The 57,671-nt window shown below is 66.0% G+C and carries 43 protein-coding genes (1 of these 43 running past the window's edge); 26 read left to right on the top strand and 17 right to left on the bottom strand.

Annotation, left to right across the window (positions count from 1 at the left end; translation table 11 throughout):
- The 4 genes from CKO31_RS03375 to CKO31_RS03360 all read left to right on the top strand — a co-directional run.
- Window positions 1-8,894 carry the end of a DUF7933 domain-containing protein gene (locus tag CKO31_RS03375; RefSeq protein WP_200234076.1) on the top strand. Its footprint begins 12,223 nt before the window's first position, so only the last 8,894 of its 21,117 coding nucleotides appear in the window; its start codon lies off the left edge, out of view; the stop codon is at window positions 8,892-8,894.
- Between the two features lie 177 nt (window positions 8,895-9,071).
- Window positions 9,072-9,923 carry a hypothetical protein gene (locus CKO31_RS03370; RefSeq protein ID WP_200234074.1) on the top strand — a complete coding sequence of 284 codons (852 nt, stop codon included), beginning with the start codon at window positions 9,072-9,074 and terminating at the stop codon, window positions 9,921-9,923.
- Between the two features lie 7 nt (window positions 9,924-9,930).
- Entirely contained in the window at window positions 9,931-12,687 is a 2,757-nt protein-coding gene (gene prsT / locus CKO31_RS03365) for an XrtA/PEP-CTERM system TPR-repeat protein PrsT (protein WP_200234072.1), read from the top strand.
- A gap of 270 nt (window positions 12,688-12,957) precedes the next feature.
- On the top strand, window positions 12,958-13,485 hold the full coding sequence (locus CKO31_RS03360; protein ID WP_200234071.1) for an FAD-dependent oxidoreductase: 528 nt from the start codon (window positions 12,958-12,960) through the stop codon (window positions 13,483-13,485).
- 61 nt (window positions 13,486-13,546) lie between these two features.
- Here CKO31_RS03360 and CKO31_RS03355 read toward each other — a convergent pair whose 3' ends face one another.
- Window positions 13,547-14,167, bottom strand: a complete 621-nt coding sequence (locus tag CKO31_RS03355) for a pseudouridine synthase (protein WP_200234070.1) — start codon at window positions 14,165-14,167, stop codon at window positions 13,547-13,549.
- 119 nt (window positions 14,168-14,286) lie between these two features.
- On the opposite strand from CKO31_RS03355, the gene icd reads away from it, so the two are divergent.
- On the top strand, window positions 14,287-15,543 hold the full coding sequence (gene icd, locus CKO31_RS03350) for an NADP-dependent isocitrate dehydrogenase (protein WP_200234069.1): 1,257 nt from the start codon (window positions 14,287-14,289) through the stop codon (window positions 15,541-15,543).
- Window positions 15,544-15,633: 90 nt separating this feature from the next.
- Here icd and CKO31_RS03345 read toward each other — a convergent pair whose 3' ends face one another.
- Complete coding sequence (locus CKO31_RS03345) at window positions 15,634-15,840, bottom strand: cold-shock protein (RefSeq protein WP_200234068.1); 207 nt, start codon at window positions 15,838-15,840, stop codon at window positions 15,634-15,636.
- A 711-nt stretch (window positions 15,841-16,551) separates the two neighbouring features.
- Between CKO31_RS03345 and clpS the strand changes: the two genes are divergently transcribed.
- Both clpS and clpA read left to right on the top strand, forming a co-directional pair.
- Window positions 16,552-16,875 carry an ATP-dependent Clp protease adapter ClpS gene (gene clpS / locus CKO31_RS03340; protein WP_200234067.1) on the top strand — a complete coding sequence of 108 codons (324 nt, stop codon included), beginning with the start codon at window positions 16,552-16,554 and terminating at the stop codon, window positions 16,873-16,875.
- Between the two features lie 172 nt (window positions 16,876-17,047).
- Window positions 17,048-19,312 carry an ATP-dependent Clp protease ATP-binding subunit ClpA gene (gene clpA, locus CKO31_RS03335; RefSeq protein ID WP_200234066.1) on the top strand — a complete coding sequence of 755 codons (2,265 nt, stop codon included), beginning with the start codon at window positions 17,048-17,050 and terminating at the stop codon, window positions 19,310-19,312.
- A gap of 374 nt (window positions 19,313-19,686) precedes the next feature.
- Here the strand turns inward: clpA and infA are convergent, their stop codons facing one another.
- The 6 genes from infA to trxB form a co-directional block, all read right to left on the bottom strand.
- A complete protein-coding gene (gene infA / locus CKO31_RS03330; protein WP_200234065.1) occupies window positions 19,687-19,905 on the bottom strand; it encodes a translation initiation factor IF-1 in 219 nt (72 codons plus the stop codon).
- Between the two features lie 236 nt (window positions 19,906-20,141).
- Window positions 20,142-20,903 carry an arginyltransferase gene (locus tag CKO31_RS03325; RefSeq protein WP_200234063.1) on the bottom strand — a complete coding sequence of 254 codons (762 nt, stop codon included), beginning with the start codon at window positions 20,901-20,903 and terminating at the stop codon, window positions 20,142-20,144.
- Entirely contained in the window at window positions 20,893-21,669 is a 777-nt protein-coding gene (gene aat / locus CKO31_RS03320; RefSeq protein WP_438873998.1) for a leucyl/phenylalanyl-tRNA--protein transferase, read from the bottom strand. Before aat ends, CKO31_RS03325 begins: the two co-directional genes overlap by 11 nt.
- On the bottom strand, window positions 21,666-22,853 hold the full coding sequence (locus CKO31_RS03315) for a GNAT family N-acetyltransferase (protein WP_200234061.1): 1,188 nt from the start codon (window positions 22,851-22,853) through the stop codon (window positions 21,666-21,668). Before CKO31_RS03315 ends, aat begins: the two co-directional genes overlap by 4 nt.
- Before the next feature lie 113 nt (window positions 22,854-22,966).
- Complete coding sequence (locus CKO31_RS03310) at window positions 22,967-23,251, bottom strand: hypothetical protein (protein WP_200234059.1); 285 nt, start codon at window positions 23,249-23,251, stop codon at window positions 22,967-22,969.
- A 58-nt stretch (window positions 23,252-23,309) separates the two neighbouring features.
- The gene (gene trxB, locus CKO31_RS03305; protein ID WP_200234057.1) at window positions 23,310-24,272 is read right to left on the bottom strand and encodes a thioredoxin-disulfide reductase; all 963 of its coding nucleotides are present in this window, start codon (window positions 24,270-24,272) and stop codon (window positions 23,310-23,312) included.
- Between the two features lie 297 nt (window positions 24,273-24,569).
- Here trxB and CKO31_RS03300 point away from each other — a divergent pair, with 297 nt between their 5' ends.
- From CKO31_RS03300 to CKO31_RS03220, 17 genes are all read left to right on the top strand, one after another.
- Entirely contained in the window at window positions 24,570-25,841 is a 1,272-nt protein-coding gene (locus tag CKO31_RS03300) for an SGNH/GDSL hydrolase family protein (protein ID WP_200234055.1), read from the top strand.
- Between the two features lie 125 nt (window positions 25,842-25,966).
- The gene (locus CKO31_RS03295) at window positions 25,967-28,501 is read left to right on the top strand and encodes a DNA translocase FtsK (protein ID WP_200234054.1); all 2,535 of its coding nucleotides are present in this window, start codon (window positions 25,967-25,969) and stop codon (window positions 28,499-28,501) included.
- A 4-nt stretch (window positions 28,502-28,505) separates the two neighbouring features.
- Complete coding sequence (gene lolA / locus CKO31_RS03290; RefSeq protein WP_242475117.1) at window positions 28,506-29,180, top strand: outer membrane lipoprotein periplasmic chaperone LolA; 675 nt, start codon at window positions 28,506-28,508, stop codon at window positions 29,178-29,180.
- Window positions 29,181-29,246: 66 nt separating this feature from the next.
- Window positions 29,247-29,906 carry a riboflavin synthase gene (locus CKO31_RS03285; protein ID WP_200234053.1) on the top strand — a complete coding sequence of 220 codons (660 nt, stop codon included), beginning with the start codon at window positions 29,247-29,249 and terminating at the stop codon, window positions 29,904-29,906.
- 113 nt (window positions 29,907-30,019) lie between these two features.
- A complete protein-coding gene (ribBA, locus tag CKO31_RS03280) occupies window positions 30,020-31,147 on the top strand; it encodes a bifunctional 3,4-dihydroxy-2-butanone-4-phosphate synthase/GTP cyclohydrolase II (protein WP_200234052.1) in 1,128 nt (375 codons plus the stop codon).
- A 135-nt stretch (window positions 31,148-31,282) separates the two neighbouring features.
- Window positions 31,283-31,750 (top strand): 6,7-dimethyl-8-ribityllumazine synthase, encoded by a 468-nt coding sequence (ribH, locus tag CKO31_RS03275; protein WP_200234051.1) that lies wholly within the window; start codon window positions 31,283-31,285, stop codon window positions 31,748-31,750.
- Window positions 31,750-32,247: a transcription antitermination factor NusB gene (gene nusB, locus CKO31_RS03270; protein ID WP_200234050.1), complete on the top strand. Its 498-nt coding sequence runs from the start codon at window positions 31,750-31,752 to the stop codon at window positions 32,245-32,247. The genes ribH and nusB overlap by 1 nt, the downstream gene beginning before the upstream one ends.
- Before the next feature lie 52 nt (window positions 32,248-32,299).
- Entirely contained in the window at window positions 32,300-33,250 is a 951-nt protein-coding gene (thiL, locus tag CKO31_RS03265) for a thiamine-phosphate kinase (protein WP_200234049.1), read from the top strand.
- Between the two features lie 321 nt (window positions 33,251-33,571).
- Window positions 33,572-34,090, top strand: a complete 519-nt coding sequence (locus CKO31_RS03260) for a phosphatidylglycerophosphatase A family protein (protein ID WP_242475116.1) — start codon at window positions 33,572-33,574, stop codon at window positions 34,088-34,090.
- A 322-nt stretch (window positions 34,091-34,412) separates the two neighbouring features.
- Complete coding sequence (gene parC / locus CKO31_RS03255) at window positions 34,413-36,662, top strand: DNA topoisomerase IV subunit A (RefSeq protein ID WP_200234048.1); 2,250 nt, start codon at window positions 34,413-34,415, stop codon at window positions 36,660-36,662.
- 567 nt (window positions 36,663-37,229) lie between these two features.
- A complete protein-coding gene (locus CKO31_RS03250) occupies window positions 37,230-38,360 on the top strand; it encodes a DegT/DnrJ/EryC1/StrS family aminotransferase (protein WP_200234046.1) in 1,131 nt (376 codons plus the stop codon).
- A gap of 403 nt (window positions 38,361-38,763) precedes the next feature.
- Window positions 38,764-39,732: a hypothetical protein gene (locus CKO31_RS03245; protein ID WP_200234044.1), complete on the top strand. Its 969-nt coding sequence runs from the start codon at window positions 38,764-38,766 to the stop codon at window positions 39,730-39,732.
- A 10-nt stretch (window positions 39,733-39,742) separates the two neighbouring features.
- Complete coding sequence (locus CKO31_RS03240) at window positions 39,743-40,663, top strand: hypothetical protein (protein WP_200234042.1); 921 nt, start codon at window positions 39,743-39,745, stop codon at window positions 40,661-40,663.
- 185 nt (window positions 40,664-40,848) lie between these two features.
- Window positions 40,849-41,538, top strand: coding sequence for a sulfotransferase family protein (locus tag CKO31_RS03235; protein WP_200234040.1), 690 nt, complete (start codon window positions 40,849-40,851; stop codon window positions 41,536-41,538).
- A gap of 182 nt (window positions 41,539-41,720) precedes the next feature.
- The gene (locus CKO31_RS03230; RefSeq protein ID WP_200234038.1) at window positions 41,721-43,244 is read left to right on the top strand and encodes an oligosaccharide flippase family protein; all 1,524 of its coding nucleotides are present in this window, start codon (window positions 41,721-41,723) and stop codon (window positions 43,242-43,244) included.
- 42 nt (window positions 43,245-43,286) lie between these two features.
- Complete coding sequence (locus CKO31_RS03225; RefSeq protein ID WP_200234036.1) at window positions 43,287-44,024, top strand: class I SAM-dependent methyltransferase; 738 nt, start codon at window positions 43,287-43,289, stop codon at window positions 44,022-44,024.
- Between the two features lie 2,840 nt (window positions 44,025-46,864).
- A complete protein-coding gene (locus tag CKO31_RS03220) occupies window positions 46,865-47,590 on the top strand; it encodes a hypothetical protein (protein ID WP_200234034.1) in 726 nt (241 codons plus the stop codon).
- A 772-nt stretch (window positions 47,591-48,362) separates the two neighbouring features.
- Here the strand turns inward: CKO31_RS03220 and CKO31_RS03215 are convergent.
- Window positions 48,363-48,860, bottom strand: a complete 498-nt coding sequence (locus CKO31_RS03215; protein ID WP_200234032.1) for a DUF302 domain-containing protein — start codon at window positions 48,858-48,860, stop codon at window positions 48,363-48,365.
- Between the two features lie 347 nt (window positions 48,861-49,207).
- On the opposite strand from CKO31_RS03215, the gene larE reads away from it, so the two are divergent.
- Window positions 49,208-50,002, top strand: coding sequence for an ATP-dependent sacrificial sulfur transferase LarE (gene larE, locus CKO31_RS03210; RefSeq protein ID WP_200234030.1), 795 nt, complete (start codon window positions 49,208-49,210; stop codon window positions 50,000-50,002).
- Between the two features lie 41 nt (window positions 50,003-50,043).
- Here the strand turns inward: larE and CKO31_RS03205 are convergent, their stop codons facing one another.
- The 7 genes from CKO31_RS03205 to CKO31_RS03175 form a co-directional block, all read right to left on the bottom strand.
- Window positions 50,044-50,325, bottom strand: coding sequence for a cupin domain-containing protein (locus tag CKO31_RS03205; protein ID WP_200234022.1), 282 nt, complete (start codon window positions 50,323-50,325; stop codon window positions 50,044-50,046).
- Between the two features lie 416 nt (window positions 50,326-50,741).
- Window positions 50,742-51,752: a transketolase family protein gene (locus CKO31_RS03200; protein WP_207147932.1), complete on the bottom strand. Its 1,011-nt coding sequence runs from the start codon at window positions 51,750-51,752 to the stop codon at window positions 50,742-50,744.
- Window positions 51,749-52,711, bottom strand: a complete 963-nt coding sequence (locus CKO31_RS03195) for a thiamine pyrophosphate-binding protein (protein WP_200234020.1) — start codon at window positions 52,709-52,711, stop codon at window positions 51,749-51,751. Before CKO31_RS03195 ends, CKO31_RS03200 begins: the two co-directional genes overlap by 4 nt.
- Window positions 52,712-52,886: 175 nt before the next feature.
- A complete protein-coding gene (locus CKO31_RS03190; protein WP_200234019.1) occupies window positions 52,887-53,522 on the bottom strand; it encodes a hypothetical protein in 636 nt (211 codons plus the stop codon).
- Between the two features lie 54 nt (window positions 53,523-53,576).
- Window positions 53,577-54,323 (bottom strand): YciK family oxidoreductase, encoded by a 747-nt coding sequence (locus tag CKO31_RS03185; protein WP_200234018.1) that lies wholly within the window; start codon window positions 54,321-54,323, stop codon window positions 53,577-53,579.
- Between the two features lie 310 nt (window positions 54,324-54,633).
- On the bottom strand, window positions 54,634-55,074 hold the full coding sequence (locus tag CKO31_RS03180; RefSeq protein ID WP_200234017.1) for an FKBP-type peptidyl-prolyl cis-trans isomerase: 441 nt from the start codon (window positions 55,072-55,074) through the stop codon (window positions 54,634-54,636).
- A gap of 43 nt (window positions 55,075-55,117) precedes the next feature.
- Window positions 55,118-55,258 (bottom strand): hypothetical protein, encoded by a 141-nt coding sequence (locus tag CKO31_RS03175; RefSeq protein WP_200234016.1) that lies wholly within the window; start codon window positions 55,256-55,258, stop codon window positions 55,118-55,120.
- A 353-nt stretch (window positions 55,259-55,611) separates the two neighbouring features.
- Here CKO31_RS03175 and rimO point away from each other — a divergent pair, with 353 nt between their 5' ends.
- Window positions 55,612-56,988 (top strand): 30S ribosomal protein S12 methylthiotransferase RimO, encoded by a 1,377-nt coding sequence (gene rimO, locus CKO31_RS03170; protein WP_200234015.1) that lies wholly within the window; start codon window positions 55,612-55,614, stop codon window positions 56,986-56,988.
- Window positions 56,989-57,199: 211 nt separating this feature from the next.
- On the opposite strand, the gene CKO31_RS03165 is transcribed toward rimO, so the two are convergent.
- Window positions 57,200-57,436, bottom strand: coding sequence for an ISAzo13-like element transposase-related protein (locus CKO31_RS03165; RefSeq protein WP_322789085.1), 237 nt, complete (start codon window positions 57,434-57,436; stop codon window positions 57,200-57,202).
- Window positions 57,437-57,671 lie beyond the last annotated feature (235 nt).

Here is a 57,671-nt window from a genome sequence, read left to right as displayed (position 1 = left end):
CCGTCAACGCGGAGGTGACGCTCGACAAGGCCTTCCATCCCGACGCGGGAACGACCGAATACACCATCGGCGAAGAATTCGAGTACCGCCTGACGCTGGGCATCATCGAGGGCGTGACCCGCGCGGTCAGCGTCGTCGACACGCTGCCGGACGGGGTGACCTACCTGAGCGCCTCGGTCGGCCTCGGCAACACCGGCATCATCATCGGCAACCCGGCCAGTCAGCCGACGGACGTCACTGGCCAGGTGCTGACCTTCAGCCTCGGCGACATCACCAACCCGACCAACGGCGTCGCCGACGACGACGTCATCACCATCGACATCCGCGTGCGGGTGGACAACATCGCCGCGAACGTCTCCGGCACCGTCCTGGGCAACAACGCCCATGTCGACTACACCGACGGCCAGGACGACGCGCAGCGGGTGGACTTCGACGCCGATGCCGGCACACCCGGTATCCAGCCGCTGGACGCGACCCTGGTCGAGCCTGCGCTCGAGCTCCAGAAGACCGCCGATCGCGCCAGCGTGGCGCTGGGCACCGAGGTGCTGTTCACGCTGAGCATCGACCACACCGTGGATAGCGGTGCGGATGCCTTTGAGCTGGTGGCGGTGGACAGTCTGCCGGCGGGCCTGACCTATGTGGACGGCTCCGCGAGTACGGCCCCAAGCAGCGTCACCGGCGACAGCAGCACCGGGCAGGAGCTCACCTTCGAGCTCGGCAGCCTGACCGAGGCCGCCGGCCAAACCGAGGTGACCTTCCGGGCGCTTGCCGAGCGGGACTTGGTCATCGACCAAGCCGTGACCAACGCCGCGAGCCTGACCTGGGCCAGCCAGTCTGGGGCCACTGGGGCGGCGGACAGCGGGCGCACCGGGCCGCTGGACGGCAGCGATACGCTGAACGACTACGAGAGCACCAGCCAGACCAACGTCACGCCGACCACTCCTGCCTTCCTGTACCCGGTCAAGACCGTGGCCTTGGTCGTCGACGGCGGCACCAGCGGGCAGGTCGACCCCGGCGACACGCTGGAATACACCATCGAGCTGACCAACGAGGGCGCCGACGCCACGGGCGTAGTCTTCACCGACCCGGTCCCCGCCAACACCACCTATGTCGGCGGCTCGCTGACCAGCGATGTCGGCACCGCGGACGACTCAGGCGCGCCGAATCTGCAAGTGGACATCGGCGACCTCGCTGCCGGCGCCACGGCCACCATCACCTTCCAGGTCACCGTCGACAGCGGTACCCCGGATGGGACCGTGATCAGCAACCAGGGCTCGGTGGACTCCGAGCAGACCGTACCGACCCCGACCGACGCCGACGGCGTGCGTGATAACGGATTCGAGCCCACCGACATCCCGGTGGGCGGGCAGCCGGCGGTGCAGAGCCCGCTCTACGCCGAGAAGCGTGTCGTCCTGCTCACCGACGTGGCGGGCAACGGCGTCGTCAATCCCGGCGACACCCTGCGCTACACCCTGGTGCTGACCAACAACGGCGATCAGGACCTGACCAACGTCTTGCTCACCGACACGATCCCGACCGGCTTGAGCTATGCCGGTGGCAGCGCCAACGCGACCGCCGGCACGCCCACCGTCAACGGTCAGTCGCTGAGCTGGTCCGTGCCTACACTCGCTGCCGGCGACTTCGAGATCCTCGTCTTCAACGTCGAGGTCGATGACCCGCTGCCCGGCGGCGTGACCGACTACACCTTCGAAAACCAAGGCGCTACCGATTCCGACCAGACCCAGCCGGGCGACACCGACGGCAACGGCGACCCGAGCGACGGCTTCCAGCCCACCGAGATCGACGCCACCACCGGCAGCGGCGCACCGCTGCTCGACGTGCAGAAGCGCTGGAGCCTGGCCGAGGACGGCAATGGCAACGGCCTCGCCAACCCCGGCGACACCATCGGCTATGTCATCAGCGTGATCAACAGCGGCTCGGCGGCAACCGTCGATGCGCGCTTGAGCGATGTCATTCCGACCAATACCGCCATCGTGCCCGGCTCCGTGACCACCGACATTGGCGTGGTCACCGGCACCGACCCCATCGCCATCAACCTCGGCAGCCTGCTGCCCGGCGAAGTGGCAACGGTACGCTTCCAGGTGAGCATCGACGGCGGCGTCGCCGGCGGCACCCTCATCGAGAACCAGGGCACCGTCAGCGGCGACAACTTCGCTGACGTCCTGAGTGACGACAACGGCAACCCCGCCGACGGACGCAACCCGACCCAGACCCCGGTGGTGGACGGCGACCCGAGCGTCGGCACCCCCGGCGGTCTGACCAAGTCCCTGGTCGAGACCTCCGAGGCCGCCAGCACCGGCACCGATGTGCTCATCGGCGAGGTGGTCACCTACCAGGTGGGCGTGCAGGTGCCGCCCGGCACCCTGCGCGAGGCCCAGATCGAAGACGTCCTACCCGCCGGCCTGGGCTATCTGCCCGGCAGCGCCAAGCTGAGCCGCAGCTTCAGCACCGGCTTGAACGCCGCGCAGAACCCCGGCGACATCAACGCCGCCGCCAGCGACGTCTTCGTCGATCTGATCGACGGCAGCGAACTGCAACAGGACGGCCAGACCCTGAGCCTGCTGCTCGGCGACGTCATCAACTCCGACGGCGCCGCGGCGACCTACACGCTGCAATACCAGGCGGTCGTGCTGAACGCGGCCGACAATCTTGTCGGAACGACACTGACGAACCAGGGCACGCTGCGCTGGCTGACGGCCGTGAATCAACCGGCCAGCCTGACGCCGGTGAACCAGACCCTGACGGTGCTGGAGCCGGGGCTCGTCATCGCCAAGACCGTCGATCCCGACGTGATCCTGCCGGACGGCGAGACCACCTTCACGCTGACCATCACCCATCCGGACAACGGCAATGGCGCTCCGGCCTACGATGTGGTGCTGACCGACCTGTTCGACGAATGGGACAGCATTGACGCGGCCGGCATTGCGCTGACCCCGAGCGGCGGCGTCCTGAACGCCGACAGCAGCACCAGCACGGACAATAAGCTGAACGTCACCGTCGGCACCTTCCCGGTGGGCGGGGAGCTGATCGTCACCGTCATCGCCACCGGCGACGGTGTGGAGGGCGAATACTTCAACAACACCGCCAACCTCACCTGGACCAGCCTGCCAGGCGAGCAGGGCACCAACGACGCGACCCCGGGCCAGCCCGGCGAAGGCGACGGCGAGCGCACCGGCAGCGGCGGCACCAACAGCTATGCCGACAGCGACACAGCGCAGGTGCGCGCCGTGGCCGTGGCCTTCGACAAGGACCTCGACAACGCCCAGGCACGCTATGCCATCGGCGATCTGGTCGAGTACCGCGTGATCGTCACCTTGCCGCCGGACGTGGATGACCTCGGCAAGGTGGTCCTGGAGAACAGCGTCGTCACCGATGTACTCGACGCCGGGCTGGTTTATCTGCCGAGCTCCTTCAGCGCGACCCTGCAGGACAGCGATATCACCTCCACCGAGCCCCTGACCGGCTTCACTGTCGAGGACGACACGCCGTCCGCCGGCCAGACGACCCTGACCCTCGACGCCGGCACGCTGACCAACGCCAACACCACCGAGGCCCGCACCCTGGTGCTGACCTACCAGGCGCGCGTCGCCGACGTCGCCGGCAACGAGAACAACCAGGTTCTCGACAACGCGGCTCAGTTCGACTTCAAGCTGCGCGACAACCCCAACAACGAGCAGCTGACCGACGCCGAGCAGGTGCAGGTGGGCGAGCCGGACATCGACCTCGCCAAGACCATCACCAGCCCGACCACGAACCTGGACGCCGGCTCCGTGGTGGACTTCCAGGTGGTCGCGACCAACAACGGCACCACCGTCGCCTACGACACGGTGCTGAGCGACACGCTGCCGACGGGCTTGCGGGACATCACGAGCCTGGAGGTGAGCAACACCAGCGGCGGGGCGCCGACGCCGACCTTCGCGGGCTTCACCGACGGGGACCAAGCCTTCACCAGCGACCCGTTCGACCTGCCGGTGGGTGGCTCGGTGACGCTCACCTTCAGCGCGACGCTCACCAACGACGTGCAGCAGGGCCAGACCATCCAGAACCAGGTGCTGGCGGACTACGACAGCCGCAGCGGCGATGACCCGAACCAGCGCAGCTACAGCGCCGATGACCTGTCGCCGATCATCCCCGTGGATGTGCCGGTGACGCTGGACAAGGCCTTCCACCCCGATCCGGCGCAGACCGAGTACACCATCGGCGAGGAATTCGAGTACCGCTTGACGCTCGGCATCATCGAGGGCGTGACCCGTGCCGTCAGCATCGTCGACGAGCTGCCGGCCGGCGTCAGCTTCCTGGAGGCGACGGTCGGCCTCGGCAACACGGGCATGAGCACCGAGAACCCCATCGGTGTGAGCGATCAGCCGACCACGGTGGACGGGACCAACCTGACCGGCGAAACGCTGACCTTCGACCTCGGCGACGTCACCAATCCGACCAACGGCGTCGGCGATGACGATGTCATCACCGTCGATATCCGCGTGCGGGTGGACAACCTGGCCGCCAACCAGAACGGCGACACACTCGGCAACTTCACCCACGTCAACTACACCGACGCCGACGACCAGTCGCAGCGGGTGGACTTCGACGCCGATGCCGGCGAAACCGATATCCAGCCGCTGGAGGCGACGGTGGTCGAGCCGGCGCTGGAGCTGACCAAGACCCCGGACCGCACCAGCGTGGCCCTGGGCACCGAGGTGGTGTTCACGCTGAGCATCGCCCACACCGGCGCCAGCGCCTCCGATGCCTTCGACCTGGTGGTGGCGGACACCCTGCCGGCGGGCCTGACCTATGTGGACGGCTCCGCGAGCCCGGCCCCGAGCAGCGTCAGCGGCGACAGCAGCACCGGGCAGGAGCTCACCTTCGCGCTGGGCAGCCTGACCACGGCCGCAGGACAGACGCAGGTAACCTTCCGGGCGCTTGCCGAGCGTGACCTGGTCATCGACCAGGCCGTGACCAACACCGCGAGCCTCACCTGGGCCAGCCTGGCCGACGCCACCGGGGCAGAGGACAGCGGGCGCACGGGGCCGCTGGACGGCAGCGACACGCTGAACGACTACCAGAGCACCAGTGAGTCCGACGTGACCCCGAGCACCGACGCCTTCATCGATCCGGTGAAGACGGTGACCTTGTCCAACGACTTGGAGAGCAACGGCCAGGTCGATCCCGGCGACACCCTGTCCTACAGCATCGTGCTGGAGAGCCAGAGCCCGGACGTGACCGCGACGAACGTGGTCTTCACCGACCCGATCCCGGTCAACACCACCTATGTCGGCGGCAGCCTGAGCACGACCCAGGGCAGCCCCGACGACAGCGGTGATCCGCTGGTGGTTAACGTCGGCGACATGATACCCGGCGCGACCGTCACCATCGGCTTCGACGTGACGGTGAACAGCGGCGTCGCCGACGGCACCATCATTGCCAACCAGGGCTCGGTGGTCTCGGACCAGACGGTGCCGACGCCCACCGACGACGACGGCGTGCGCGAGCCCAGCCCGTCGCCCACCGAGATCCCGGTCGGGCCGGCCACGGCCAATGCGCTCTACGTCACCAAGACGGCGACCCTGACCAACGACACCGTCGCGCCCACCGGCACCATCAACGAGGGCGACGAGGTCACCTATCAGATCGTGCTGCGCAACACCGGCGCCAGCGACCTGACCAACCTGAGCTTCAGCGATACGGTCCCGAGTGGTCCGAGCCCGACGGGCATGAACGTCACTGCCATCACGACGACCCAGGGCACGGCGCCGAGCGCGACCAACAGCATCGTCATCGACGACATCGGCACCCTGGCGCCGAACGGGACGGTAGTCATCACCATCGTCGGCACCGCCAACGGCACCGGCACCGTGAGCAACCAGGCATCCACCGAGGCCAGCGAGCTAGACGAGCCGGTCCTGAGCGATGGCGATGACGACCCGACCAACGGCGAGCAGCCCACCGACTTCCCGGTGCTGGCCGCCGGCGACAGCGGCGAGCCGGTGCTGGCACTGGACAAACGCGCGGAGCTGATCGGCGACACCAACGGCGACGGCTATGCCAACCCCGGCGAAACCCTGCGCTTCGTGGTGACCCTGCGCAACACGGGCAGCATCGCGGCGACGGATGTGCAGTTCAGCGACGACCTGGACGCCACGCGCGGCACCTTCCTGCCGGACAGCCTGGCCATCAGCCAGGGCGTGCTGCTGGACCTCGGCCCGCCGCTGCGGATCAACATCGGCACCCTGGCACCCGGCGCGATCGAGACCGTCTCCTACCTGGTGACCGTGGATTCCCTCGGCGGCAGCCTGGGCCTGCTGATGCAGAACATCGCGACCATCCAGGACATCGACGATCGCGAGGCCGAGGCCTCGGCCCAGGTGCCGATCCTGGTGCCCCAGGCACCGATCTCAGACCCGGCGCGCAACACCGTCATCGGCAACCGCGTCTGGCTGGACGAGAACGGCGACGGCGTGCAGGACGCCGGCGAGGCCGGCATCGCCAATGCCCTGGTGGAGCTGTATGAGGCGGGCCAGACCCCCGGCGTCGATACCCCCATCGCAACCATGTTGACCGACGCCGACGGCGGCTACCTCTTCGAAGTTGACCCCGGCAGCTACCTGGTGGCCGTCGTGCCGCCGGCCGGCCTCGACCCGACCTTCGACGAGGACGGCACCGCCACGCCGGACCAGATCGACAACATCACGGTGGATGCCGGCGATGAGCACCTCACCGCGGACTTCGGCTACAACTGGGTGCCGCCCACCGACAGCACCAATCCGCCGCAGGGCGCGACCGGTGCCATCGGCGACCGCATCTGGAACGATGCCGACGGCGACGGCGTGCAGGACCCAGGCGAGGCCGGCATCGGCGGCGTCTCGGTGACCATCCTGTACGATCCGGACGGCGACGGCGTCTACGACACGCCCTACACCGCGGCCACCGACGCCGATGGCAACACCATCACAACGGGCACCACGACCACCGATGCGAGCGGCAACTACATCTTCGACAACCTGCCGTCCGCCGGCTATGTCATCGAGGTGGTGCCGCCGGCGGGCTTCGACCCGGCGCCGACCGGCGATCCGGACAACGACGGCGACAACACCAGCCTGCCGATCCCGCTGGCGCCCGGCGATGTCTTCGTCAACGCCGACTTCGGCTATCAGTTGACCGGCGGCGGCAGCGCCATCGGTGATCGCATCTGGCTCGATGTCGACGGTGACGGCCTGCAGGACGGCGACGAGCCCGGCATCGCGGGCGTGACGGTGTCGCTAGTTGATCCCGACCTGGGTCAGGTGATCGCGACCACGACCACGGACGAGAACGGCGAGTACCTGTTCCCGGGGCTGGCGGACGACACCTATCAGGTGTTCGTCGATGACATCGCCAATGTCCTCGGCGAGCAGGCCCAGACCGCTGATCCGGACGGCACACTGGACCGCCGCAGTACGGTGACTTTGACCGGCAGCGACAACCTGGATCAGGACTTCGGCTTTGCCCCGAACGGTGCGGCGCCGGGTGTTGGCTACATCGGCGACACCATCTTCCTGGACACCGGCGACGGTGCCGGCGGCCCGCCGGATGGACAGTATCAGCCGGGCGAGGGGCTGGAGGGCGTGCGCGTCGACCTCTACGACGGCAGCGGCCTGGTGATCCGGGCCACCACCTACACTGACGAGAACGGCTTCTACGGCTTCGGCGACCTGGATGCGGACGCCACCTACCAGGTCCGGGTGGACACCGACACCCTGCCCGGTGCCGGAGCGGACCTGACCAACACCGTGGATCCGGACGGCAATGGCGACAGCCGGTCGGTGCGGGATCTGGCGCTGATCGGTCCGGTCGACCGCGCCGCCGACTTCGGCTATCAGCCGGCGGTAGCGAACCGGATCGAAGGCACCATCTGGGCGGACAATAATGCCGACGGCCTGCTCACCGACGGTGCCGGGGATACCCCGGACGAGACCGGCAACGGCTTCGACGGGGTTACCGTGGTGCTCCACAGCGACCTGAACGGCGACGGTGTCATCGACGGTAACGACCCCATCGTCGCCCAGACCACGACCGACGCCGACGGCAGCTACAGCTTCCCGAACCTGCCGAACGGCGACTACCTGGTCCAGGTCACCGACAATGACGGGCTGCTGTCCGGCTATTGGCACTCCACTGGGCCGACCCCCGGCGCGAATGACAACAGCCAGGCGACGCCCTACGCCGTCTCGCTCAGCGGCGGGCAGGTCAATGACACCGCAGACTTCGGCTACTACCGCACCCTGGCCGCCGTGGGCAACCGCGTCTGGCTGGACATGAACGACAACGGCATCCAGGACCCGGGCGAGCCCGACGCCGACGACGTGCCGGTGGAGCTGACCTTGACCTACCCGAACGGCGATGTCGTCAGCGTCTTCACCCGCACCGACGAGAACGGCTTCTATTCCTTTGCAAACCTGCTCGCCGACGAGCAGTTCAACGGACTCGGAACAGCCGGCGCCGGCGGCGATACACCGCTGCATGAGATCAGCATCATCCCGCCCTTCGGCTATGAGCCGAGCCCGATCGGGCAGGGCACCGATCCGTTGCTGGACTCCAACGACCCCGCCGGCACCGAGGCCATCGTCTTCCAGGGCGAGGACGACGTGACCGCCCAGCCCGATCCCGCGGACGAGACGCCATACGCCGGCTACGACTTCGGCTTCTTTGCGACCTGCACCGCCATCTGCGATGTGAGCGACGATGCGGCGGTGAACCGGATGGATCTGATGCTGATCTTCCGCCAGCGCGGACAGCGTGTGACACCGCCTGGCCTGCCCAACAGCGGCGATTGCAACCGCGACGGTATAGTCAGTATCAACGACGTGCGCGCCTGCCTGCGCTTCCAGACGCCGTGATCTGGTGTCACCGCCCGGTCCGCGTGCTTCGCTGCGAAGCTCCGGGCCGGGCCAGGCGCCTGCCGGCTGGAATCACGGCCCGACAGCCCGGCTGCGCTGGACCGGGTGGCCGGGCCGGGTGCTCGTGCCGACACCTCGACCATCACCCTCGAACATCAATCCTTCGGTGAGCCCCCTATGTCCCTCTTCCCCCTGCTGAAGCGTCCGCTGCTGGCGCTGTTGCTGCTGCTGCCCTGGTCCGCCGGCGCCGTCGTCAAGCTCGAGCTGGCGCCGCCCGCCTACAAGTTTGGCGATCTCGAAGGCGGCGGCACCGCGCAGGCCGCATTCGACGTGCAGATATCCGGACTCGACAACGGCACGCCGGGCGACACCTCGGACGACATCGCCGTCGCGGCCTATGACTTCGGGCTGATCTATGACCGCTCCATCATGACGCTGGCGAGCTTCGGGGGGTTCACGGATCGGCTGGGTGATCCGACCGCACTCTTCGAAGTGGAGAACGCCGACCCCCTCGAATACGACTCCGGACCGCCCGAAACTGGTAACAGTCTCTGGGATTACCGGGCCGACCATCCCAGCCCCAGCCTTGGCGCCTATGAAGGGCCTGTGCTGGGCGTTCCGGATATCACGCCTGGCGGCACAATCAACGAAGGCTCGCTGCGTTTCTCGCAGGCCTCGTTCCTGTTCCGCGACGAGCTGCTTGCGCTCCAAGAGCCTGACGTCAACAACACCCTGGTCCTGTTCTCACTGATCTTCGACGTCGACACCAGGGAGCAGAACCACAAGCGCAGCACGCCGCTGCGGTTCGTCGATGATCGGGACTATGCCGATTGGACGGGCGACCCGAACACCGGGCTGCTGGATGTCAAGCTGAGCACGGAAGACGACCTGGATGCTCTGGATTCGCGTTACCTCGACCGTTCCAATGCGACCGTGTCGGTTCCTGTGCCCGGCGCGATGTGGCTAGTGGGACTGGGGCTTGGCGTGCTCGGCGCCTGTCGCCTAAGGCGGCGCAGCCACGGGCTCTGAAGCCACCATGGTCCGATTGGCCCTGGTATTGCTCGGTGTCTTGCTGACAGGCACCGCCGGCGCCGCGGACGAGGCCCTCGCCGCCGCCAAGCAGGCCTGGCGCTACGGCGATGTCCAGGCCGCCACCGAGCGCCTGCGGTCCGTGCTGCAGGATGCCCCGGACGATGCCGAGGCTCGCCTGCTGCTGGCCCGCGTGCTGCTCGACGACGGCCGCAACGAGTCGGCAGCGGCGCTGTTGCGCGACCGCGACGACCCCAAGGCCCGTGCCGTGCTGGCGGCAGCGCGGCTGGAGCAGGGCGACACCGAGGCCGTGCTGCGCCTCACCGAGACCGTCCCGGCCGGCGCCGATGCCCGCGTGCGTGCCTGGCTGCTGACGTCTCGCGGTCAGGCCCTGACGGCGCTCGGTACCCTCGAGGCCGCCGAGCGTGCCTTGCAGGATGCGACCGCGGCCGACCCGGACAGCGCCCGCCCCCTGGTGGGCCTCGCCGAGCTGGCGCGGCGCCGCGGCGAGCCGGATGCGGCGGCGGCGCTCCTGCAGCAGGCAACCGAGGCCCGCAGCGACTTGGCACAGGCCTGGTCCGCGCTCGGCGACGATGCCTGGCGGCAGGGCGACTTCGCCGCCGCACAGCGCGCTTACAGTGCCGCGCTGACCTGGGCCCGAAGTACCTGGGCCCTGCGCTATCGCCGTGCCCTGGCCGCGCTGGAGCTCGGCGATGCGGCGTCGGCGCAACAGGATATCGAGTCAGTCCGGCGCGACGTCCCCGGCTTTGCCGGTATCGACTACGTGGTCGGGCGTCTGCGCCTCGCCGCCGGGGCGCCGGCCGAGGCCTTGCGGCACTTGCGCGCCTTCCTGGAGCAGCAGCCGGCCGCGGCCAGTGCCCTCTACTATGCGGCGGTCGCCAACTGGCAGCTCGGGCAGGACGCTGCCGCCGAGAGCCTGCTCGCCGGCCTGCGCAAAGCGCGGCCGCAGGACCCCCAGGTGGCGGCCCTGCTGGCGGAGCTGTGGCTGGCACGCGGTGATCATGCCGCGGTGGAGCAACTGCTTGCGCCGTTCGTGGTCGAGCCGACGCCCGCGCCGGAGCTGTTGACACTGTATACACAGGCAAGGCACGCCCAGGGCCGGGCGCTCGGGGGCGCGCTCGCGGCAGGTGACGGTGACGAGGGTGCAGCCGCACCCATGGCGGCGGACGCCGTCATCGCCGAGGCCTTGCTCCGCGCACGTCGGCTGCAGGCCGAGGGCCGAAGCGAGGCGGCCGTCGCTGCGGTGCGAGATCTCATCGAGCAATACCCCCAGGCTGCCCGGGCCCGGACGCGGCTCGTGGAGCTGCTGCTCAAGGCTGGTGATCTGGAGGCCGCCGAGGCCGCCGCGCAGGACTTCGTGACGGCGCTGCCCGAGGCGCCGTTGGCCTATGCGGTCCGCGCCGTTGTGCAGGCGGCGCAGGGCAACACCGACGGCGCCCGGCTCGATCTCGGCGGGGCGCTCGACCTCGCCCCCGATTACGCGGACGCCGCGCTCGGCCTGGCCGTGCTGCACGCAGGCGCAGAGCGGCTCGGGGCGGCGCGCCAGACCCTGGAGGAGCTGCTGCAGCGCGACCCGTCCAACGCCGCTGCGCTGTTGCTGCTGGCCAAGCTCGAAGGGGCCGAGGCGGGCGATGCCGCCGCCCTCGAGCGGCTGCGCGCCGGCGTTGCCGCCAGTCCGCAGACCCTGGCGATCCGCGCCCTGCTGGCGCGCGCCCTGCTGGCCCGAGGCCAGCCCAGCGAGGCCCTACTCTTGATTCAGGAGGCGCCACCCGAGACACCGCAGCCGGGCCGGCTACTCTTGGAGGCGGAGGCATTGCTGGCCTTGGACCGAGCGCTGCCGGCGGTGGCGAGCCTGCGCAAAGTCGCCGAGCTGGTGCCGGACTCCGCGGCCGTGCGCTTTGCACTGGCCGGCGCGCGTGTCCAGGTCGGTCAGCTGGATGAGGCGCGCGGGGCGCTGCTCACCGGCCTTGGCCTGCCCGGCGCCGAGCGCCTGACGGTGGCGCAGCTCGATGCCATGCTGGCGCGGCTGGGCAGTGACACCGAGCGCCAGCGCTGGCTCACGGATGCCGCTGCCACCGCGCCAGAGCACCCGGCCGTGCTGGAGGCGGCGGCGCGCTTTGCGCTCTACCGCGGTGAGCCCGGCGCGGCAGCAGCCGCCTACGAGCGCCTGGTGCAGTCACAGCCGCAGCGGGCAGGCTATCTGGTCGGGCTCGCGCGGGCCCGGCACGCCGAGGGCCGGCGCGACGAGGCGCTTGCCATCCTGGAGGATGCAGCCGCCGCGGGCAGCGCCGACACCGAGACCTATCTGCTGCTGGGTGCGCTGGCCCTCGGGCGCCAGGATGGTGCCGCGGCCATTGCGGCCTATCGCGAGGCGCTCGCCCGCACGCCGGGGCAGCCGTTGGCCGCCAACAACCTGGCGGTCCTCCTGGTGGAAGACGACCCGCGCGAGGCGCTGCGCTTGGCCAAGCTCGCCGAGCGCGCAAGCCCGCATGATCCGGAAATTCAGGACACCCTGGGCGTGGCACTCCTCGCCGTGGGCGAGGCGAAGGCGGCGCGGCGGGTGCTGGCGCGTGCCGCACAGGCGTCGCCCAACCCGACCATTGCCTATCACTACGCCCGTGCCCTCGTGGCGGTCGCCGAGCCGGAGGCCGCCGCCAGGCGCCTGCTGCCGTTGTTGGGGCAGGACTTCCCGGAGGCCGCGCAGGCCCGGCGACTGCACGCCAAGCTGACCGCAGCACCCTGACCGGCCAGCGGGCACTTGTCAGCCAGTGCATGGGGTCTCCCGTCCTGGCAAGGCAGACACCGGCATCCGGGCGCTAAGCCATGCGCCGGGGGCGGATGGGGGCGCCATGCCCCACTGACGCTGTCGGCCTTTTCTGACGGATCTCCCGGTATTAATCCCGAATCGCGCACGCGTCGCGAACGTAGATTGGGCGCATGCGCACAACGGTCGTCCCCCGGTATCGGGCGGCTGTGCTGCGCTTACCAGCAGCTCAGCGACGGGGTAGAGATCATGACAACGCACGTGAAGGTGGCGGTGATCGGTGCGGGACACGCCGGTTTGAACGCGATCAAAGAGATTCGCAAGGTCACGGACGATTGGGTGCTCATCAACGGCGGGCCCCTCGGCACCACCTGTGCCCGCATCGGCTGCATGCCGTCCAAGGTGGCCATCCACCTGGCGGACACCTACAAACAGCGTGACAAGCTGGAGCGCTATGGCGTCAGCGGGGGCGACGCGCTCGCGCTGGATCGCCCGGCGGCGCTGGAGCACGTGCGGGATCTGCGCGATACCTTCGTGGACTTGGTACTCGCCAACACCACCGACGAGATGGACGCGGATCACCTCATCGAGGGCTATGCCGAACTGCTCGATCCCCAGCGGCTGCGCGTCGGCGACCGCGAGATCACCGCGGATGCCGTAATCGTCGCCACCGGTGCGCGCTCTGTGGTCCCGCCGGCCTGGACCGCCGACTTTGGCGACGGCATCCTCACCGTCGACAACGTCTTCGAGCAGACCGAGCTGCCGGCGAGCGCTTGACGCCCGCAGCAGGGCCGGGAGCCGGGGGCTGGGAGGCAGAGGCCGGTGAGTCTGCGTGTCCTCAGCTCCGCCGTCGGCCTGGGCTCGACCCCGCTCGACCGCGTTGGCGCGGTGCAGGAACACACAGGACGCGGAGCTCGCCGGGCCTGAGCCCGTCCAGGCGCCAGTCGCCGACGGCCACCCGCACCAGCCGCAGCGTCGGCAGGCCGACCGCGGCGGTCATGCGGCGCACCTGGCGGTTGCGGCCTTCGCAGATGGCGACCTCGAGCCACGCGTCCGGGACGCTCTTGCGATGGCGCACGGGCGGGTCCCTGGGCCAGAGATCCGGCGGGTCGATGCGCCGCACACGCGCTGGTCTGGTTCTGCCGTCTTTCAGCTCGACGCCTTTGCGCAGCAGCGACAGCTGCGCCTCCGTAGGCGCCCCCTCCACCTGCACCTGATAGTGCTTCCATTGCTTGTGCGCCGGATGCGTGATGCGGTGTTGCAGCGCACCGTCGTCCGTCAGCAGCAGCAGGCCTTCACTGTCCTTGTCCAGACGTCCGGCGGGGTAGACGCCCGGCTGTTGGATGTAGCGGGCCAGGGTAGGCGGTGCGCTTGCCGGCGCGGCGCCCGGCTGGGCACCCGGCACCGTGAACTGGCTCAGCACCCCATAGGGCTTGTTGAACAGAATCAGGCGGGCCATCGCGGCGGCGGCATCCGGCGCACGGGTGTTAACATCGCAGTCATTCCGCTGGTTTCCATCCTTGCGCTTCCCAACCAACACCGCCGCCGCCGGTGGCGCCCTTTCCGAGGACTTGCAGCATGGCCTATCAACACATCCAGATCCCCGCGGATGGCGAGCGCATCGGCGTCGGTGCCGACAACCGCCTCCAGGTGCCCAACCGCCCCATCATCCCCTACATCGAGGGCGACGGCATCGGTATCGATATCACCCCGGTGATGAAGGACGTGCTCGACGCCGCGGTCGCCAAGGCCTACGGCGGTGAGCGCAGCATCGCCTGGATGGAGGTCTATGCCGGCGAGAAGTCCACCCGGGTCTATGGCGAGGATGTCTGGCTGCCGGACGAGACGCTGGAGGCGGTGAAGGAGCTCGTGGTCTCCATCAAAGGCCCGCTCACCACGCCCGTGGGCGGCGGCATCCGCTCGCTCAACGTCACGCTGCGCCAGCAGCTGGACCTCTATGTGTGTCTGCGGCCGGTGCGCTACTTCGCCGGCACACCGAGCCCGCTGGTGCACCCGGAAGAGACCGACATGGTGATCTTCCGCGAGAACTCCGAAGACATCTACGCCGGCATCGAGTGGCAGAGCGGCTCGCCGGAGGCGGAGAAGGTCATCGAGTTCCTGCAACAAGAGATGGGCGTCACCAAGATCCGCTTCCCGGAGACCTCGGGCATCGGCGTCAAGCCCGTCTCCAGCGAGGGCACCAAGCGCCTGGTGCGCAAGGCCATCCAGTACGCCATCGACAACGATCGGCCGTCAGTGACCCTGGTGCACAAGGGCAACATCATGAAATTCACCGAAGGCGCCTTCAAGGCCTGGGGCTATGAGCTCGCCAAGGAAGAATTCGGCGCCGAGGAGATCGGCGGCGGCCCTTGGTGCAGCTTCAAGAATCCGAGCACCGGCACCGAGATCACGGTCAAGGACGTCATCGCCGACGCCTTCCTGCAGCAGATCCTGCTGCGCCCGAAGGAGTATGACGTTATCGCCACCCTGAACCTGAACGGCGACTACATCTCCGATGCGCTGGCGGCCCAGGTGGGCGGCATCGGCATGGCGCCGGGGGCCAACATCTCCGACACCGTCGCCATGTTCGAGGCCACCCATGGCACGGCGCCCAAGTATGCGGGCAAGGATCAGGTGAACCCGAGCTCGCTGCTGCTCTCCGGGGAGATGCTGCTGCGCCACTTGGGCTGGACCGAGGCCGCGGATCTGGTGATCAAGGGCATCGAGGGGGCGATCTACTCCAAGACCGTCACCTACGACCTGGAGCGGCTGCTGGAGGGCGCCACCAAAGTGAGCTGCTCGGGCTTCGGCGAGGCGGTGGTCAGCCAGATGTAAGGCGACGGCGGCGGGCTGCGCCGTTCGCGGCGCGATGAACTGCCGGGGAGGGGAGCCGGGCGCCGGCGGTGCCGGCGTCCGGGTTGGCGATCAGTAGGCGCGCTGCACCTTGGCGGCGTGCAGACCCTTGGGGCCCTGGTTCACCTCGAACTCCACTTTCTGGCCCTCCTTGAGCGTCTTGTACCCCTCCATCTCGATGGACGAGAAGTGGACGAAGACGTCCTCGTCACGGTTATCCGGCTTCACAAAACCATATCCCTTGGCGTTGTTAAACCACTTAACGACACCTGTCATCATGGCGGCAACTCCTCCAGTGCTTTTGACCGCTGTGGCGCGGTACTCTCGTGGGTGGCAGTCGGTCGTTGTTGTCGGCGCCGTCGACCCCTTATCGGGCCGCTCGCCGCCGGGTGCAGACAGGCTGGCGGGCGCCACCGGTCGGTCACCATAACGCCGAAGTATAGTCTGCTGATTCACATGGTCAATCGAAGTGATTGCCGAGGCATCGGCGGCGCGGGCGGTGCGGCAGAAGGGGCTGCGGATGAGCCCGATGTTCTCGCAGGCGCGGGCATAGACGCAGGCGGTCGGGGGCTGTATTTTTCACCCTGAAGCCCTCACTAAAGGAGCAGACGCGGCGACGGCACGGCACATTGCATGCCACCGCAAAAAGCAGTGAGCACATGGCCGGGTCGACCCATAAAAGCCGGTTGCGGGGCACGGCGATACGGCAGGCGCCCGCGGCGCCAAAACCGTCTCCAAAGCGCTGTCGCTGCCGCCCTGGGGAGACACCGACGGCTGCCGCTGCGTGGCCGGCATCGGCACGGAGCCAGAAGGCGCGGTGCCCCTGCTCCTAGATTTGGAGCGGCTTGCGCCGCTCAAAACAGCGGGGCATCCTGCCCTGCATCGGCAGCGTCAATCAGTCGGCGTTGCCCGAGGGCTGGGCGCAGGGCAGCCAAGCCATCACTTCCACCCAACCTTTGTACCCAGACCCAGTCGCGCCAAACCGAAGCCATGAGCGAGTGGAATCCAAACGAAGACCAGGACTCGGGTCTCGTCGTCCAGGAGTCCAAGCCGGCGCTGAAGCGCCCGCCCTTGTTCAAGGTCCTGCTGGTCAACGACGACTACACGCCGATGGAGTTCGTCGTGCACGTACTGGAGACCTTTTTCCGCATGAACCGCGAGAAGGCCACCCAGGTGATGCTCCATGTGCACACCCGGGGGGTTGGCGTCTGCGGCGTCTTCACCCGTGACATAGCCGAGACCAAAGTGAACCAGGTCAACGACTTCAGTCGCGAGAACCACCATCCGCTGCTGTGCACCATGGAGGAAGCGTGAGCGCCGGCTGTCGAAGCGCCCGCTTGGTCGCCGTCGCCTCGGCGCTCGGCCTCAGCGCAGTCACGCGCCACAGCAGACGCACGCATCCGATCCCCGTCGTATCTGCTGCAAGCTGCATCGCCGGGCTTCCTGCACCCCTTTCTTGCACCCAACGCTATCCAGGGTCCAGAACATGCTGAGTAAAGAGCTCGAATTCACCCTGAACCACGCCTTCAAGGAAGCGCGCGAGAAGCGGCACGAGTACATGACCGTCGAGCATCTGCTGCTCTGCCTGCTGGACAACCCGACGGCGGCCAAGGTCCTGCGGGCCTGCGGCGCGGATGCCGATAAGCTGCGCAAGGACATCGCCACCTTCATCGACGAGACCACGCCCCTGATCGCCGAAGGCGACGCGCGCGAGACCCAGCCGACGCTGGGCTTCCAGCGCGTGCTCCAGCGCGCCGTCTTCCACGTGCAGTCCGCCGGCAAGAAAGAGGTCACCGGCGCCAACGTGCTGGTGGCACTATTCAGCGAGCAAGACAGCCAGGCGGTCTACCTGCTGAACCAGCAGGATGTCTCCCGGCTCGATGTTGTCAACTACATCTCCCACGGTATCTCGAAGGTGCCGGGCGAAGAGCAGGACGACGAGTCCCAGCCCGAAGCCGAAGAGCCGCGGCCCGAGGAGAAAGAATCCTCCAGCGCGTTGGAGAACTTCGCGAGCAACCTGAACGAGCTCGCGCGCCAAGGCCGGATCGACCCGCTCATCGGGCGCAGCGGCGAGGTGGAGCGCACTGCGCAGATCCTCTGCCGGCGGCGCAAGAACAACCCACTGCTGGTGGGTGAGGCCGGCGTGGGCAAAACCGCCATCGCGGAAGGGCTCGCCAAGAAGGTCATCGACGGCGACGTGCCCGACGTGCTCGGCGATGCCGTCATCTACGCGCTGGACCTAGGCTCTCTGGTGGCGGGCACCAAGTACCGCGGTGACTTCGAGAAACGCCTCAAGGCCGTGCTCGCCGAGCTGAAGCGCCGGCCCAGCGCGATCCTGTTCATCGATGAGATCCACACCATCATCGGTGCCGGCGCCGCATCCGGCGGGGTCATGGACGCATCCAACCTGATCAAGCCCGTGCTCGCGTCCGGTGAGCTGCGCTGCATCGGCTCCACCACCTACCAGGAGTTCCGCGGCATCTTCGAGAAGGATCGGGCGCTGACCCGCCGCTTCCAGAAGATCGACGTGCATGAGCCGACAGTGGAGGAGACCTTCGAGATCCTGAAGGGCCTCAAGAAGCGCTTCGAGGAGCACCACCAGGTCAGCTATACCAACCCCGCGCTGCGGGCCGCGGCGGAGCTCTCGGCGAAGTACATCAATGACCGCCACTTGCCGGACAAGGCCATCGACGTCATCGACGAGGCCGGCGCCAATGTACAGCTGCGCCCGGCGGCCAAGCGCAAGAAGCGCATCGACGTGGCTGACGTCGAGGCCATCGTCGCCAAGATCGCGCGCATCCCGCCGAAGAAGGTGTCCATGTCCGACACCGAGTCCCTCAGGAACCTCGACCGGGATCTGAAGATGGTCGTCTACGGTCAGGGCGAGGCCATCGATGCGCTCACCTCGGCCATCCGCATGAACCGCTCCGGGCTCGGCAACGAGGAGAAGCCCATCGGCTCCTTCCTGTTCACGGGTCCCACCGGCGTCGGTAAGACCGAGGTGACGCGCCAGCTTGCGCGCATCCTGAGCATGGAGCTGATTCGCTTCGACATGTCCGAGTACATGGAGCGGCATACGGTCTCGCGCCTCATCGGCGCGCCTCCAGGGTATGTCGGCTTCGACCAGGGCGGCCTGCTGACGGAAGAGGTCACCAAGCATCCGCACTCGGTGCTGCTGCTCGACGAGATCGAAAAGGCCCACCCGGACGTGTTCAACCTGCTGCTGCAGGTGATGGACCACGGCTCGCTGACGGACAACAACGGCCGCAAGGCGGACTTCCGCAACGTGGTGCTGGTGATGACCACCAATGCCGGCGCCGAGGAGACCAGCCGCCGCTCCATTGGCTTCACCGAGCAGGATCATTCCACGGATGCCATGGAGGCGCTGAAGAAATACTTCACGCCGGAGTTCCGCAACCGCCTGGACGCCGTGGTGCAGTTTGGCGCCCTGGACCAGACCACCATCGCCAGCGTCGTCGACAAGTTCGTCTTCGAGCTGGAGCAGCAGCTGGCCGAGAAGAAGGTGGCCCTGGTGGTGGAGCCGGATGCCAAGGCCTGGCTGGCCGAGAAGGGCTACGACCCGAAAATGGGCGCCCGGCCCATGGCGCGTATCATCCAGAACCACATCAAGAAGCCGCTCGCCAACGAGCTGCTGTTCGGCGAGCTCGCCGACGGCGGTACCGTCACCGTCAAGCTCGGCCCGGACGATGAGCTGACCTTCACGTTCGACGCCGAGAAGGCGACGGCTTAGAAGAAGGGTCGAGGGGCGAGTGTCTAGGGGCTAGGGACTGGCCCCGCTGATGATCGAGACCGCCGTGACTGGCGGTCTTTTCGTGTCAGCCCCAGCGTGTCGCAACGTCCGCTGTGCACACCGGCGCGCGGGCCAGGGTTGACGCCGGCGCGGGGCGCTCGACCCAGCCAGGGTCGCTGCTGCCGCCGGTAAGCGCACGCACACGTCTGAATGGCTGCCAAACCACCGTCACGGTGATCGCGACGCTTGGATCGACCGGCCTTGGAACCTGGGAGCGGCCTCGGACAGGCCGAGGACTCAACGGCTCACGCGAGCGCCGAAATCTGCTTCGGTGGCTCTGAACGACGACATCCGGTGTGGACCGGTCGCGCGCCTCAACGTGCGCGGTAGGTGATCCGGCCCTTGCTCAGGTCGTAGGGCGTCAGCTCCACGGTGACCTTGTCGCCGGTGAGGATACGGATGTAGTGCTTGCGCATCTTGCCGGAGATGTGGGCCGTGACGATATGACCGTTCTCCAGCTCTACGCGAAACATGGTATTGGGCAGGGTCTCCATGACCACGCCGTCCATCGTGATAACGTCTTCTTTTGCCATGGATTTGGGTTAGTACTTCGGTTCCGGCGCCGCAGCCGCGTCGCCACCACTCGATCTGAAAAAAGTTGGGGATCGGCGCCGGGACCATCACGGCCACCGCCTCGCAAGCCCACCATGATAGCACAGCCGGCTGCGCGAGCCGCCGTCGATGCCAATGTTCGAGGGTGCTGCACCGCCCAGGCATTGCGCAGACCGACGCGGCCGTCCAGCCCGCGGCGGCGCCAGCCGCCGCGGGGCTAGAAGCGGATGGTCTCGCCCTTGCCGTAGCGCCGCCACTCGCGGCCGTCCCAGGCCTCGATGGGTCGGAAGCCGTCCTTGTAAGCCATCTTGCGGCTCTCGCCGATCCAGTAGCCCAGGTACACATAGTCGAGGCCCAGGCGGCGGGCCTCGCGAATCTGCGCGAGCACCGCATAGGTGCCTGGGGCGCGGTGGGATTCTGCGGGGTCGAAGAAGGTGTAGACCGCCGAGAGGCCGTCGCTGAAGAAGTCGGTGACGGCGACGCCGATCAGGCGGCTCTCGCCGTCCAGCTCGCGGCGCAGCTCCAGGAAGCGCGTGTGTCCGCCCCAAGGCGCGAGCAGGAAGCGGGCGTAGGTCTCCACCGAAACGTCGTCGGCCATGTCGCCGTCGCCGTGGCGGTGCAGCAGATAGCGCTCGTAGAGCTGATAGTGCTCCGCCACCAGGGTGGCCGGGCGGGCGACGACGCTGAGCTCGGCGTCGTTGCGGGCGGCGTTGCGGCGCTGGGAGCGGTTCGGCCTGAAGGCGTCCACCGGTACCCGCACCGGCACGCAGCGCTGGCAGCCGCGGCAGGCAGGGCGATAGAAATGCTGGCCGCTGCGGCGGAAGCCGATCTGCTGCAGCCACTCGGCGCGGGCGGCGTCGATGTGGGCTAGAGGATCGACGAACAAGGTGCGCGCGCGCAGGCCGTCGATGTAAGAGCACTCGTGCTCGCCGGTGAGATAGAGCTGCAGGTCCCCGCGGGCGGGGCGGTCATCGCGCATGCCGGACCTCCGTTACCGTACCGGCCGGCGCCGGGGCCTCCGGGAAGGTGACGGCGCCGTCATCCCAGGAGCCGCGCGGTGTCGGCTGGTCGCGGTATTGCTCCACCAGGCGCACGAAGCGGGCGCGGGGCAGCAGCTCGGCGCCCATACGCAGCAGGTGCCCGGTGAGGACCTGGCAGTCGATGAGCGCAAAGCCTTGCGTGTCCAGGAAGCGACAGAGATGCACCAGGGCCACCTTGGAGGCGTTGTCGACGCGGGTGAACATGGATTCGCCGAAAAAGATACCGCCGATGGCAACGCCGTACAGCCCGCCGGCGAGTGTGCCATCCTGCCAGACCTCGACGGAATGGGCGACTCCGTGCACATGCAGCGCCCGATAGGCGCTGATCATCTCCGACACCAGCCAGGTGCCGCCGCCGTCGGCGCGGGGCGCTGAGCAGGCATTGATGACCGCCGGGAAGTCCCGGTCCATGGTGACGCCGAAGCTGCGGCGCTTGAGGACCTTACGCAGACTGCGAGAGATCCGCAGGGCGGGCGGGCGCAGCACCGTGCGCGGGTCCGGTGACCACCAGAGGATCGGGTCGCCCTCGCTGAACCACGGGAAGATGCCGTGGCGGTAGGCGTTGACGAGCCGCGCGACGCTGAGATCGCCGCCCACCGCGAGCAGCCCGTCCGGGTCCGCCAGCGCCTCGCCGACGTCCGGAAAGCTGGCGCTCGGGTCGTTGGGCGCCAACAGGTAGGGCAGATGGCGACTCGTTCGGTTCAAGCCTGCGCCGGGCGGTTGCCGTTGGGTTGCGGGTCGGCGGCCTTGTAGGGGCTGTGGGTGCTCATCTCGTCGATGTAGTCCTCCACGGCGTCGATCTCGTGCTCTAGGAAGGCGCCGATGGGCTGGCGAAAGCGCGGGTCGGCAATCCAATGCGCCGACCAAGTGCGCGCGGGCAGAAAGCCGCGGGCCACCTTGTGCTCGCCCTGGGCGCCGGGCTCGAAGCGGGTGAGCCCGTGCTCGATGCAGTGCTCCAGCCCCTGATAGTAGCAAGCCTCGAAATGCAGGCTGTGATAGTCCTTGAAACAGCCCCAGTGCCGCCCGTACAGGCTGTCCGCCCCCATCAGGCAGAAGGCGGCGGCGACGATGCGCGCGCCCGCCGGGTTGGTCTCTTCGGCGAGCACCAGCAGCAGGTTCTCGCCCATGGTGCGCCCGATCTCCTCGAAGAACGCCAGGCTGAGGGTCGGCAGGCCGCCGCGCTTGTCGAAGGTGTCTTCATAGAGCTGATGGAAGGTTCGCCATTCTGCCGGGGTCACGGCGTCGCCGCGCACCCGCCGGATGTGGATGCCGGATTCTGCGACCCGGCGCCGCTCGCGCTTGACCTTCTTGCGCTTCTCCGCCGAGAAGGTGGCGATGAAGTCGTCGAAGCTCCCATAGCCCGCATTATGCCAATGGAACTGACAGCCGAGGCGCGGCATCAGGCCCTGCTCACGGGCCCAGTCGATCTCGGTATCGCTGGTGAAGAGCCAGTGCAGACCGGACACTCCCAAGCGCTCGGCCACCTGCACCGAGCCCTTGATCAGCGCCGCCGCCAGCGCCGGGCGCTCCGGGGTGTCGCCGGTGAGGATGCGCAGGCCGGTGGCCGGCGTATAGGGAGAGGCCACCACCAGCTTGGGGTAGTAGCGCTCGCCGGCACGGCGGTAGGCATCGGCCCAAGCCCAGTCGAAGACGAACTCCCCGTAAGAGTTGAACTTGAGATAGCAGGGCGCGGCGGCCACGGCGCGGTCTTGGTCGTCGCGCAGCACCAAGTGCCGCGGCAGCCAGCCGAAGCGCTCGCCGACGCAGCCGTGGTGCTCCATGGCGGCCAGGAACTCGTGCCGCAGGTGGGGTAGGTCGTCGCCCGCCAGAGCGTTCCAATCCGCGGCTGGGACCTCGTCGATGGCGGTAAGGGTGGTGAGTCGATACATCCGGTGCCGGTCTCAGCTGCCCGGCCAGGCTTGCCTAGAAAGCCCCGAGGGTATGGGCAGGCAGCGGGATCGGAAAGGCGTCGCCAGCCGCTGGTGTCGGTGTCGGCAATGTGTCAGCCAGGCCAGTAGGCGAGCAGGTTGGCGCCGAAGCTCAGCGCCAGCAGCAGGCTCGCGGCCAGCCGCAGCACGGCACCGCGCGGGCGCGGGCGCTCGCGCACCATGGCGATGCCGAAGTAGGCGCCGACTGCGTTGATGATCAGGCCAAGCTCGCTGACCAGCAGCAGAGCCAGCAGCGGCACGCGCGTCTCGACGGGCGTCGGGCCGCCGCCAAAGACGACGATCAGCAACAGGGGTACCGACACCGCCAGCGCAATGGTCGGAAAATTGCGGCGGTTCATACGGGTGGTGCCGTGCACAGCGCGGGCGGAGCCTTTGAGTGCGCTCCGCCCCGCGGGCTCATGCCTTTTGGGCCACCAGGTCCAGGTACTTCTCGGCATCCAGCGCCGCCATGCAGCCGGTACCGGCGGAGGTCACGGCTTGGCGGTAGACATGGTCCATGACGTCGCCGGCGGCGAACACGCCGGGTATGGAGGTCGCGGTGGCATTGCCTTCGGTGCCGCTGTTGACCTTGATGTACCCGCCTGCCATGTCGAGCTGGCCTTCGAAGATCTGGGTGTTCGGCTGGTGGCCGATGGCGATGAACACGCCGTGCAGCTCCAGCTCTTCGGTGGTGTCGTCCTGGACGTTCTTGATGCGGATGCCGGTGACCCCGGACTGGTCGCCGAGCACCTCGTCCAGCACCTGATTCCAGGCTAGACGCACGTTGCCGTTCTCGGCCTTGTCGAACAGCTTCTGCTGCAGGATCTTCTCGGCACGCAGCGCATCGCGGCGGTGCACCAGGGTCACTTCGGAGGCGATGTTCGACAGGTACAGCGCCTCTTCCACAGCGGTGTTGCCGCCGCCGATGACGGCCACCTTTTGGCCGCGGTAGAAGAAGCCGTCGCAGGTCGCACAGGCGGACACGCCGCGGCCCATAAAGGCCTGCTCCGATTGCAGGCCCAGGTATTTGGCGCTGGCGCCGGTGGCGATGATCAGCGCATCGCAGGTGTAGGTGGCGCTGTCGCCGGTGAGCTCGAAGGGGCGCTTGGCGAGGTCGACGGCGCTGATCTGATCCAGGATCAGCTCGGTCTCGAAGCGCTCCGCATGCTTGCGCATGCGCTCCATCAGGTCCGGGCCCAGCACGCCGTCCGCATCGCCGGGCCAATTGTCCACATCGGTGGTGGTCATCAGCTGGCCGCCCTGCTCCAGGCCGGTGACCAGCACCGGGCTCAGGTTGGCACGGGCCGCATACACGGCGGCGGAATAGCCGGCGGGGCCGGAGCCGAGGATCAGCAATCGGCAGTGTTTGGTCTCGCTCATGATCTGTCTCCAGGCGGGGATCGCTTGGCTGTCCGACACCGACAGCACGACAGCCCCGCAGTGAAAAACCAAGATGCTACGCGCCGCCGGGGGGCCGGTAAAGCCGCCCGCGGCCAGCCCCGCGGCGAGCCTGAGGACACTGCGCGGCCGGCGTCTGCGACTCTCCTGCGGTGATTGCGCCTGAGCAACCTGCCCGACGCCGGTATACTGCGCCGTCGCGCCGGGGGCGTGCCGACGCTTGCGCCCCGGCGGCCTTGGCTCCGTCTCTTGCTGCCCGTCAACCTGCTACCCGCCGTCATGTCCAGAAAGCGCGCCTGGCTCGGCAGCCTGGGCCTGCTGCTCGCCGCCTTGGTGACGGCGCTGCTGCTGGCCGAGGGGCTGCTGCGCGCCGCCGGTCAGTCCTATTATTGGGCTGTCGCCAAGCGCCCGGACCCGGTGCTCGGCTGGCGGCCGCCGCCGCAGGTGCAGGCCTGGCAGCGCTTCGAGGGCGAGGCACTGGTGCGCACCAACGCGCTCGGCTTTCGTGATGACGACCACGCCCCGCCCAAGCCGGCGGGCACCCTGCGCATCGCCGTGCTCGGTGACTCCTTCACCGAAGCGGTGCAGGTGCCCCTCGCGCAGACCTGGTGGCGGGTGATGGCCGCCCGCCTTGGGGCCGGGGCCGAAGACTGCGCACTCACGCCGCCGGTGGCGGCGCTCAACTTCGCCGTGAGCGGCTACAGCACGGCGCAGTCGCTGCTGACGTGGCGCGCCCATGCCCGGCGCTTCGATCCGGATGTGGTGGTGCTCGCCTTTTTCATCGGCAATGACCTGAGTGAGAATCACCCGGCATTGGATGCGGAGCCGCTGCGCCCCTATTTTCGGCCGCCCGCAGCAGAGGGCGGCGAGCTGGTGCTGGACGACGGCTTTCGGCGCAACCCCGCTTACCAGGCGGCGACCTCGGCCCTCGGGCAGACCCGGCAATGGCTGCTGGAGCGCTCGCGCGTCGCCCAGCTGGTGGTGCAGGCACGCGACGCCGGGCGCTTGCGCGCCCTGACCGCTGCGCCCGTCGCGGCGGATCGCGCAGCCCCGAGCGAGGACGCGGCGACCGCCCCGCAGGAGCCGGGCGTCGACAACGCCATCTACGGCCCCCCGGATAGCAGCGCCTGGCGCGAGGCCTGGCAGGCCACCGAGGCCATGCTCGCGGCCTTCGCCAAGGAGGTCCGGGCCGCCGGCGCAACCCCGCTGCTCATGCTCATCGGCACCGGAGTGCAGGTGCATCCGGACCCTCGTGTGCCGGCACGCTTCGCCGCCGCGCTCGGCGTGGCGGACCTGGGCTATCCGGTGCGCCGACTGCTGGACGCGGCCGCGCGGCACGAGCTGGCCGTGCTGAACCTGCCGGCGCTGCTGTCGGCGCGGGCCGAGCGCGACGGCGTCCTGTTGCACGGCTTTCCCGGCGGCCGGCCCGGGCTGGGCCATTGGAATGCGGACGGTCACCGCGCCGCGGGCGAGGCGGCAGCCGAGCACTTGTGCACAATGGCAGCCGAGGCGCTCGGCGCCGGCGGCGAGAGCGTGCAAGCGCGGGATTGATGCTCGAGCGGCGAGGTCTTTGATGCCTGATCGTCGCGCGTCGAGTGCGCTGTGCGGGAAACCACGCGAAGAAGCCACGATAAGGATATAATCACCCTAATCATTTTGTCACAGAGGTGTGTTTCGTGAGCCAGGCTACTCGCGCAGGCCAACTGACGCTCGCAGACTATCTGGACCGCGCTTGGCGCGAGGGCGCCATGTGGACCCTGATCTGTGCGGCCTTGTATCTGGTGGTAGCCCTGGCGAGCTATTCCCCGCAGGACCCGGGCTGGTCCTTCGTCGGCGCCAGCGAGACGGTGACCAATGCCGGCGGGCGCTTCGGCGCCATCTTCGCGGACCTCGCGCTTTTCCTGTTCGGTGTGTTGGCGTATCTGCTGCCCTTGATGGTGGCCTGGAGCGCCTACCTCGTCTTCCGCCAGCGCGCGCCGGAGCCCGAAACCAAGCTCTATTGGCTCGTGCTGCGCTGGGTGGGCTTTCTGCTGCTGCTCACGGCGGGCGCCGCACTGGCGAGTATCTACGGCTCGCACCTGATGGCGGAGCTACCGAACGGCATCGGCGGCGGCTTGGGGCTGTTGGTCAGGGATTACGCCATGCTGGCTTTCGGCTCCGCCGGCAGCCCCTTGGCGCTGACTGCGGTGTTCCTGGTCGGCTTTCTGCTCACCACCGGCATCAGTCCGCTACAGGTTGTGGATGCCGTGGGGGCTTTGACGCTGGCACTGTTCCGGCTGCCGGTGCAGGGGTTGCGCGCCCTCTGGGGTCTGCGCCTGTCGCTGCCGCGCCTGCACAGAGCGCAGGCGCCGCTGGATGAGGCCGACGCGGACGCCGGCGCGTACGCCGCCGATGCCGAGCCGCCAGCGGCGGGTGCGGCGCCGCCGCAGGCGCCACCGGCACCGGCGCGAGCCGCGCAGACACCGCGGCCGGCGCCCGAGTCCGAGCTGGACGAAGACGCCTTGACCGACCTGTCCAGGTTTTACGGTGACGCACCGGAGCCGGCACCCACGCCGGCTGGGGCCGCGCAGGTGGCCCCATTTGCCCCGGTCGAGCCGCCGGCGGACCCGCCCGCCCCGGCGAAGCGCAAGCGCAGCAAGCCCACTGCCGACGAGCGCCAGCTGCCCCTGCCGCGGCTCGCCGGGAGTGCGGGGGATCAGCCGCCGCTGGAGCTGCTGGAGCCCCCGCGCAAGAGTCAGCGCGCCGTCAGCCCCGAGCAGCTGGAGACCATGTCCCGGGACCTGGAGGCGCGGCTCGCGGAGTTCGGCGTCGTCGCCGAGGTGGTGGCCGTGCATCCGGGCCCGGTGGTGGCGCTGTTCGAGCTGGAGCTGGCCCCGGGCGTGAAGGTGAGCAAGATCACCGGCCTCGCCAAAGACATCGCCCGGGCGCTGTCGAAGGTGAGCGTGCGGGTGGTGGAGGTCATCCCGGGCAAGTCCGTCATCGGGCTGGAGGTGCCGAACGACCAGCGCGAGATGGTGTATCTCAGCGAGACCCTCGGCTCCCGGGCGTACCGGGACGCCAAGTCGCCGCTGACCATCGGCATGGGCACGGACATCGCCGGTGCGCCGGTGGTGGCGGACCTCGCGCGCATGCCGCATGCGCTCATCGCCGGCACCACGGGCTCGGGCAAGTCGGTCGCCATCAACGCCATGATCCTGAGCCTGGTCTACAAGTCGAGCGCCGAGGACGTGCGCCTCATCATGGTGGACCCGAAGATGCTGGAGCTCTCCGTCTACGAGGGCATCCCGCACTTGCTCACCCCGGTCGTGACGGACATGAAAGAAGCCGCCAACGCGCTGCGCTGGTGCGTCGGCGAGATGGAGCGGCGCTACAAGCTCATGGCGGCGCTGGGCGTGCGCAACATCGCCGGCTACAACCGCAAGGTGGAGGACGCTATCGACGCCGGCACGCCCATCCTGGACCCGCTCTACAAGCTCGCCGACGACGAGCAGGCCAGCTTCGACGCGCACGGCCAGCCCGAGATTCCGACGCTCACCAAGCTGCCCTACATCGTCGTCATCATCGACGAGCTCGCCGATATGATGATGGTGGTGGGCAAGAAGGTGGAGGAGCTCATCGCCCGGCTGGCGCAGAAGGCGCGCGCCTCCGGCGTCCACCTGCTGCTGGCCACCCAGCGCCCGTCGGTGGACGTGCTGACGGGCCTGATCAAGGCCAACATCCCCACGCGCATGGCCTTCAAGGTGTCCGCAAGGGTCGACTCGCGGACAGTGCTGGACCAGATGGGCGCGGAGCACCTGCTCGGGCACGGCGACATGCTCTACCTGCCGCCCGGCGGCAGTATTCCGCAGCGCGTGCATGGCGCGTTCGTGGACGACCACGAGGTGCACCGGGTGGTGGATTTCCTGAAGCAGCAGGGCGAGCCGGAGTATATTGACACCATTCTGCAGGAGCCCGGCGAGCATTTGCCCGGCATCGACCCGGAGCCAAAGGGCGGCGGCGATGTCGAAGACCAGGACCCGCTGTTCGACGAGGCGGTGCAGTACGTCGTCGAGAGCCGCCGTGCATCCATCTCCGGCGTGCAGCGCAAGCTCAAGATCGGTTACAACCGGGCGGCACGGATGGTCGAAGAGATGGAGCGTATCGGTATCGTCGCCCCGGCGGAGACCAATGGTAACCGCGAAGTCCTAGCACCCGCGCCCGTGGAGGGCTGATCATTTGTCGTCATTCATGCTGTACCCGATCTCGCACTGGCGCCGGCGCGCCGGCGCGCTGTTGAGCCACGCCTTGTTGCTCACCGCCTTCGCCGCTGCACCGGCCGCCGGCGCCGTTGCCGACGGTGTCGAGGAGGTCACCGACTACCTGCGCGGCCTGAACAGCCTGCAAGCGGATTTCCGGCAGATCACCATTCCGGCGGACGGCGGTGCCGCGCTGGAGGCCACCGGCACCTTCTACCTGCTGCGGCCGAACCGCTTTCTGTGGGAGTACGAGGATCCGAGCACCCAGCGCATCGTCGCCGACGGCAAGCGCGTCTATATGCACGACACGGAGCTGAATCAGGTCACCCACCGCAGCCAGAAGCAGATCCTGGACGGCACCCCGGCGCAGCTGCTGGCGAGCCGTGAGCCGCCGGAGAAGTACTTCGACATCAGCAATCTGGAGCGTGACGACCGCCGCACCTGGGCGGAGCTGATCCCCAAGACCCAGGACACGGACGTGGTCAAGCTGCAGATCGGCTTCGTCGACGGCGAGCTGGATACGCTGCTGATGGAAGACCGCTTCGGGCAGCTGACCCGGTTCATTTTCACGGACGTGGACCGCAACCCGCAGCTCCAGTACTCCATGTTCCGCTTCGAGCGCCCGGCGGGCGCCGATTTTCTGCAGGTCGATTGACGCTCGAACGCGCACCGCGCCTGCCAGCCAACGCCATCCCGGCTTATACCAAGGCCTCGCCTATCCATGTTCACAGGTCTCATCCAAGCCGTCGGCGAGATCGAGCGCATCGCCCCCGCAGGCGGCGACATGCGCCTCAGCGTACGCGCCGGCAAGCTCGACCTGGGTCGGGTGAGTCCGGGCGACAGCATCGCCGTCAACGGCGTCTGCCTGACGGCGGTGGAGCGCAACGGCGATCGCTTCGCCGCCGACGTCTCGCGCGAGACCCTGGACCACACTACCCTGGGCGGTCTCGGCAGCGGCGCCCGCGTCAACCTCGAGACCGCGCTGACGCTGGCCACGCCGCTGGGCGGCCACCTCGTCAGCGGCCATGTGGACGGCGTGGGGCAGGTGCTGGATCTGCGCGAAGACGCCCGTTCCTGGCGGCTTCAGATCCATGCGCCGGGGGAATTGGCGCGGTACATCGCCCACAAGGGCTCCATCTGCGTGGACGGCATCAGCCTGACGGTCAATCGGGTGGTCGGCGCCGTGTTCGACTTGAACATCGTGCCCCATACGTATCAGGAGACCATCATCGGCGATTACCGTGTCGGTACACGGGTGAATCTGGAGGTGGACCTCCTCGCGCGCTACCTGGAGCGGCTGCTGCTCGGCGACCACGCGGCCGAGGCCGGCACCGAATCCATCACCATGGACTTCCTGCGCCGCCACGGCTTCGCCAACTGACTGAAATCCTGTTTCCAGGATGACCATTTCGCCAAGTGACGGCCCCCGACCGCTATGTTAAGTTGTAGGGCTGTTTCGCAGTTCCCCGCCAACGTGCGCCCACTCGCCTAGAGATGTCCCCCACCGCGACCCCGCTGAACTCCACCGAAGAGATCATCAGTGACCTGCGTGCGGGCCGGATGGTGGTCATCATGGATGACGAGGACCGCGAGAACGAGGGCGACTTGCTCATCGCCGCGGACTGCATCACCCCCGAGTCCATCAACTTCATGGCCAAGTACGGCCGGGGGCTGATTTGCCTGACCCTCACCAAGGCCAGGTGCGAGCGCCTGCACTTGCCGCTGATGGTGAACGCCAACAACGCGCCGCACTCCACGGCCTTTACCGTGTCCATCGAGGCTGCGCGCGGCGTCACCACGGGTATCTCCGCCGCCGACCGGGCGCAGACCATTCGCGCCGCGGTGGCACCGGACGCCAAGGCCACGGACCTGGTGCAGCCGGGTCATGTCTTTCCGCTGATGGCGCAGCCGGGCGGGGTGCTGGTGCGCGCCGGCCACACCGAGGCGGGCTGCGACCTGGCGCGGCTCGCCGGCTTCGAGCCCGCGGCGGTGATCGTCGAGGTGCTGAACGAGGACGGGACCATGGCGCGGCGGGCCGACCTCGAGGCGTTCGCTGCCGACCATGGGCTGAAGATCGGCACCATCGCGGATTTGATCCACTACCGCGTCGCCAACGAAAAGGCCGTGGTGCGCGAGGAGCGCTGCGATCTGCCCACGGAGCTGGGCAACTTCCGCGTTACCGCCTACCGTGACACCATCGAGGGCGAGGTGCACCTGGCGTTGGCGCTGGGTGAGGTCTCGCCGGAGCGCCCGACGCTGGTCCGCGTGCATCTCCAGAACACCTTGTGCGACCTCTTCGGGGCCTATCATCCCGCCTGCGGTTGGCCGCTGCGGGATGTGATGCAGCAGATCTCCGAGGCAGGCGAGGGCGTCATCGTCGTGCTGCGCAACCGCGACCGCTCGGACGACGTGCTGAGCAAGGTGCGCCAGCTCTGTAATTTGGAGCAGGAAGACCAGGCACCCCGACTGCGCACGGATCGCAGCGAGCTTCGCACCTACGGCATCGGTGCGCAGATCCTCGCCGACCTGGGGGTGCGCAAGATGCGGGTGATGAGCGCCCCCAAGGCGATGCATGGCATCTCCGGCTTCGACCTGGAAGTCGTCGAGTACGTCGGCAGCTGACGCCCCTGGAGCGGCCTCTCGCCGCGACGGACCAGCATCCGGCCGTGGGAGCGGTGTCCCGCCGCGATCCGCAAGCGGAACCGTGGGGCCGCCGTCCCCATCGCGCCAAACAGCAATCAATTTCGGTGACAAACCATGATCAAGACCGTCGAAGGCGTGCTCCGCGCAGACCAGGGCCGCTTTTGCCTGGTGGTATCGCGCTGGAACAGCTATATCGTCGAGAGCCTGGAGAAGGGCGCCATCGACACCCTGATCCGCCACGGCGCCGATGAGGCCAACCTGCGCATCGTGCGCGTCCCCGGCGCCTTCGAGATGCCGGTGACAATCGAGCGCATCGCCGCCAAGGGCGGCTATGACGCCATCATCGCCTTGGGCGCGGTCATCCGCGGCGGTACGCCGCACTTCGAGCACGTCGCCGGCGAATGCGTCAAAGGCATCGCCCAGGTGAGCCTCAAGCACGCGGTGCCCGTCGCCTTCGGCGTGCTCACGGTGGACACCATCGAGCAGGCCATCGAGCGCGCCGGCACCAAGGCCGGCAACAAGGGCGCCGAAGCGGCCATGTCGGCGCTGGAAATGGCCGATCTGCTGCGGCAGCTCGACTGATGGCCGGACCCCGCAGCGAAGCCCGGCGCTACGCGCTGCTGGCACTCTACCAGTGGCAGCTGAGCGCGCAGGCCCCGGCCGAAGTGGTGCGCTACTTCCTGGATGATCCCGCCTGGGCCGCCGCCGTCGCCGAGGACCTGCTCGGCGAGCCCGTCGACGCCGATGCCGACACCCTGACCCCGGTGCGCTACAACCCCCAGCTCTTCAGCGAGCTGGTGCGCGGCGCCGCCGAGCACGCGGACGCCATCGACGACGCCCTGCGCCCGTATCTGGATCGCTCCGTCACCAGCCTCGACCCGGTGGAGCGCAACATTCTGCGCATCGGCGCCTTCGAGCTGCTGTACTCGCCGCAGCTGCCGGTGGGCGTGATCATCAACGAGGCCGTGAACCTGGCCAAGGAGTTCGGGGCCACAGAGGGCCACCGCTACGTCAACGGCGTGCTCGACAAGCTCGCTCGCCAAGCGCGCAGCCAGGCGCCTGCCGCCGGCGGGCGGTGAGCGCTCGGTACCAGCGAGCATCAGCACCGTCCCCGCGGGAGCCAGCCCCATCGTGTCCGAATTCGATCTGATCCGCCGCCATCTCACCGGCCTCGGCGCGGGCCGCGACGACGTGCTCCTGGATGTCGGTGATGACTGCGCGGTGTTGCACGTGCCGGCGGGCCGCGAGCTGGCCGTTGGCATCGACACCCTGGTGGCCGGTGTCCACTTCCTGCCGGACTGCGACCCGGCCGCCCTGGGCTGGAAGGCCCTGGCCGTGAACCTGAGCGACCTCGCCGCCGTCGGTGCGGAGCCGGCCTGGGCGACACTGGCAATCACCTTGCCGGATGCGGACGAGGCCTGGCTCGCCGCCTTCGCCCGCGGCTTCGGCGAGCTGGCGGCGGCGGAGGACGTGCGCCTGGTGGGCGGCGACGTCACCCGCGGGCCGCTCACCGTCACGGTGCAGGCCCATGGGCTGGTGCCCAGCGAGCACATGCTGCGCCGCAGCGGTGCGAGGCCCTCGGATCTCATCTGCGTCAGCGGCGCCATCGGCGATGCCGGTCTGGCGCTGAAGCACTTGTTGGCGGGCGAGCCGGTCGACGACTATCTGCGCCGCCGGCTGGAGCGCCCGACGCCGCGGGTCGCCCTCGGCGAGGTCCTGCGGGATCTGGCGACATCGGCCATCGACCTCTCGGACGGCCTACTGGCGGATCTCGGGCATGTGCTGGCGGCGAGTGGCTGTGCCGCCCGCGTCGAGCTGGAGCGCCTGCCGCTGGCGGATCAAGTCGCGGCGGCGGTGGCCGAGCACGGCGACTGGTCCCTGCCGCTCAGCTCGGGCGACGACTACGAGCTGTGCTTCACCCTGCCGCGCACGGCCGCCGGGCAGCTGCCGGTGCTGGCGGCGGCGGCCGGCTGTCCGCTCACCACCATCGGCGAGATCGAGGCCGGCAGCGGCCTGCGCTGTGTGCGCGCCGACGGCAGCGTCTGGACGGGGCCCGACCAAGGCTACGACCACTTCAGCTAGCCGGGAACCGTGGGAGCGGCCTCCGGCCGTGACGGCTTCCTGTGGAAGCGGCCTCTGGCCGCGACGGCTTCCAGAGCGCAGATGGTCGCAGTGCGCGCCAAGATCGTCGAGCACAGCTACAAGCAATTGTTTAATCGGACCTTTTCGGCTATGGCCCGTTGCAGAAAGCGCGAAGCGCACTGCCTCTTCTCAAAACCGACAGAAGTGCGAAGCCCTCGCCCGGCGATGTACAGCGCAAGCACTGTGCTGCTGTGCGACAATCACCGACCTAACGAATCTTTTTCTTGATCCTGATCATTGATGTCGGATAAGGAGTCTTAGATGAGCACATCCGCCGAAGCCACTGCACCGAACATGAACCCCTCCGATCCCAAGCACCTACTCGCCTTCGCCGGCGGCGCCGGGCTTGCGCCCAAAGCGCCGGGCACCGTCGGCACCCTGGTGGGCGTGGTGCTCTATCTCGTGCTGTCCATGCTGCCGGTGGCGGTCTATGTGCTCGTGGTCGCCGGCCTGTTCGCGGCGGGCCTCTGGGCCGTGGGCACGGTGGCCGACGAGCTGGGCGCCGATGATCCATCCGCCATCGTCTGGGACGAAGTCGTGGGCTTCCTGGTCGCGATGATCGCCGCCCCGGCCGGCATCATGTGGGTCATCGCCGGGTTCGCGCTCTTCCGTGCCTTCGACATCTACAAGCCCTGGCCCACCGAGGCTATTTCCAGCCGCTTCCAGGGCGGCGCCGGCATCATGGTGGACGACTTGGTCGCCGGCGCCTACACCTGGCTGATTCTCCACGTCATGTGGATGATGGTGGAGGCATCACTGCGCGGCGCCGGCGCCCACTGACCGAGGCACCCCGGGCGGCTCCCCTCCGAAACTTGGGTCAGAGCAGCGCACACTGGCTATTGCTACCGCCGTGTGCAAAGAGACGTTGATCACGACGCCCCCCACTCGGCCGGCCGAATCTGTAGGGTGGACAAGCGAAGCGCAGTCCACCAAGGGGGCCCCGGGCCATGGGCGCATTTCGATACGAATCGACCATCCCGCCGCTTGAGCCCATGATCCAAGCCAGGAAAGCAAAGCCTACGCCGGCCGAGCCCACTCTCCATCCGGCCAACAGGCCACCGCAGCATCCCGGTCGACCCCCGGCCGGCCAAGCTAGGCGCACATGAGCGACCTCACCACACCCAATCCGGAGGGGCTGGAGCGCCTGCCGCTGCACCTCTTCAGCGAGCGCGCGTACCTGGACTATTCCATGTACGTCATCCTCGACCGTGCGCTGCCGCATGTCGGGGACGGGCTGAAGCCGGTGCAGCGGCGCATCCTCTACGCCATGTCCGATCTCGGCCTGTCCGCGACGGCCAAATTCAAGAAATCCGCGCGCACCGTCGGCGACGTGCTGGGCAAGTTCCACCCGCACGGGGACTCGGCCTGCTACGAAGCCATGGTGCTGATGGCCCAGTCCTTCAGCTACCGCTATCCGCTGATCGACGGTCAGGGCAACTGGGGCTCCGCGGACGACCCCAAGTCCTTCGCGGCCATGCGCTACACCGAAGCGCGGCTGGCCCGTTACTCCGAGGTCCTGTTGGCGGAGGTAGGGCAGGGCACCGTCGACTGGCAGCCCAACTTCGACGGCACCCTGGATGAGCCCAAGCTCCTGCCGGCGCGGCTGCCGAACCTGCTGCTGAACGGCGCCGCCGGCATCGCCGTCGGCATGGCCACCGACATCCCGTCGCACAACCTGCGCGAAGTGGCCCGGGCCTGCGTCCATCTGCTGCGGCATCCGGATGCCGATATCGCGGACCTGATGCGTCACGTGCCCGGCCCCGACCTGCCTACCGCCGGGGAGATCATCACCCCGGCACAGGAGCTCAAGCGCCTCTACGAGACGGGCCAGGGTGGCATCAAGCAGCGTGCCCACTGGACCCTGGAGCAGGGCGAGATCGTCATTACGGCGCTGCCGTATCAGGTGTCCGGCAATCGGATCATGGAGCAGATCGCGGCACAGATGCAGGCCAAGAAGCTGCCGATGATCGAGGACCTGCGCGATGAGTCGGACCACGAGTGCCCGACGCGCTTCGTCATCGTGCCGCGCTCCAACCGCGTCGACGTGCCGCGGCTCATGTCCCACCTGTTCGCCACCACGGACCTGGAGAAGGGCTACCGGGTGAACCTCAACATGATCGCCATGGACGGGCGCCCGCGGGTCATGAACCTGCGGGAGATCCTGAGCGAATGGCTGGACTACCGGCGCGCCACCGTCCGCCGGCGTCTCCAGCACCGCCTGGACAAGGTGCTGGAGCGCTTGCACCTGTTGGAAGGCCTGCTCATCGCCTTCCTCAACATCGACGAGGTCATCCGCATCATCCGCACCGAGGACGAGCCCAAGCCGGTGCTGATGGAGCGCTTCGAGCTGTCCGACGCCCAGGCCGAATACGTGCTGAACACCCGGCTGCGCCAGCTCGCGCGGCTGGAAGAGATCAAGATCCGCGGCGAGCAGGAATCCCTGCTGGCGGAGCGCGACGAGCTACAGGCTACCCTCGGCGACGCCGACAAGCTGCGCGATCTCATCATCGAGGAGATCGAACAGGACGCCGAGACCTACGGCGACGACCGCCGCTCGCCCCTGGTGGAGCGCGCAGGCGCCCAGGCCCTGAACGACACCGAGCTGAGCCCGAGCGAGCCGGTTACCGTCATCCTCTCGACAAAGGGCTGGGTGCGCCAAGCCAAGGGTCATGACATCGACCCCACCGCGCTTGCGTACAAGTCCGGCGACGCCTTCCTGAGCGCCGCGAAACTGCGCAGCAATCAGCTCGCGGTCTTTCTGGACTCCACCGGCCGCGCCTACTCGCTGCCGGCGCATACCCTGCCATCCGCCCGGGGGCAGGGCGAGCCACTCACCGGCCGCCTGGAGCCGCCATCAGGCGCCAGCTTCGTCGCCGTCCTCGGCGGCGAGCCGGACGATCGCTGGCTGCTGGCATCCGACGCCGGCTATGGCTTCATTTGTACCCTCTCTGATCTGTTCGCCAAGCCCAAGAGCGGCAAGGCGGTGCTGACATTGCCCGCAAGCGCAAGGGTACTCACACCCGTCCCCGTGCCCGGCAGCGTCGCCGATCTCGTGGTTGCGGCAACCAGCAACGGGCACCTGCTGGCTTTTCCTGTCAGCGATCTGCCTCAGCTCGCCCGCGGTAAAGGCAACAAGATCATCGGCATCCCGTCAGCGCGGGTGCAAGCGCAGGAGGAACGGCTTACGGCTGTGGTTGTGCTGCCAGATGAAGCGAACCTGTGCGTGCTTGCGGGCAGGAGGACACTGACCCTTAAGGTCCATGATCTGCATCGTTATTTAGGAGATCGCGGCCGCCGGGGTGCTTTGCTGCCGCGAGGCTTCCAGAATGTGGACGCTCTGCGCATCGGTTAATTCGATTTCCACTGACTTTCCTTTGTCTGCCGTCGCCGTGCGCTCGAGTGCGCACCGCTGCTTCGTGCCAACCCACTCCTCGGCCTTGGGACTTCTTGGGGCTAACGACAGAGCACCAAAACCTCGATCACGACCTCAGGCGGCAGTCGACCGCACGCTTGATTGCTGCCCCATAAAAGTCTCAATCGACAATGTCCTCCCACTGTGGCAGCATCTTGCAAGGGATCAGTTCTAACGGTTACGGCGAGCGTTACGGCTGGCAAGCTATGCCGTCGCATCTTGGACATGAGGTACTGCTCTCAACCACGCTTCCGACTCAGCCCGCGATACCCATTCGGCAAATCAATCAAAAATGACTGCAAAGTCGTCGTCCGTTAATCACGCCGCGTGTTGCTATTGCTGAGCCAGGGGCTATGCCGACTCGTGCTCTTTGCCTCGCGCTATGTATCACAAAGCAACAGGGACGCGCAAAAGCGGCCAATAGCGATCCTGCTACAGGGGCATATCCCACAGCACTTGCGCGAGGTCTTTTTGAGATGAGCCAAAGGTCAACAATCGGTGGCCACCATGAACATTAACATATTCCAGCCTGAGCTCCGTGATGAAGAATTGGCCGCAGTGCGCGAGGTGTTCCTGTCCAACTGGATTGGCAAGGGGCCAAAAACAGATGCATTCGAGGAAGCTTTCGCAAAGCATCTGGATGTGCCACATGGACAAGTAAGAAGCATCAACAGCTGTACAGAAGGCTTATTCAGTGCGATGCAGTTGCTGGAGGTTGGACCTGGCGACGAAGTGATCATGCCCAGCATTAGCTTCGTCGGCGCAGGAAACGCAGTCCGTGCAGCTGGTGCAGAGATCGCTTTCTGCGACGTCGATCCTCGGACCTTGAATGCCACGGCGGCCACCATCGAGCGAAAAATAACGCCCCGCACCAAAGCAGTCGTTATCATCCATTATGGCGGGTATCCTGCCGATATGGACGGTATTCTGACTCTCCTGAGTGACCAAGGAGTAGCATTAATCGAGGATAGTGCCTGCAGTGTTGCGTCCCGGTACCGAGGTCGAGCGTGCGGCACCTTCGGCGATATCGGCATCTGGTCCTTCGATGCAATGAAGATTCTTGTGACCGGTGACGGAGGGATGCTCTATCTTCGAGACCGTGAGCTTGCCGAGCGGGCTGCGTCCATCAACTATCTTGGCCTCACATCCGGGAGCGGCTTTTCGAGCGGCGTTGATCGACGGTGGTGGGAGTTCGATGTCGAAGTCTTCGGCCGACGGTCGATCACTAATGACGTCGCATCAGCCATTGGCCTAGTGCAGTTGGAAAAACTGCCCCGCTTCCTGGAGCGGCGTGAGGAGGTTCACAAGGCGTATGACGAAGCCTTAGGGCACTTGCCATGGCTGACCTTGCCGCCGGCATTACCTGACGACTGTACGTCGTCGTACTATTTCTACTGGATACAAATGGAGCCAGCCACCCGAGACGCCTTGGCGCGATTTCTTCGCGAACGCTCGATCTACACGACGTTTCGATACTTCCCTCTGCACTGGGTGAAAGCTTACGGGTCGACAAACGAGACCTTGCCCGGCTGTGAAGCGGCAGCGCAGCAGACACTCTGTTTGCCCATCCATCAGGGACTGACGGACAACGACATCGAACGGGTCGTTGAGAGTGTGCGGGCGTTCGGGGAAGGGTGACGCTCGCGGCCGGTAGCGGCGGTAGCCGGCGCGTCGCAGAGCGGTAATGATCGCGAGTCCGGGCACTATTGCAGACGCAGGCTTCACGGTACAGATTGGACGAGCGGAACGCAGCACACTGAATGCGGCGCGAGCCTCTCGGGACTGAGCTCGACTTCTTCCGCGCTGGTCCCGTTCCCGACCCGAGGGCCGTGGAGCAGACAAGGGCGAAAAGAGGACGAGCGGCTTCTAGCCAGCAGACTCTGTTTAAGGTCTAGCTTGTGATGGGGGCTTCTCCCGTTAGCTGGCTCCCAGCGGCGAAGGTGGCGCAAGCTCCCGCGTCTAGTTGCGCGCCAACACTGGCCGCGGCTTCCAACATTTTGCCCGTTTGGGTGTTTCTCTTCACTGCACCGGAGACCTCGTCTTGCAAGAGCCACTGCCCCTACCACTACGTGTCGGCTTGCGTCTCGAGCGGGTGCTACCTTGGCGTCTCTCGCAGGATCTGGACAGCCGGAACACCGCATCGCTACGGGCCCACTATGATCGCCTGAGCCGGCAGACAAAACCTCTTCCTGCCGGAGGCTCACCGCTGGACTTCGAGGTCCACTGCCTGCTCGGCGCCCGCCATATCGGGATGGCTTTGTGGTCGGTAAAGAGTTTGCTGTACCAACTCGGCTTCCCCGTGAATGTAGTGCTTCATGACGACGGTTCACTATCAAAAGGAGACCAAGACGAGCTTCGCGCGCACCTTCCGGGTGTGCGAATCCTGGGGCGCGATGAAGCAGATCGCATGATCCGTCCCAAGCTGGATGGCTTGGCGGGCGCGATGGAATACCGTTTCACTGAGGTTCCCACGTCAGACCATCGAGGCAACAGTTATAATATGTTTCTTTGGTCTTTGATCCTACTGGATTTTCACTTGCTGGCGCAGGCGAGCAAAGTGATGATCCTCGATGTGGACGTGTTGTTCTTCAAGCCTCCAACGCTGATCGCGGACTGGATTGGCGACACCAATGACGCTCGCGCTCTATACAGCGTAGAGGCTTTTCGCCCATTGGGTAGATCGGGCGGTGTCACCGACTATGGATCAAAACCGCGTGAAACGCTCAACTCAGGTCTGCTGTGCTTTCCGCGCGACTTGATCGACCTTCAAAAGATCGACAATTGGATCCTGGACAATCCCGATTTGATGTACACATCCCCGGTGTTTGAGCAATTGTGCTACAGCCACATCGTGCGCGGAGATCCAAGGAGCGTGAAGCTGCCAGGGCACCTGTATAGTTTCAACTACACAGACAGTAATTGCATTAGTACACATTTCGGCGTAAAGCGTGGCTTTTTTGATAACCTTCCCCGTGTAGCCCCGCTGCTGATGGAAGGCGAAACGGCCTGACCGGACAACCATGATCTACATCGTTCGCCGCCAATCTCCCGATTGGCATGAGCTCGCGACCACGTTTTCGCGCGACGGGACGTTCGACGCGGGGGCGCTGCTGCCGTCTCCCCTACCTATTGGATTTCCGGCGAACCTACTTGAGCTGGTGGCATTGTGGAACGCGACCTTTTGCCTCGATTTTTTTACAGTCCGTGCGCGGATTGCAGACATTGCAGAGGAGAACTGGCAATCTCTGGACGGCGTCGCCGTCTACCAGCAGCGTGAGATCGGTAATATAGCGCAAGCCATGATCGCAGCGGGGCGGGGTGCCGTTTGCTTCGTGGATGATGACGATTGGTTTGCGCCGCGATTGGCAACAGTCCTCAAAGGGCTGTCGCGCTCAAAATCTCATATCGTACGTTGGGCTGCGCCTTTGTACGACGGGAAACTGTACGTGCGCTTCGCGCCGAGGTTTTTCGGAAAGTGGGCGGCACGTAGCTACGAGTGGGCGAGCGCCCGCAACTGGGCGCGGGCGCTCTATGAGCGGGTGTTTCGGGCGCTTGCGCGCAGGCCCAATTTCGGGGAGTTTCTGCCGAGCGATTTGGTGTTGATGACCAACAATTATGCAGTGCAGGCTCGATACGTAAGCGAAATGCAGAGTATCGCGTGCCTGCGGGATCACGTGGAGGCGGCATTGTTGGTGCAGAGGACGAATTTGAAGCTGCGGTCGCTGCCGAATGAATGGTTGTCATTGACAAACAAGCACCCTTGCTCAGCGGGAGTGCTCGGGCGGGCGGATAATTCGGACGATACGGAAGCCTGGCTCAAGACCCATGTTCGGCGGTTTGCGGACGCTGCGACCGCCTTTCGAGCGCCGTCGGAGTTGGCGTGGGCCGAGCCGTTGATTCGGGCCACCGGGCATGTCTTCCGAGACGCGTGCCCGACTTAACGCTCCGGGACAGTAGATCAGCCCCTATGACCAGTTCAGTGCGCTACGACATCGACTTCCAGCGGAAGCTCCTGTGGTGGAGCTCTAAACCGCTGTTCCGCAGATTGGCTCCGGCAAGGCCCGTGAGTCGAATACTATCGGGTCGCGCGTGCTTGGTCCTGGGGTCCCAGCGCAGCGGCACGACCTTGTTGTTCTTGATTCTGACTTCTCATCCAAAAATAACGGGCCTCGATGAGAAATTTTCAGGGTTTGATCTGCCGCCGTGGCCGGTACTCGCATACAACAGTCTTGCTAGCCGGCGGACACTCTACAAATTGCCGACATTGACAAGCTCGGTGGACCGCGTCGTCGGCTGGCTGCCAAACGCTCAGGTCCTGTGGATGGTACGCCATCCATACGCAGTGGTGGCCTCCATGCGCACACTGCGCTTCGCGGACGGTCGTTCCTGGCTGGAAAGGTACGGCCGCGAGGAGCTGTCGTCGCTCGCGCGCGAATTTGGAGACGCACCGCAAGAAACGGAAGCGGACGATCTCGTTGCTGTTGGTGCGCATATCTGGAAATACAAGATGCGCAGCATGACGCGCTTTATTGAGAAAGGAATGGCGGTGCGATCGATCCGGTATGAAGATCTGGTCGATGAGCCGGAACAAACGCTCAAGCCAGCGCTCACCGCGCTTGGCCTTGAATGGTCTGACAATCTATTAGAGCATCATAAGTTTCACGGCAGCGAGCGCCACGCTGGAAACAGCAGGGGGAACGTGCCCATAGATCGGGCTCGGAAAGAGGCGCGGGCGCCATTATCACCGCGAGAGAAAGAGATTGTCGCCGGCGTCTGTGCAGCGGCGATGACGGACTTTGCGTACGGAAAGGCATGAGATTGCCTACCGGTCCGGACAGAGGGCGTCGCGCACGGACCGGCTGAGCTGGCTTGGGAGCGCCTTTGGACCGTTGGGACGCATCATGAGAACCTGAAGCCGCGAGCCAGCGCCTGCTAGCCCAATCGACGCACGTGCGAACGCACTAAATCGTGCGTTAGGAATGTGGAATTGTACCAACGATGAGCTTCATGGAGCGGGTACGCGCGGGCGCGTTTTGGAGCCTCGGCGGAAATTTGGCGTCGACTTTAGGCAGTTTCGCCGGCGGGGTAATTCTCGCCAGGATCTTAGATCCGACGGATTTCGGCGCGTTTTTATCTATTACAGTATTCACTTCGACGCTAACGATGCTGTCGAAATTCGGCCTTCCGCAAGCCCTGATGCAAGCCAAGGCTGTGCGGGAAGAGCAAGTTGACGCGGCGTTCCTGTGGGTCACCCTGACGTCTGCGGGGGGTTGGCTACTCCTCAATCTCGGCGCCGCAGAGTTGGCCTCGGCTTTCGGAGCGAGGGAGATCGAGACGGCGGTTCGAATAATGAGCTTGGTCTTGTTAGTGAACCCGTTCGAAACGATCGCCATTGCGTTATTGCGGCGAGAGATGCGCTTCGATGCTGTGACGAAAGTCGAGATTAGCGCGCTGATTGTTTCTTTGGTGGTCTCGATCTCCACAGCGTTAGGCGGATTCGGCGTCATCAGCTTGGCTTTAGGAACCGTGAGTGGTGCGGCCGCCACGATGATTGCTGCACTGAAGCAGGTGTCCTGGCGTCCGCGTCTAAGGCGCATTGGTTATGTGTTTCCGCTGTTACGATTCTCGGGTCTGGTGACTTTGAACAACACGATTATTGTGTTTACGAATCGCGTTGATAACATGCTCGTGGGGTTACTGAGCAGTCTGGGTCAATTGGGCCTCTACGGTCGCGCATTCTCCCTCGCTAGGATACCTGTGGACCAACTCGGACAGACCTTGGGCCCTTTAATGTTGCGGTCTTTCTCAACGCTGCGCGACGATATTTTTGAGTCCCGGGAACTGTACCTAAAAGCTTTGACGACGCTCTCTCTCCTGATCTTTCCATTTCTCGCCGTGCTCCTCGTGTCGGGGAAGGAACTGTTAGTTATGGTTTATGGAGAGAAGTGGGGGGAAGGGGGCGTGGCGCTGGCGCCGCTGACAGTTGCTGGTATGTTTACCTTGGTTTACACAAAGACCCGCGCACTAGTGACGGCGCAGGGTTTCGTTGGTAGGCTTCTGCAAGTTCACTTGGCCGGACTGCTGGCCACTGTGGTGCTGGTAGCGGCTGCCGCGCCCATGGGATTGTTCGCGCTTGGGTGCGCGATTGCCGTTCGTGAGGCTTTTCTAGTTGTGATGGTCGTGCGGTTAAGTCAGCAACGCGGGCTGGGCGTTACGCCTCGGCTCGTTCAGTTTGCCTTGATGCCGGCGCTTGTTGCGTGGCTGCTCGCTGTTGTGATGGCTTTGCTCGCTCTTGAGGTGTCCGCAGATTGGCGCCCCGACTTGGTGGAGAACGGCATGGGGCGCCTAATTTTGGGTATTGTGGTGACATTAACCTGTTACTCTGGAGTCGCGTTAGGTTTGGGCCTTGGGTGGAAGTCTCATCGGTACTTGATGAGTGCTCAGGGCCAAATTTTCGGTGTGGTGGCTCTGCTGCTGCGGAAGGCGAGGGTGATGCGGGATCTCCCGGCGGAGAGGGGATAGAAGTTCAAGTCGTTTGATTGTGAACTGTCAGGGGGCTATAAGGTGCGTGAGAATTCGCGATCAGGATCGGTCAAGGCAGCCGATATAGAGCAGTATGACAGTGGTTTTTTCCTGGACCACACGGCTCGACAAGGCTATGCGACGCTGGCACATTTGCTGTTCCGCTTGTTCAAGCCTACCTCAGCTGTCGACTTCGGATGTGGAATTGGAGAAACTCTTTTTCACTTGCGCCGACGAGGTGTTGTTGTATTTGGCATTGACGGGTCTCCGGCGTCTGCGGAATTTGCACGGATTCCCATGAACATTGTCGATTTGACGAAACGTATTACCTTGGAGTCCAAGTTCGACCTTGCGATTTCTACCGAGGTTGGTGAACATTTGCCGGAATCAGCGGCGGATGCCTTTGTTGGTAGTATTGCGGGGCATGGTGTGGATGTGTTTTTTACTGCTGCGCAGCCTGGGCAAGGCGGTCGCGGCCATATCAACTGCCAGCCTAAAGGTTACTGGGAGGAAAAGTTTGCGGCGCAAGGGATGGAGCGGGCGCGCATCGCTGAAGCGAGCATTCGCCTTGGAATGTTGCCGATGCGCTGGGGTGGTATTCCCTGGATCAGCAGAAACCTTCAGGTCTTTACCCGCAGTCCGGGTCGCCTCAACGCGCGCGGGCTTTGGCTGGGTATGTTTTTTGCGGCGGAGTCCGTTTATTGGCGTGCTCGCGCCAGCCGCTTGGGCGGAGGGGTTTACTGGGTGCCCGGGGGTGAAACATCTCCTCTCGGGCGGTAGGCTGGCAGCATACATGGGGGGTTGGTATTCGGTGGGCTTTATGCGGTACCAAACCGCGTCAAAACGAAGCGCGCCGGCTGCATTACCTCCCGGCGCCGTTGTGATGGTATCGGGTATGTACCGATGAACTATGTAGAGTGCAACGGACGCCGGGACCTTGGTCATAACTCCGACCACTTTCGGCGCCAGTCTCCGGCGCTCCAGGCTAAGGATCTGATTTGATGGGATTGGTAGGAGCGCAACCACCGGCGACGCTCGGTTTGGACGGACTTATGATCAACGCCGACGCCGACGCCGACGCCGACGCCGACGCCGAAGCCGGTGGGCGGTCACGAACGCGCGCCCTGGCGGTGGGCTGACGGCGCCATCCCCCTCTTGGTATGGGCGCGCCCAGGCAGGCAGCCCTTCAGGGCCAGTGTTATTGGTCAAACTGATTGTGGCCCGTGATGGGAGGATGGTCGTTGCTTGGTGGCGCGGATGACGGGTACCCTGTTACCCTGAACTGATTCAGCTGAATCTACCGGGCGGGCGTCGGCCAAATGGGCTTGATCATACGCTCGACGATCGTGCGCGCTGGCCTCTACAGGTACTGGGCCGAATGAAGCGGTCGATTTTTCAGGCCAGGGCCGACCAGAGACCGCCGCGAACAATGGGATTTGGAGGGTCTTAGGACCAACGTTGTCGAAGTTTTACGCTGGCGGGGCGGACGGCGTAGAGGGCCGGATCATGGTGAGTTCGCCGTGCAAAGTGGCTGGGATCATGTTCGACCGTGTTGTGCTCTTGGCTCGTATTGGGAATGAGCGGGTGTCGTCAGGAGAAGGCGGTGGACCGCCGGGCCTCCATCAGGTTTGCTGACGCCCCGTCCAGACAACTGCGCGGCTTCGCCCCTAGCCCCGAGCTATTCACGCCTTACAAGGGCGACCTGGCCTGTATTGTGCGGCGAGGCGGCGGCGAGGCCTTGATCATAAGTCCGTCCAAAACCTAGTGTCGCCGGTGGTTTAGCTTCCGCCATGCCCAAGAAATCAGACACTTAGGCTGGAGCGCCGGAGGCGGACGCGGAAGGTAGTCGGAGTTATGATCAAGGCCCGGCGGCGATGTAGCAGGGCGAGGCCGGCGGAAGTTTGTGTCTCCGGCCTAGCCAAAGCGACGGTCCCATCCTGTTGGCGTACGCTCCTACGTGGCCTTGATCATAAGTCTGTCCAGAACCGAGGGTTGCCGGTGGTGTCGCTTCCGCTCAGCCCATCAAATCCGATACCTAGGCCGGAGCGCCGCAGACCGACGTCGAAGATGGCCGGAGTTATGATCAAGGCCTCCTACGTCCCCAGCCATGGCCGGGCCCCGAGGATGCCATGATTTGTGTCGGAGTCCTAGCCGATGCCGACCAGTAATTCCGCTTACGATCCGCCACGTACACCCGCTTTTGCGACCAAGGAAAAATGACCGGGAAATGCTATCCGCCAATATATTTTTATGTGCCACATGAGATTTTTACGGAAATCCCGAATGATGAAGCCGAATTTCTCAAGTGGGAGGAGAGAGGCGAATACCACGGTGTCGCTTCGTGGGTGGTGCTGACTTACCTAAGAATACGCGAGTCGCAGTTGCATGTAGAGTTCATTCGCAGAGTGCCGGACAGTGGTATTGTTATCACGCATGCGCGGATACTAAGAGACATGCCGGTGATAGTGCCGCCCCAGGTCATGCTCGTTTGTATCGAGGGAGATCGCGGGCGCAGTGCCGCCGCGGCGGTTCACCTTGTCCAGAATCCTGTCCAAGAGTCAAGAGCGACCCCCTGGCGCCGAATCTATATACCATATTGGACACAACCTGGTTTGATTCCACGACGATCCGATCGTGGCAATCGTTTCGAGAGTTTAGCGTTTTTTGGCAACCAGTTTAATCTAGCCCCAGAACTCCACGAGGAAGCCTGGACGAATGAGCTTAACAGAATGGATTTGCAATGGGATTTGCGTCTAAGTCACGAACGGTGGTATGACTATTCAGGTGTTGACGGAGTTATAGCAATTAGAAGCTTCCGCGGGCATTGGAACGAGATTTGGAAACCCGCGAATAAACTATTCAATGCTTGGGCAGCTGGAGCAATCCCGGTTGTAGGGCCTGAAAGCGCGATGTTGCACCACGGGACCCACAGGCGGGACTGCATGATTTGCCACAGTGTGGAAGAGGCTATCAGTTGCATTGCGGAACTAAAAGAATCTAGCGAGCTACGAGCATTGCTGCGTGCTAATGGGGCGGAGCGCGCGATGAATTATCGGCGGGCAGCTGTAGCAAGGTTGTGGGGTGACCTTATCGAGACAGTGCTTGTGCCGATGTATTGGGAGCGGTCACAGAGCTCGGCCAAGCGCTCATTGCATCGAATACAAGCTGCCACGACCTATCTCCTGGATTGGGGTGACCGCTACCGCCGTTATTTCGGAGGTCGCATAGCCGCAAGATTTCGGGGAGAGGTATTTCGCGGTTATGTCTAACCGTACAGCTTCCGTGGACGACGGTGCGATTTAGGGCCTTGATCATAAGTCCGTCCAAAACCCAGCGTTGTCAGTTGTTTTGCCTTCGCGAAGCGCGACAAATCAGGCACTTAGTCTCGAGCGCTGGAGGCCGGCGCAGAAAGTGGTCGGAGTTATGATCAAGGCCCGATTTAGGCGTAGTCACCGGATGGGATCGCGAAGTCTCATGAAATGCGCTGGGTAACAGCGACGGCAGCGCTGGGGAGGCCCAGAACCTGGAGAGAGCGTGCTTGGGCGGTCGGAAAATAATCGCATCACTTTATGGGGGTCTCTATGGCTTCGAAGATTGTGGGACTGGTTCGCGCAGCGTTGATGAAGAGAGCGGTTCGTGCTGTTTTAGCGGTGGGGCTGGTGGTTAGTCCCGCGCCGAGCTTGGCTTTCAACTGGGAGCCGACCGAGAAGCAGTTTTCGCTTTTCCCGGAATATTGCAAGGCGGTTATGTCAAATTATATTGACAATCGTAGGGGGCGGTGGTCGATTCAGTTCCCGAGAAACATGGAGAAGATCGAGTTTTGGCAGCGACGGGTGGCACAGGATTGGCATCATATGCACCATTTTTGCAAGGGCATCGCTAACATTTCCGCGGCGTGGGAAACGGGGCTGAAAGGGAAGACCGCGCGTGACCGATATGACGCGTTTCGAGTGGCAGCAAGGGAGTTGCATTATTCTTTCATACGATCAGACCCGGATTATCCATTCTGGGAAGTGATCGGGTTGAAGTATGTCGAGGCACTGCATGGTGCGAAGAGGCGTGGGGAAGCGCACGAGGTTTTGGCAAGGATTATTAAAGAACGTCCGCGGAGTAAAGAAGCGTATCGGCTTGGCGCGCGATTACGTAGGCGTGAAGGGCGACTAAACGAGGGCATCACGTATCTCGAAGCAGGGCTTGACGCGGGAGCCGAGGCTGGCGGGTTACTCTATTCTTTGGCAAACCTCTACCATGAGTTGGGGGATTTTGCCAATGCGCGTGAGGCGATGACGCGAGCAAAAGCAGCGGGGATGAAGGTGGAGAGATTAAAGCGGCGATTAAGCGATTGAAGTCCGCTGTGGAGCGGGAGCTTGGATCTGTGTCCAGGGCGGGGTCAAGCGGCGCCCAGGTGGACGGCATCAGTTTGCGCTCTTGGCGATAGTCGCGAAGGGCAACAGGGCGCTGTACGTTAGGGGAACGTGGTTTCTCAATCTAGTTGGGTTTGAGATAGTGCAGTCCTTTGCGATGTCGGGCGTCGGTCATAACTCCGACCCCGTGCTGTGCGTTGTCCACTTTCCTGCGCGAAAGCTGGGGCGCACACTCTGGGTTCCGTCGCGTGGGTGGCGTGATGTTTGGAGTTATGATCCGTGCCAGATGTCGCTCTGAGTGTGTAGTAATGCCTTCAAGCAGGTGACGGTTGCGACGACAGTGCAGCTCGCGGATGGGCTTGCCGGGGATGGAGGCGACTAGGGCGGCGACGAAGCCGGCGGTTGGGTGCCAGAGAGGACCTGGTCGGACAACGACGGGCAACAGTTAAACTATGGCGGCTCGAAAGTAGAGAGCCTCTTTATGGGCTCAGGCGTGAGGTCGCCTGCGAAAACCTGATGAAGCAGCGTCAGCGAGCATCTGATATGCGGTGCAAGCCAGATGTGCCAAAAGGGTGAGAAGCCTGTTTGGATTGACCGACGCCGGCGGACGGCATACCCGCTTCTGACATAAGGCGGCCAGTTCTGGCCGGAGAGCTTCGGCTGAAGACGTTCCTGAGACGCCATACCGGTGTGGCGCAGTCGGGAGACTGGTCGAGCTTCGACACATCGTAGTGGTGTAGCCCCTGCCGTGGGGTTACAGCTCCCCGTTCGCACCCGCCTGCATGATCGACTCGATCTTGTCCCGCACCATCTTCGCCTTCTCCAGCAGCTCGGGCGAGAGGTTGGCGCTTGGGATGATCTTGCCGAGATCCAGGGTTACGAGCCAGGGCTTGCCGTCGGCGTCTTCGAGGAGGGTGATGCGGCAGGGCAGGTAGGCCGAGAAGTCCGGGTTGAAGATGACCATCTCGTTGGCGATGCGCGCGTCGCAGAACTGGAAGATCTCGATGCGATTGGTCTCGATGTCCATGGCTTCCAGCTCTTTGTAGAGCGGCAGATGGGCGACGAGCTTGAAGTTGAGCGTATTGGCGCGGAGCTTCATCGAGTCGACCGCATCGTCCATCGAGACGTCGTCCGCCAGGGGCATCTTCAGCACCGTCTCGGAGATGGAAATCCCTTCCGCGGCGGTGGTGGCGACGGGTGCACCCAAGAGCGCGGACAGCAGGACAATGATCAACAGGACTTGGTTGCGCATCGGAACGGGGTCTCCTCTTGCAGCCGCCGTCGGGACCGCGGTGCGCAGGTCCGACGGGGCCTTAGTTGTGATCTGCGCCAGCGCCAGGAGCGGCCGGGCGCAGCGCGGTCGATGATGCGCCGGCGTTTGGTGCCGACGTGCCCCGACATTGTGACGATTTGGCCGCGCTGTGCCAATCTCTCCGGCGTCGACAACTGACGCCGGGCAGTCGGGCTGTTTCCACAAGCACGGCGCACGGATGCCGTTGGCGCGATGCCCTATACTCGGCGGCTGGCCGGAGATCCGCGGCTGTGGTGCCGCGGCATAAGCTGACAATATCGGCCGAGAGAGACCGCCGGAGGCAGCCGATGGATGCGAGATACGAAGCCCTAGTGGATCGCCTGCGCGGTGCCGGTGGCGGCATCGCCATAGCATTCTCGGGCGGGGTCGACAGCGCGTTGCTGCTGGCCTGTGCCCGTGAGGCCGTCGGGCCGGAGAAGGTGCTGGCGCTGACCGCCGTGACCCCTTACATGGTGCGCCAGGAGATCGGCGATGCGGTGGCGGTGGCCGCGGAGCTGGGCCTGCGGCACGAGCTGGTGGAAATGGACATGCCTTCCAGCATGGAGGATAACCCGCCGGATCGTTGCTACCGCTGCAAGCACCGCATGTATCAGCTGCTCATGGAGCGTGCGCGGTTGCTGGGGCACGATACGGTGCTGGATGCCAGCAACCTGGATGATGCCGAGCAAAGCCGCCCCGCGCTGCAGGCGCTGCGCGAGCTCGGTATCGGGACGCCATTCATCCAGCAGGGCATCGACAAGGAGGCTGTTCGTGCCGTCTCCCAGGCGCTGGACCTGCCGACCTGGCGCAAGCCGAGCAACGCCTGTCTGCTGACCCGATTGCCGCACAACCGTCCGGTGTCCATGCGCGAGCTCCAGCGGGTGGAAGAAGCCGAGCGCCTGCTCCAGGACATGACCTTCGAGTCCGTGCGGGTGCGCAGCCACGGCAGCCTTGCGCGTATCGAAGTGGCGCCGTCACAGCGCGAGCGCTTGATGCAGCGGGCCGACGAGATCGGCAAGGCGCTGCAGGGGTTGGGCTTCCGCTATGCTTGTCTGGACCTGTTTGGCTATCGCCACGGGAGTATGGATGAGCCAGGCGCCTGATGCGCGAGGCCCTGATCGCGGCGCGGTAGGCGCGTCGCCGGCTACTGGAAGTCGTAGTGCTTTTCCACCGCCTGGGTGATCTCCCAGGTGCAGGACAGCCCGGCGGGGAAGGTGATCAGGTCCCCGCGGCCGAACTGCTGCGGCTCGCCGCCCTCGGGCGTCACCGTGAACTTGCCGCGGACGATGTAGCAGGTCTCGGTTTGGTCGTAGGTCCACGGGAAAGTGGACGGCTCCTTCTTCCAGACGGGCCATTGCTCGACGCCCAGCACCTCCAGCTTGGCGGGGGAGGGCTTGCGCTCGCAGAGGATTTCGAGATCGGACATGGAAAGGGTCTCCTTGTAAGAAAGGCGTCTGTCTGGAAAAAGACTGTCACCACGAAAGCCGCGAAGAAGAAGGGCGAAGCGCGATCCGTAGGGTGGACGAGCGAAGCGAAGTCCACCGGCTCCCGCTCTAGATCCTGCGCGTATCCGCGTGGTCGGAGTGATGATCGACGCGTAACGCTCGCCTGACCCGCGCGGTATAGAGCCGAGACACTGTCGTCTGCTGCGCCCTGGCTTTTGCTTGGTGGTTTCGAGCCGAGAGCTATGGCCGAAAACCACCGAGCCAAGCATGGCTTACCGGGGAGCGGATAGGGCACACGCAGGGCGAGCTCCAACAGCGTTTCGGGGTGGATTTCGCTTCGCTCATCCACCCTACGGCTTCGGCTTCTACCGCGAGAGTCCGGGCAGACGGCAAGGAATCAAAGGTCTTCGGTCTTCTCGGCGGCCGAGAGCGTGCCGAGCCGCACTGCGGCGAGGTCCGCATCCTCGATGCCGAGGGGCGTCTGCGCCAGCGTCTCCGCCGCGCGCACCAGGGCCGCCGCATCGAGCCCGTATTCGCGCAGCAGATACGCCTTGCCGGCACCATGGGCATAGGTGTCCTTGAGCCCGAGGCGCAGCAGGCGGCGGCCGACAGCGTGCTCGGCCATCAGCTCCGCCACCGCGGCGCCGAGGCCGCCGATGACGCTGTGGTTCTCCATGGTGATCACGCCCAGGCGCACGCCGGCCACCGCCTCGAGCACCGCCGGGTCGTCGAAGGGCTTGAGGGTGGACACGTGCAGGTGCCGCACGCCGAGCCCCTTGGCGCGCAGTGCCGAGGTGGCCCGCAGCGCCTCTTCGGTGCAGATGCCGCTGGAGACGACGCACAGGTCGTCGCCGTCGGCGAGCTTGCGGCAGCGCCCCAGCTGCATCGGCGCCTCCGCCGGAAACAGCCGCGGCACCTCGCCGCGGAGCTGGCGGATGTAGACCGGCCCGTCCACCGCCTGGGCCACGTCCAGCACCGACGTCACCTCGGTGGCGTCGCCCGCCTCCAGCACCGTCATGTTCGGGATGAGCCGCATCAGGCCGACATCGTCGATGGCCTGATGGGTGACGCCGCCGGGAGTCGTCAGCCCCGGCAGAAAGCCCACCAGCCGCACCGGCAGATTCGGATAGGCGATGGCCATGGCCACCTGATCGAAGGGCCGGCGCGTCACGAACACCGCAAAGGTGTGGATGTAAGGAAAGAACCCTTCGCGGGCCAGCCCGGCGGCGAAGCCCATCATGTTCTGCTCCGCCATGCCCAGCGAGAAAAAGCGCTCCGGGTAGGTGTCGCGGAAGCCGTCCGCCTCGCAGGAGGATGTCAGGTCTGCCGACAGCACCAACACCTCTGGGCGCTGGGCGGCCCAGCGCACGAAATGCTCTCGGTGCGGGCGGGTGACGGTCTCGATCATGCCGGCGCCTCCACGCTCAGCGCCGCCAGCAATTGCTGGTACGCCTGGCGCTCGGCGTCGGACTTGAACCGCAGGTAGTGGAGCTTCGGCGCGCGCTCGCGCATCAGCTCGACGCCGCGGCAGGGGTCGGTGCGGGCGATGACCGCGAGCGGGCGGTCGCCGCCGCCGAAGCCCTCCGCGGCGGCCGCCAGCGCATCGCTGTCGTGCCCGTCGACCTCGTGCACCTCGGCACCGACGGCCCGCAGGCGCTCGGCGAGCGGCTCGATGGTCATGGTGTCGGCCATGGCGCCGTCGCACTGCTGGGCATTGGCGTCGATGTAGACGCCGAGGTTGCCGATGCGGTGGTGGGCGAGTGCCGCGAAGGCCTCCCAGGTCTGGCCTTCCTGGAATTCGCCGTCGGACATGAACACCCAGACCCGGCCCGTCTCGCCCTTGAGCCGCCGCGCCAGGGCGATGCCGCCGGCCTGGCTGAGCGCCTGGCCGAGGGAGCCCGCGGTCACCTCGTGCCCCGGCGAATGCTCGGCACCGATGAGCTCCACGGTGCTGCCGTCCTGGTTGAAGGCGTCGAGTCCGTTCGGGCCCAGCCGGCCGAGCTCGATGAGCAGCGAGTAGAGCACCAGCGCATAGTGCACGGGCGAGAAGATGAACCGGTCCAGCGCCGGGGCCCGTGGGCCGTTGTAGTCGGCGCCGGTGAAGGCGTCGGGGTTGTCCGGCCCCGGCACGCCGGCGAAGGGCCGCGGCACCAGCGGCGCGGTGCTTGGCCCCAGGCGCAGGACACGCAGATACAGCGTCGCCAGGGTCTCCGCGGACGAGCACGCCTGGCTCAGGTAGCCACCGTTGTTCTTCAGCGTATAGTCCAGCACCCGGCGGCGGACGGCGTCGGCGACGCGGCGCACCTCCGATGCGGGGCTGTCGGCGGCGCTTGCGGCAGGGCTGGCTGTGGCGGCGGCTTGCGACATGTCTCTAGGCTCGGGGGCTTGGCGGCGGCCGGGAAAGCGGAGGATTGTAGCGTGCAGGTCCGTAGGCCCGTAGGGTGGACAAGCGAAGCGTAGTCCACCGTCTTGGCGGTCGGGCGCCGCGCACGGGGTGGATTTCGCTTCGCTCATCCACCCTACGGGTACTCTTTGCCGATGTTCAGCCGGTGTACTGCGGGCGTGTGGCCAGGTACAGCAGCGGCCCGAACAGCGGCACATGCTGCCAGCCGGGTGCGGGCCCGAGCCCGCGGCGGCGGCGGTCCGTGCCGGCGGCCAGGTGCAGGGCTGCGGTGAGCGCCAGCAGGTCCGCGCTCATCACGGCAATGAACTGCGAGCCCGCGAGCTGCTCCGCATAGGCCGCCGGGCTGCCGGCGATCAGCCCGAAGCCCACCAGCCCCAGCGCGATTGCCAACAGAATCCAGCCCGCCACCCGTGAGCCGATGGCGCGCACGAAGGCGCCCGGTGTCGTCTTGAGCGGCGCCCGCGGGTTGCGCAGCACCAGATAGGGCAGCAGGATGATCCCGCCCAGGAAGTAGGCGCCGATGGCGAAGGGCCAGGGGCTCACCGGCGATGCGGGCCGGCCCGGGTCGAAGAGCAGGATGGCCAGGAAGGCCGTCGGCAGCAGACCCAGCAGGTTGAATACGGCAATGGCGATGGGGTCCACGCGGCTGGTGTCCGCCACCGCCAGCGCCGTGACCTCGCCGAGGAAGTCCGCGGGCGGCGGCGGGGAGAACAAGAGCCAATAGCCCACCAGCGCGAGCCAAAGCCCGGCGTAGACGAAACGATCCAAACGCATGGTTGCCGACTCGCTCGTCAGTGCTCGAATACGCAGGCAGCCGGCATCGAGGGCTCAGTCGCCCTGCGCCGAGAGCGCCTGCCCGGTGGTGCCGGCGGCGTCCGGGCCGAGCAGCCACAGGTACGCAGGCACGGCCACATCGGGCGTCGGCAGGGTGTTCGGGTCTTCTCCGGGGTAGAGCTGGCGCCGCTGCGCAGTGCGCAGGACGCCCGGGTCCAGGCTGTTCACGCGGATACGGGTGCTGTCGCGGGTCTCCTCCGCCAGCACCTGGGTGAGCCCTTCAATGCCGAACTTGGCCGCAGCGAAGGCGCCCCAGTAGGCGAGCCCGCGGCGACCGACCCGGTCTGCGGTGAACACCACCGAGGCGTCGTCGGCGGCGCGCAGCAGCGGCATACAGGCCTGGGTGAGCAGGAAGGGCGCCGTGAGATTGATGCGCGTGACCCGCTCCCATTCCTTGGCGTCGTAGTCATCCACCCGGCTCAGGAAGGGCACATAGGTGGCGCAGTGCACCAGCCCGTCCAACCGCCCGAGCTCGTCGCCCAGGGTGGTGGCGACGCCGAGATACAGCTGCTCGTCCGCCTGTTCCAGGTCCAGCGGCAGGCTCGCCGGCTCCGGGCTGCCGTCGGCTTCGATCTCGTCGTAGACCGTCTCCAGCTGGGCCTCGTCCTTGGCGCAGAGCACCACGGTCGCACCATGCCGGGCGGCGCCGCGGGCCACGGCTCGGCCGACACCCTCGACGGCGCCGGTGACGAGGATGATGCGGTCGCGCAGCAGATCGGGGCTCGGGTCGTAATCCTGCATGAGGCGGGTCGTGTGCTGTGGTCGGCCTGAAAAACGGCTAGGCTAGCATCTCGGCAACCATCGACCCATGGTGAAACGCAATCGCCGAAGACCCCGCGGCCGATCTCACGGCCGGGCCTGCCCGGCGTGCAGCCGTGCCATGATCGCGTGGACGCGAAGGGGGCTGGGGCAAGAGTCTCCTGTAGCGCCGTGGGTCGGGCTGAGGCGCGAAGCCCGACACGGTGCTGGCTGGAACTGCCGGCTTGTCGGGCCTCCTGGCGTCGGCCCGACCTACGAGCGCAAGCTCAGGGGGCGGGGAGCCACGCCGGCTTCAGCGGATGGTAAGAACCTGCACTCGCGCGTGCAGCCCGCGGTGGGCGAGCGGATGGTTGAAGTCCACGCGCACGTGCTGATCCGTCACGGCCAGCACGGTGCCGGGTGTCTCTTGGTCACCAGGGGTGCTAAAGGCGATGACCTGCCCGGGCTCGGCGGTGAAATCCGCCGGCAGATCGGCCACCGGCAGCTCGTGCACCAGCTCCGTGTCCGGCGCGCCGAAGATCGCGGCACCCTCGGCGAGCAGCCGGGTGTCGGCGCCCGCCGGCAGGTCGAGCAGCATCTCCTCCAGCCCGGGCGCTAGCGTGCCGTCGCCCATGGTGAAGCTGAGCGGCTCGTCGTCGAAGGTGGACAGCACTTCGGTGCCGTCCTCCAGCGTCAGGGAAAGATGCAGCGTGACTCGGCTCTGCGGGCCGATGCGGGGTGTGTCATCAGGCATGGGCTGGGGCGGCGCGCTGCCGGCGGCACACGCCCGCGCGGTATCAGACCAGCAGTTCTTGAGTTACGAACAAGTAGCCGACCGTGACGGTGACGACGGCGACCGTCAAGTACGGGATCAACAGGCAAACGCCGGGGAGGTCGTTACACACCTTGCTGAGTCGACAGAGCTTGCAGTTCTTCATGGCCTCGATCCTCACCTGATCCTGGTGTCGTGATGGCGACTAAAGCGGCGTCGGCGGCTGGGTCGGATGCTGGCGTAGCACCCGCATCGGCGCTCCGCAGCCGGGTGCATGCAGGTTTATACCTAGACTATCGCCCAGTTTCGCTTGGATACTTAGCAAAATCAAGGAGTCTTTGTTGTTCACTCTGCGGCACACGAAAGGCGGTGGGGCGCATCGGCTGGCGCGTCTTCGGCAGCGGGCCGGGGCGGGCTATCTTTGATGCTGCGGCCGCCGGTGCTCAGAGCCACATGTCGGCGTTGTCCCGGCTCGGCACCCGTGCCTACCATAGGCAAACGCCCAAGCATCGGAACAGCATGTCACAGTCAGCAACCACCGTCGGCGACGCCGCACCCGGCAGCGGCCCGTCCGTTCCCCAGGTCGGCTTCGTGAGCCTGGGGTGCCCCAAGGCGACCGTGGACTCCGAGCGCATCCTGACGCAGCTCCGGGCCGAAGGCTACGGCATCTCCCCGGACTACGACGGCGCCGACCTGGTGGTGGTGAACACCTGCGGCTTCATCGACGCGGCCGTCGACGAGTCATTGGCCGCTATCGGCGAGGCGCTGGACCAGCACGGCAAGGTCATCGTCACCGGCTGCTTGGGCGCGCGCGCGGATGTGATCCGCGAGACCCATCCCCGCGTCCTCGCCGTCACCGGCCCGCATGCCTATGACGAGGTTATGGACGCCGTCCACCTGCACCTGCCGCAGCCCGAGCACGAAGCCCCGCGCCCCTTCACCAGCCTGCTGCCGGAGACGGGCATCAAGCTGACGCCCGCGCACTACGCGTATGTGAAGATCTCCGAAGGCTGCAACCACCGCTGCAGCTTTTGCATTATCCCGAGCATGCGCGGCGATCTGGTGAGCCGGCCGGTGGGCTCGGTGATGGCCGAGGCGGCCCGGCTGGTGGACAGCGGCGTGCGCGAGCTGCTGATCATCTCCCAGGACACCAGCGCCTACGGGCTGGACATCAAATACCGCACCGACTTCTGGCAGGGCAGGCCTCTGCGCACGGACACCGAGACGCTCGCCCGCAGCCTCGGGGAGCTGCCCGCCTGGGTGCGGCTGCACTACGTCTACCCCTATCCCCACGTGGACCGCCTGGTGCCGCTGATGGCGGATGGGCTGATCCTGCCCTATCTCGACATGCCGCTCCAGCACGCGAGCCCCAGTGTGCTCAAGGCCATGCGCCGGCCCGCGGCGGCGGAGAAGGTGCTGGAGCGCCTCGCCGATTGGCGGCGCATCTGCCCCGAGCTGGTCATGCGCAGCACCTTCATCGTCGGCTTCCCCGGCGAGACCGACGCCGACTTCGACATGCTGCTGGCCTTCCTGCACGAGGCGCAGCTGGACCGCGTCGGCTGCTTCGCCTACTCGCCCGTCACCGGCGCCGCCGCCAATGACCTGCCGGCCCCTGTGCCCGAACCGATGCAAGAGGAGCGCCTGGAGCGCTTCATGGCAGCCCAAGCCGAGATCAGCCGCGCCAAGCTCGCGGCCCGCGTCGGCCAGCGCCTCACCGTGCTGGTGGACGAGGTGCTGGAGGAGCAGGTCATCGCCCGCAGCTACGCGGACGCCCCGGAGATCGACGGCACTGTCATGATCAACGGCGCCTGGGAGCTTTCACCCGGGGACTTCATCGAGGTGGACATCACCGACAGCCTGGAGCACGACCTGGTGGGCGATCCGGTCTGCGATTGATCCAGCGGCCGGGTATCCGCCAGGGATGCGAGGCGCCCAACACGACCGTGCGGGAGCCATAGGCGATGCCCGCCCCAAGCTTGACCATCGTCACGGCCCGATCGCGGCAGGGATGGCGCTCCCACAGCGCCAGAGGGGCCCGTGGGAGCGGCATCCTTGCCGCGACGAGCCGGCGTCGCGGTAAGGCGGTTTCCAGAAAATTTTATACCGCTCATGCGGGAGCGCAGGCGGGTCGGATGAGGATATCCCACTTCGGCAAATCGGGGTTGCGCAGCAGCCGCGCTTCGACTTCGCGCCTGGCCTTGTTGGTTAGGGTGACCCCCTTGGCGTAGACCTCGCGTGAAAGGTTCACGACGGGGTGAAGACCTTTCCAGGTCATGGTTTTGGCCCATTCGAGCATGGTGTCGGCATCGAGCAGTTGGGCGCCGTTCCAGTGTTGTTCGAGGATGCCCCCAGCAGTTCCAAATTTAAAAGCATGATGTTATGAAGGACTTTTCACAAGTTACTGGAGAGTCCGATGGTCCTGAGGCCCAAGCCCGAGCCCAAGCCGGAGTCCAAGCCCGAGCCCACTACGCAGCGGTTCACGGCGGCAACGGTGGTGACGAGGATCCGCCGAGCGCTGGACGAGCTGCCGGACGCGCGCAAGGGCGGCAACAACCAGCGTTACGCGATGGGCGACGCGG

Source organism: Thiohalocapsa halophila (assembly GCF_016583825.1).
Classification (GTDB): domain Bacteria; phylum Pseudomonadota; class Gammaproteobacteria; order Chromatiales; family Chromatiaceae; genus Thiohalocapsa; species Thiohalocapsa halophila.
The sequence above is the reverse complement of the archived record's forward strand: the minus strand, read 5'-3'. Positions and strand labels throughout refer to the sequence as shown.

Bases quoted from the DNA above. Each gene is read 5' to 3' on its own strand.
- CKO31_RS03370 (WP_200234074.1), top strand. From the start codon at position 9,072: ATGTCCCTCTTCCCCCTGCTGAAGCGTCCGCTGCTGGCGCTGTTGCTG.
- prsT (WP_200234072.1), top strand. From the start codon at position 9,931: ATGGTCCGATTGGCCCTGGTATTGCTCGGTGTCTTGCTGACAGGCACC.
- CKO31_RS03360 (WP_200234071.1), top strand. From the start codon at position 12,958: ATGACAACGCACGTGAAGGTGGCGGTGATCGGTGCGGGACACGCCGGT.
- CKO31_RS03355 (WP_200234070.1), bottom strand. From the start codon at position 14,167: ATGGCCCGCCTGATTCTGTTCAACAAGCCCTATGGGGTGCTGAGCCAG.
- icd (WP_200234069.1), top strand. From the start codon at position 14,287: ATGGCCTATCAACACATCCAGATCCCCGCGGATGGCGAGCGCATCGGC.
- CKO31_RS03345 (WP_200234068.1), bottom strand. From the start codon at position 15,840: ATGATGACAGGTGTCGTTAAGTGGTTTAACAACGCCAAGGGATATGGT.
- clpS (WP_200234067.1), top strand. From the start codon at position 16,552: ATGAGCGAGTGGAATCCAAACGAAGACCAGGACTCGGGTCTCGTCGTC.
- clpA (WP_200234066.1), top strand. From the start codon at position 17,048: ATGCTGAGTAAAGAGCTCGAATTCACCCTGAACCACGCCTTCAAGGAA.
- infA (WP_200234065.1), bottom strand. From the start codon at position 19,905: ATGGCAAAAGAAGACGTTATCACGATGGACGGCGTGGTCATGGAGACC.
- CKO31_RS03325 (WP_200234063.1), bottom strand. From the start codon at position 20,903: ATGCGCGATGACCGCCCCGCCCGCGGGGACCTGCAGCTCTATCTCACC.
- CKO31_RS03315 (WP_200234061.1), bottom strand. From the start codon at position 22,853: ATGTATCGACTCACCACCCTTACCGCCATCGACGAGGTCCCAGCCGCG.
- CKO31_RS03310 (WP_200234059.1), bottom strand. From the start codon at position 23,251: ATGAACCGCCGCAATTTTCCGACCATTGCGCTGGCGGTGTCGGTACCC.
- trxB (WP_200234057.1), bottom strand. From the start codon at position 24,272: ATGAGCGAGACCAAACACTGCCGATTGCTGATCCTCGGCTCCGGCCCC.
- CKO31_RS03300 (WP_200234055.1), top strand. From the start codon at position 24,570: ATGTCCAGAAAGCGCGCCTGGCTCGGCAGCCTGGGCCTGCTGCTCGCC.
- CKO31_RS03285 (WP_200234053.1), top strand. From the start codon at position 29,247: ATGTTCACAGGTCTCATCCAAGCCGTCGGCGAGATCGAGCGCATCGCC.
- ribBA (WP_200234052.1), top strand. From the start codon at position 30,020: ATGTCCCCCACCGCGACCCCGCTGAACTCCACCGAAGAGATCATCAGT.
- ribH (WP_200234051.1), top strand. From the start codon at position 31,283: ATGATCAAGACCGTCGAAGGCGTGCTCCGCGCAGACCAGGGCCGCTTT.
- nusB (WP_200234050.1), top strand. From the start codon at position 31,750: ATGGCCGGACCCCGCAGCGAAGCCCGGCGCTACGCGCTGCTGGCACTC.
- CKO31_RS03260 (WP_242475116.1), top strand. From the start codon at position 33,572: ATGAGCACATCCGCCGAAGCCACTGCACCGAACATGAACCCCTCCGAT.
- parC (WP_200234048.1), top strand. From the start codon at position 34,413: ATGAGCGACCTCACCACACCCAATCCGGAGGGGCTGGAGCGCCTGCCG.
- CKO31_RS03250 (WP_200234046.1), top strand. From the start codon at position 37,230: ATGAACATTAACATATTCCAGCCTGAGCTCCGTGATGAAGAATTGGCC.
- CKO31_RS03240 (WP_200234042.1), top strand. From the start codon at position 39,743: ATGATCTACATCGTTCGCCGCCAATCTCCCGATTGGCATGAGCTCGCG.
- CKO31_RS03230 (WP_200234038.1), top strand. From the start codon at position 41,721: ATGAGCTTCATGGAGCGGGTACGCGCGGGCGCGTTTTGGAGCCTCGGC.
- CKO31_RS03220 (WP_200234034.1), top strand. From the start codon at position 46,865: ATGAAGAGAGCGGTTCGTGCTGTTTTAGCGGTGGGGCTGGTGGTTAGT.
- CKO31_RS03215 (WP_200234032.1), bottom strand. From the start codon at position 48,860: ATGCGCAACCAAGTCCTGTTGATCATTGTCCTGCTGTCCGCGCTCTTG.
- larE (WP_200234030.1), top strand. From the start codon at position 49,208: ATGGATGCGAGATACGAAGCCCTAGTGGATCGCCTGCGCGGTGCCGGT.
- CKO31_RS03205 (WP_200234022.1), bottom strand. From the start codon at position 50,325: ATGTCCGATCTCGAAATCCTCTGCGAGCGCAAGCCCTCCCCCGCCAAG.
- CKO31_RS03200 (WP_207147932.1), bottom strand. From the start codon at position 51,752: ATGATCGAGACCGTCACCCGCCCGCACCGAGAGCATTTCGTGCGCTGG.
- CKO31_RS03195 (WP_200234020.1), bottom strand. From the start codon at position 52,711: ATGTCGCAAGCCGCCGCCACAGCCAGCCCTGCCGCAAGCGCCGCCGAC.
- CKO31_RS03190 (WP_200234019.1), bottom strand. From the start codon at position 53,522: ATGCGTTTGGATCGTTTCGTCTACGCCGGGCTTTGGCTCGCGCTGGTG.
- CKO31_RS03185 (WP_200234018.1), bottom strand. From the start codon at position 54,323: ATGCAGGATTACGACCCGAGCCCCGATCTGCTGCGCGACCGCATCATC.
- CKO31_RS03180 (WP_200234017.1), bottom strand. From the start codon at position 55,074: ATGCCTGATGACACACCCCGCATCGGCCCGCAGAGCCGAGTCACGCTG.
- CKO31_RS03175 (WP_200234016.1), bottom strand. From the start codon at position 55,258: ATGAAGAACTGCAAGCTCTGTCGACTCAGCAAGGTGTGTAACGACCTC.
- rimO (WP_200234015.1), top strand. From the start codon at position 55,612: ATGTCACAGTCAGCAACCACCGTCGGCGACGCCGCACCCGGCAGCGGC.